Origin of the sequence: Actinomadura sp. 9N215 (genome assembly GCF_044326345.1) — a bacterium.
Classification (GTDB): Bacteria; Actinomycetota; Actinomycetes; order Streptosporangiales; family Streptosporangiaceae; genus Spirillospora.
Genome location: NZ_JBIRBA010000006.1, coordinates 286,384 through 342,415, shown reverse-complemented (window position 1 = coordinate 342,415; position 56,032 = coordinate 286,384). Strand labels below are relative to the sequence as shown.

55 protein-coding genes and 1 pseudogene (2 of these 56 running past the window's edge) are annotated in these 56,032 nt (G+C 72.4%); 27 read left to right on the top strand and 29 right to left on the bottom strand.

Features of this window, described 5'->3' with window-relative positions; all coding sequences use genetic code 11:
- A protein-coding gene (locus ACH34T_RS13550; protein ID WP_395992418.1) for a TIR domain-containing protein crosses the window boundary here: on the bottom strand, window positions 1-1,815 show its 5' portion. Its footprint begins 48 nt before the window's first position; the window shows 1,815 of its 1,863 coding nt (coding positions 1-1,815); the start codon lies at window positions 1,813-1,815; its stop codon lies beyond the left edge, outside the window.
- 100 nt (window positions 1,816-1,915) lie between these two features.
- On the opposite strand from ACH34T_RS13550, the gene ACH34T_RS13545 reads away from it, so the two are divergent.
- A complete protein-coding gene (locus ACH34T_RS13545) occupies window positions 1,916-3,139 on the top strand; it encodes an SLC13 family permease (RefSeq protein WP_395992417.1) in 1,224 nt (407 codons plus the stop codon).
- An 8-nt stretch (window positions 3,140-3,147) separates the two neighbouring features.
- On the opposite strand, the gene ACH34T_RS13540 is transcribed toward ACH34T_RS13545, so the two are convergent.
- The 3 genes from ACH34T_RS13540 to ACH34T_RS13530 are packed head-to-tail and all read right to left on the bottom strand — an operon-like array spanning window position 3,148 to window position 5,827.
- Window positions 3,148-4,035, bottom strand: a complete 888-nt coding sequence (locus tag ACH34T_RS13540) for an inositol monophosphatase family protein (RefSeq protein WP_395992416.1) — start codon at window positions 4,033-4,035, stop codon at window positions 3,148-3,150.
- Window positions 4,032-4,778 (bottom strand): hypothetical protein, encoded by a 747-nt coding sequence (locus tag ACH34T_RS13535; RefSeq protein ID WP_395992415.1) that lies wholly within the window; start codon window positions 4,776-4,778, stop codon window positions 4,032-4,034. The genes ACH34T_RS13540 and ACH34T_RS13535 overlap by 4 nt, the downstream gene beginning before the upstream one ends.
- A 35-nt stretch (window positions 4,779-4,813) precedes the next feature.
- Window positions 4,814-5,827, bottom strand: a complete 1,014-nt coding sequence (locus ACH34T_RS13530) for a hypothetical protein (RefSeq protein WP_395992414.1) — start codon at window positions 5,825-5,827, stop codon at window positions 4,814-4,816.
- Window positions 5,828-6,096: 269 nt separating this feature from the next.
- Between ACH34T_RS13530 and ACH34T_RS13525 the strand changes: the two genes are divergently transcribed.
- A complete protein-coding gene (locus ACH34T_RS13525; protein WP_395992413.1) occupies window positions 6,097-7,248 on the top strand; it encodes a sensor histidine kinase in 1,152 nt (383 codons plus the stop codon).
- A 115-nt stretch (window positions 7,249-7,363) separates the two neighbouring features.
- Window positions 7,364-9,481: an excinuclease ABC subunit UvrB gene (gene uvrB, locus ACH34T_RS13520; RefSeq protein ID WP_395992412.1), complete on the top strand. Its 2,118-nt coding sequence runs from the start codon at window positions 7,364-7,366 to the stop codon at window positions 9,479-9,481.
- A 46-nt stretch (window positions 9,482-9,527) separates the two neighbouring features.
- Here the strand turns inward: uvrB and ACH34T_RS13515 are convergent, their stop codons facing one another.
- The 7 genes from ACH34T_RS13515 to ACH34T_RS13485 form a co-directional block, all read right to left on the bottom strand.
- Window positions 9,528-10,688, bottom strand: coding sequence for a GNAT family N-acetyltransferase (locus tag ACH34T_RS13515; RefSeq protein ID WP_395992411.1), 1,161 nt, complete (start codon window positions 10,686-10,688; stop codon window positions 9,528-9,530).
- A 51-nt stretch (window positions 10,689-10,739) separates the two neighbouring features.
- The gene (locus ACH34T_RS13510; RefSeq protein ID WP_395992410.1) at window positions 10,740-11,321 is read right to left on the bottom strand and encodes a hypothetical protein; all 582 of its coding nucleotides are present in this window, start codon (window positions 11,319-11,321) and stop codon (window positions 10,740-10,742) included.
- Window positions 11,322-11,481: 160 nt separating this feature from the next.
- The gene (locus tag ACH34T_RS13505) at window positions 11,482-13,239 is read right to left on the bottom strand and encodes an ABC transporter ATP-binding protein (RefSeq protein WP_395992409.1); all 1,758 of its coding nucleotides are present in this window, start codon (window positions 13,237-13,239) and stop codon (window positions 11,482-11,484) included.
- A complete protein-coding gene (locus ACH34T_RS13500) occupies window positions 13,229-13,669 on the bottom strand; it encodes a lasso peptide biosynthesis B2 protein (RefSeq protein ID WP_395992408.1) in 441 nt (146 codons plus the stop codon). Before ACH34T_RS13500 ends, ACH34T_RS13505 begins: the two co-directional genes overlap by 11 nt.
- Window positions 13,666-13,923, bottom strand: a complete 258-nt coding sequence (locus ACH34T_RS13495; RefSeq protein ID WP_395992407.1) for a lasso peptide biosynthesis PqqD family chaperone — start codon at window positions 13,921-13,923, stop codon at window positions 13,666-13,668. Before ACH34T_RS13495 ends, ACH34T_RS13500 begins: the two co-directional genes overlap by 4 nt.
- Window positions 13,920-15,800, bottom strand: coding sequence for a lasso peptide isopeptide bond-forming cyclase (locus ACH34T_RS13490; protein WP_395992406.1), 1,881 nt, complete (start codon window positions 15,798-15,800; stop codon window positions 13,920-13,922). The genes ACH34T_RS13495 and ACH34T_RS13490 overlap by 4 nt, the downstream gene beginning before the upstream one ends.
- Before the next feature lie 24 nt (window positions 15,801-15,824).
- On the bottom strand, window positions 15,825-15,932 hold the full coding sequence (locus ACH34T_RS13485) for a keywimysin-related RiPP (protein ID WP_395992405.1): 108 nt from the start codon (window positions 15,930-15,932) through the stop codon (window positions 15,825-15,827).
- 562 nt (window positions 15,933-16,494) lie between these two features.
- Between ACH34T_RS13485 and ACH34T_RS13480 the strand changes: the two genes are divergently transcribed.
- A complete protein-coding gene (locus ACH34T_RS13480) occupies window positions 16,495-17,094 on the top strand; it encodes a GNAT family N-acetyltransferase (RefSeq protein WP_395992404.1) in 600 nt (199 codons plus the stop codon).
- A gap of 73 nt (window positions 17,095-17,167) precedes the next feature.
- Window positions 17,168-18,202 (top strand): SGNH/GDSL hydrolase family protein, encoded by a 1,035-nt coding sequence (locus ACH34T_RS13475; RefSeq protein ID WP_395992403.1) that lies wholly within the window; start codon window positions 17,168-17,170, stop codon window positions 18,200-18,202.
- Here the strand turns inward: ACH34T_RS13475 and ACH34T_RS13470 are convergent.
- Window positions 18,199-18,774, bottom strand: a complete 576-nt coding sequence (locus ACH34T_RS13470) for a TetR/AcrR family transcriptional regulator (protein ID WP_395992402.1) — start codon at window positions 18,772-18,774, stop codon at window positions 18,199-18,201. The genes ACH34T_RS13475 and ACH34T_RS13470 overlap by 4 nt on opposite strands.
- 71 nt (window positions 18,775-18,845) lie before the next feature.
- Between ACH34T_RS13470 and ACH34T_RS13465 the strand changes: the two genes are divergently transcribed.
- Both ACH34T_RS13465 and ACH34T_RS13460 read left to right on the top strand, forming a co-directional pair.
- Window positions 18,846-19,421, top strand: a complete 576-nt coding sequence (locus ACH34T_RS13465) for a dihydrofolate reductase family protein (protein ID WP_395992401.1) — start codon at window positions 18,846-18,848, stop codon at window positions 19,419-19,421.
- Window positions 19,422-19,559: 138 nt separating this feature from the next.
- On the top strand, window positions 19,560-20,531 hold the full coding sequence (locus ACH34T_RS13460; RefSeq protein WP_395992400.1) for a CapA family protein: 972 nt from the start codon (window positions 19,560-19,562) through the stop codon (window positions 20,529-20,531).
- Here the strand turns inward: ACH34T_RS13460 and ACH34T_RS13455 are convergent.
- Window positions 20,526-21,437: an SDR family oxidoreductase gene (locus tag ACH34T_RS13455; RefSeq protein ID WP_395992399.1), complete on the bottom strand. Its 912-nt coding sequence runs from the start codon at window positions 21,435-21,437 to the stop codon at window positions 20,526-20,528. The two genes, ACH34T_RS13460 and ACH34T_RS13455, sit on opposite strands and share 6 nt — an antisense overlap.
- Window positions 21,434-22,030, bottom strand: a complete 597-nt coding sequence (locus ACH34T_RS13450) for a TetR/AcrR family transcriptional regulator (protein WP_395992398.1) — start codon at window positions 22,028-22,030, stop codon at window positions 21,434-21,436. The genes ACH34T_RS13455 and ACH34T_RS13450 overlap by 4 nt, the downstream gene beginning before the upstream one ends.
- Window positions 22,031-22,185: 155 nt before the next feature.
- Between ACH34T_RS13450 and ACH34T_RS13445 the strand changes: the two genes are divergently transcribed.
- The gene (locus ACH34T_RS13445) at window positions 22,186-23,643 is read left to right on the top strand and encodes a M1 family metallopeptidase (RefSeq protein WP_395992397.1); all 1,458 of its coding nucleotides are present in this window, start codon (window positions 22,186-22,188) and stop codon (window positions 23,641-23,643) included.
- A 53-nt stretch (window positions 23,644-23,696) separates the two neighbouring features.
- Here ACH34T_RS13445 and ACH34T_RS13440 read toward each other — a convergent pair whose 3' ends face one another.
- The 4 genes from ACH34T_RS13440 to ACH34T_RS13425 form a co-directional block, all read right to left on the bottom strand.
- A complete protein-coding gene (locus ACH34T_RS13440) occupies window positions 23,697-26,513 on the bottom strand; it encodes a hypothetical protein (protein ID WP_395992396.1) in 2,817 nt (938 codons plus the stop codon).
- A 126-nt stretch (window positions 26,514-26,639) separates the two neighbouring features.
- On the bottom strand, window positions 26,640-27,059 hold the full coding sequence (locus ACH34T_RS13435) for a Zn-ribbon domain-containing OB-fold protein (protein WP_395992395.1): 420 nt from the start codon (window positions 27,057-27,059) through the stop codon (window positions 26,640-26,642).
- A 2-nt stretch (window positions 27,060-27,061) separates the two neighbouring features.
- The gene (locus tag ACH34T_RS13430) at window positions 27,062-28,222 is read right to left on the bottom strand and encodes a thiolase family protein (protein ID WP_395992394.1); all 1,161 of its coding nucleotides are present in this window, start codon (window positions 28,220-28,222) and stop codon (window positions 27,062-27,064) included.
- A gap of 39 nt (window positions 28,223-28,261) precedes the next feature.
- Window positions 28,262-29,224 carry a GlxA family transcriptional regulator gene (locus tag ACH34T_RS13425; RefSeq protein ID WP_395992393.1) on the bottom strand — a complete coding sequence of 321 codons (963 nt, stop codon included), beginning with the start codon at window positions 29,222-29,224 and terminating at the stop codon, window positions 28,262-28,264.
- A 101-nt stretch (window positions 29,225-29,325) separates the two neighbouring features.
- Here ACH34T_RS13425 and ACH34T_RS13420 point away from each other — a divergent pair, with 101 nt between their 5' ends.
- On the top strand, window positions 29,326-29,979 hold the full coding sequence (locus ACH34T_RS13420; RefSeq protein ID WP_395992392.1) for an HD domain-containing protein: 654 nt from the start codon (window positions 29,326-29,328) through the stop codon (window positions 29,977-29,979).
- Between the two features lie 163 nt (window positions 29,980-30,142).
- Here ACH34T_RS13420 and ehuA read toward each other — a convergent pair whose 3' ends face one another.
- The 10 genes from ehuA to ACH34T_RS13370 all read right to left on the bottom strand — a co-directional run bounded on the left by ehuA (window position 30,143) and on the right by ACH34T_RS13370 (window position 38,615).
- Window positions 30,143-30,925 carry an ectoine/hydroxyectoine ABC transporter ATP-binding protein EhuA gene (gene ehuA, locus ACH34T_RS13415; RefSeq protein ID WP_395992442.1) on the bottom strand — a complete coding sequence of 261 codons (783 nt, stop codon included), beginning with the start codon at window positions 30,923-30,925 and terminating at the stop codon, window positions 30,143-30,145.
- 139 nt (window positions 30,926-31,064) lie between these two features.
- Window positions 31,065-31,724, bottom strand: a complete 660-nt coding sequence (gene ehuD / locus ACH34T_RS13410) for an ectoine/hydroxyectoine ABC transporter permease subunit EhuD (RefSeq protein WP_395992391.1) — start codon at window positions 31,722-31,724, stop codon at window positions 31,065-31,067.
- On the bottom strand, window positions 31,724-32,440 hold the full coding sequence (gene ehuC, locus ACH34T_RS13405; protein ID WP_395992390.1) for an ectoine/hydroxyectoine ABC transporter permease subunit EhuC: 717 nt from the start codon (window positions 32,438-32,440) through the stop codon (window positions 31,724-31,726). The genes ehuD and ehuC overlap by 1 nt, the downstream gene beginning before the upstream one ends.
- Window positions 32,441-32,443: 3 nt before the next feature.
- Window positions 32,444-33,337: an ectoine/hydroxyectoine ABC transporter substrate-binding protein EhuB gene (gene ehuB / locus ACH34T_RS13400; RefSeq protein WP_395992389.1), complete on the bottom strand. Its 894-nt coding sequence runs from the start codon at window positions 33,335-33,337 to the stop codon at window positions 32,444-32,446.
- Between the two features lie 102 nt (window positions 33,338-33,439).
- Entirely contained in the window at window positions 33,440-34,348 is a 909-nt protein-coding gene (gene thpD, locus ACH34T_RS13395) for an ectoine hydroxylase (RefSeq protein ID WP_395992388.1), read from the bottom strand.
- The gene (locus tag ACH34T_RS13390) at window positions 34,345-34,740 is read right to left on the bottom strand and encodes an ectoine synthase (protein ID WP_395992387.1); all 396 of its coding nucleotides are present in this window, start codon (window positions 34,738-34,740) and stop codon (window positions 34,345-34,347) included. Before ACH34T_RS13390 ends, thpD begins: the two co-directional genes overlap by 4 nt.
- A 95-nt stretch (window positions 34,741-34,835) precedes the next feature.
- Window positions 34,836-36,098: a diaminobutyrate--2-oxoglutarate transaminase gene (ectB, locus tag ACH34T_RS13385; RefSeq protein WP_395992386.1), complete on the bottom strand. Its 1,263-nt coding sequence runs from the start codon at window positions 36,096-36,098 to the stop codon at window positions 34,836-34,838.
- Between the two features lie 51 nt (window positions 36,099-36,149).
- Window positions 36,150-36,698, bottom strand: coding sequence for a diaminobutyrate acetyltransferase (gene ectA / locus ACH34T_RS13380; protein WP_395992385.1), 549 nt, complete (start codon window positions 36,696-36,698; stop codon window positions 36,150-36,152).
- A 613-nt stretch (window positions 36,699-37,311) separates the two neighbouring features.
- Window positions 37,312-38,280 carry a prolyl aminopeptidase gene (gene pip, locus ACH34T_RS13375; protein WP_395992384.1) on the bottom strand — a complete coding sequence of 323 codons (969 nt, stop codon included), beginning with the start codon at window positions 38,278-38,280 and terminating at the stop codon, window positions 37,312-37,314.
- Between the two features lie 164 nt (window positions 38,281-38,444).
- Entirely contained in the window at window positions 38,445-38,615 is a 171-nt protein-coding gene (locus ACH34T_RS13370) for a hypothetical protein (protein WP_395992383.1), read from the bottom strand.
- A 30-nt stretch (window positions 38,616-38,645) separates the two neighbouring features.
- Here ACH34T_RS13370 and ACH34T_RS13365 point away from each other — a divergent pair, with 30 nt between their 5' ends.
- The 14 genes and pseudogenes from ACH34T_RS13365 to ACH34T_RS13300 all read left to right on the top strand — a co-directional run bounded on the left by ACH34T_RS13365 (window position 38,646) and on the right by ACH34T_RS13300 (window position 52,545).
- Window positions 38,646-40,337: a hypothetical protein gene (locus ACH34T_RS13365; RefSeq protein WP_395992382.1), complete on the top strand. Its 1,692-nt coding sequence runs from the start codon at window positions 38,646-38,648 to the stop codon at window positions 40,335-40,337.
- A gap of 119 nt (window positions 40,338-40,456) precedes the next feature.
- Window positions 40,457-42,241: a CTP synthase gene (locus ACH34T_RS13360; RefSeq protein WP_395992381.1), complete on the top strand. Its 1,785-nt coding sequence runs from the start codon at window positions 40,457-40,459 to the stop codon at window positions 42,239-42,241.
- Window positions 42,238-42,867, top strand: coding sequence for an NUDIX domain-containing protein (locus tag ACH34T_RS13355; RefSeq protein ID WP_395992380.1), 630 nt, complete (start codon window positions 42,238-42,240; stop codon window positions 42,865-42,867). Before ACH34T_RS13360 ends, ACH34T_RS13355 begins: the two co-directional genes overlap by 4 nt.
- A gap of 192 nt (window positions 42,868-43,059) precedes the next feature.
- Window positions 43,060-43,968 (top strand): site-specific tyrosine recombinase XerD, encoded by a 909-nt coding sequence (xerD, locus tag ACH34T_RS13350; protein ID WP_395992379.1) that lies wholly within the window; start codon window positions 43,060-43,062, stop codon window positions 43,966-43,968.
- A 257-nt stretch (window positions 43,969-44,225) separates the two neighbouring features.
- The gene (locus tag ACH34T_RS13345; protein ID WP_395992441.1) at window positions 44,226-45,092 is read left to right on the top strand and encodes a ParA family protein; all 867 of its coding nucleotides are present in this window, start codon (window positions 44,226-44,228) and stop codon (window positions 45,090-45,092) included.
- A gap of 265 nt (window positions 45,093-45,357) precedes the next feature.
- Window positions 45,358-45,984 (top strand): hypothetical protein, encoded by a 627-nt coding sequence (locus ACH34T_RS13340; RefSeq protein WP_395992378.1) that lies wholly within the window; start codon window positions 45,358-45,360, stop codon window positions 45,982-45,984.
- A gap of 256 nt (window positions 45,985-46,240) precedes the next feature.
- Window positions 46,241-47,062, top strand: a complete 822-nt coding sequence (locus ACH34T_RS13335) for a segregation and condensation protein A (RefSeq protein WP_395992440.1) — start codon at window positions 46,241-46,243, stop codon at window positions 47,060-47,062.
- Window positions 47,055-47,681 carry an SMC-Scp complex subunit ScpB gene (gene scpB / locus ACH34T_RS13330; protein ID WP_395992377.1) on the top strand — a complete coding sequence of 209 codons (627 nt, stop codon included), beginning with the start codon at window positions 47,055-47,057 and terminating at the stop codon, window positions 47,679-47,681. The genes ACH34T_RS13335 and scpB overlap by 8 nt, the downstream gene beginning before the upstream one ends.
- A 6-nt stretch (window positions 47,682-47,687) precedes the next feature.
- Window positions 47,688-48,419 (top strand): pseudouridine synthase, encoded by a 732-nt coding sequence (locus ACH34T_RS13325; RefSeq protein ID WP_395992376.1) that lies wholly within the window; start codon window positions 47,688-47,690, stop codon window positions 48,417-48,419.
- A gap of 37 nt (window positions 48,420-48,456) precedes the next feature.
- Window positions 48,457-48,819, top strand: coding sequence for a chorismate mutase (gene aroH / locus ACH34T_RS13320; RefSeq protein ID WP_395992375.1), 363 nt, complete (start codon window positions 48,457-48,459; stop codon window positions 48,817-48,819).
- A 159-nt stretch (window positions 48,820-48,978) separates the two neighbouring features.
- A pseudogene (locus tag ACH34T_RS13315) lies at window positions 48,979-50,035 on the top strand (prephenate dehydrogenase).
- A gap of 84 nt (window positions 50,036-50,119) precedes the next feature.
- A complete protein-coding gene (gene cmk, locus ACH34T_RS13310) occupies window positions 50,120-50,782 on the top strand; it encodes a (d)CMP kinase (RefSeq protein WP_395992374.1) in 663 nt (220 codons plus the stop codon).
- Window positions 50,783-50,817: 35 nt separating this feature from the next.
- Window positions 50,818-52,206: a ribosome biogenesis GTPase Der gene (gene der, locus ACH34T_RS13305; RefSeq protein ID WP_395992373.1), complete on the top strand. Its 1,389-nt coding sequence runs from the start codon at window positions 50,818-50,820 to the stop codon at window positions 52,204-52,206.
- A 126-nt stretch (window positions 52,207-52,332) separates the two neighbouring features.
- Entirely contained in the window at window positions 52,333-52,545 is a 213-nt protein-coding gene (locus ACH34T_RS13300) for a hypothetical protein (protein WP_395992372.1), read from the top strand.
- Between the two features lie 25 nt (window positions 52,546-52,570).
- On the opposite strand, the gene ACH34T_RS13295 is transcribed toward ACH34T_RS13300, so the two are convergent.
- Window positions 52,571-53,182, bottom strand: coding sequence for a hypothetical protein (locus ACH34T_RS13295; protein ID WP_395992371.1), 612 nt, complete (start codon window positions 53,180-53,182; stop codon window positions 52,571-52,573).
- A 95-nt stretch (window positions 53,183-53,277) separates the two neighbouring features.
- Here ACH34T_RS13295 and ACH34T_RS13290 point away from each other — a divergent pair, with 95 nt between their 5' ends.
- From ACH34T_RS13290 to ACH34T_RS13275, 4 genes are all read left to right on the top strand, one after another.
- Window positions 53,278-54,417: a nucleoside 2-deoxyribosyltransferase domain-containing protein gene (locus ACH34T_RS13290; RefSeq protein ID WP_395992370.1), complete on the top strand. Its 1,140-nt coding sequence runs from the start codon at window positions 53,278-53,280 to the stop codon at window positions 54,415-54,417.
- Between the two features lie 95 nt (window positions 54,418-54,512).
- Window positions 54,513-54,917, top strand: coding sequence for a molybdopterin-binding protein (locus ACH34T_RS13285; RefSeq protein WP_395992369.1), 405 nt, complete (start codon window positions 54,513-54,515; stop codon window positions 54,915-54,917).
- A gap of 7 nt (window positions 54,918-54,924) precedes the next feature.
- Entirely contained in the window at window positions 54,925-55,719 is a 795-nt protein-coding gene (gene modA, locus ACH34T_RS13280; protein WP_395992439.1) for a molybdate ABC transporter substrate-binding protein, read from the top strand.
- Window positions 55,716-56,032: the beginning of an ABC transporter permease gene (locus ACH34T_RS13275; protein ID WP_395992368.1), read on the top strand. 505 nt of this gene lie beyond the right edge of the window; the window shows 317 of its 822 coding nt (coding positions 1-317); the start codon lies at window positions 55,716-55,718; the stop codon falls past the right edge of the window. The genes modA and ACH34T_RS13275 overlap by 4 nt, the downstream gene beginning before the upstream one ends.

Here is a 56,032-nt window from a genome sequence, read left to right as displayed (position 1 = left end):
GTCCTCCAGGTGGGTCAGCAGGAGGTGCGGCGGGTCGGCGTGGCCGTCCTCGCCCGGCGGCGGGACGATGCGCCGGATGGTCGCGCGCTCGAACCGCGTCTCGCACGCCTCCGTCAGCCGGTCGAGGAGCCGCGCCGTGGGGTCGGGCACTGGGTCGACGACGCCGTCCGTCCTGGGGCCGAGCTCTGGGGCGGGCGGGGCCGGCGGGGTCTCCGCCACCGGCGGCGGGAACGTTCCCTGGACGCTCGACCACGGCACTTCCAGCCGCTCCGGGCCGCGCCGTTCGGCGTCCTCGGGGATCCACCGGTCCAGGCCGTCGCGCCGCATGACGACGATCTGGTGCCGTCCCGGCCCGAGCGCTGGGACGGAAGGCACGCCGTTGCCGAGCAGGGGAATGGCGCCGAATTCCGACTCCGCCCCCTGGAAGAACAGGTTGATGTGGCCGCCGAGCAGCATCTCGACGGTTTCGGGGTCGCGGAGCGCCCCCGGCTCACCGGAGATGGGGGTGTGTTCGATCGCCCCTAGGCGGAGCCATCCTTCGCCTTCGAACTCGCGGAGGCGCTCGTTGAACCAGGCGGCCTGCGCCCGTCCGACGTGTCCGTACCGGTCGGCCTCGCGGTGGGTCTGCGGCAGCGTCGAATTGAGACCGGCGACGACGACCCGCAGATCGGGGACGGGGAACAGCGTCCACGGCTGCGCGCTGTCGAAGATGAGCGCGTCGATGCCCTGGTAGAACTCCTTGAACAGCCCCGCGTAGTGCCGCCATTTCGGCCAGTACGGCGGCTGCGGCTCGATGTCGTCGGCCTCGCAGCTGGAGAAGTACGCCTGGCACGCGGCGCGGGTCACGTCGTGGGTGCCGGGGACGACCACGACCCGCTGCGCCTCCAGGCCCAGCAACGCGCGCAGGCTCGTCAGGAACGACAGCGCCTCGGCGAACTCCTTGCGGCTGCCCGAATGGGTGATGTTGCCGGTGACGACGAGAAGTTCGGGCTGCGGCACACCGGAGTCGGCCAGCCGCGTGACGTCGCTCCAGATGCGGTCCTGCAATTCGGTGGCCGTGGTGGGTTCGCCGGGCTCGGCGAGCGTCCGGCCGAACCGGGGTCCCGAGACGTGCAGGACGGTGAGGTGCTCGCGTGGCTCGTCACCGCCGCCGTCCGCCGCGGGGAACGCCGGCGCGGCCGCGGGCGCCCGCCTGGCGGGCCGCTCCCCGGCCGGATCCGGCCGGGCCTCCCCCTCGCCGGGACCGTCGGCGTCCCCTCCCGGATGGCCTCCGGGGCCGTCAGCCGCCTCCAGACGGCCTGGAAGCGGCGGCCGGGACTCGGGGAGGGCCGGGCCCGGGCCTGGGAAGCCTGGGCCGTTCTGGGGCCGCGCGTGGCCGGCGAGCGCCTCCTCGATGCGCCGCATCAGCAGCCCGCGCGCCTCGTCGGGGTCGTCGATCCCGACCAGGTCGACGTAGGTGATCGTGGACAGCAGCCCGTCGATCGGGCAGTCCTCGATGCGGACGGTGACCAGCTTGCGGGCCGGGTCGTCCGGGTCGGCCCGCAGCGCCGCCATCCACTCCAGCCGCCCGTACCTGGACCGCAGGTAGTTGCTCGACAGCACCGCGACCACGGCCTTGGCCTCCGACAGGCCCCGGTCCATGAAGTCGATGAAGTTGGTGCCGGGCACGAAGTCCCACGCCTGCATCATCGTCCGGTGCCCGGCGGCCTCCAGCTGCCAGGCGATCCAGGACGCCCACCGCTCGTCCGCGGGCGAGTAGCTGATGAAGAAGTCGGTCGGACGCTCCTGCCTGGGGTGGCCGCCGGGGGGTGTCATGCGGCCAGTATCGCGCGGCGGGACGGGGAATTCAGCGCGCCGTGCCGCCTTGCGGATCATGGAGTCCGGCGCGCCGCACGGGCTATGGGATCATGGCGCGGTGTCAGGCCGGATCGAGACCGCGCGTCGCGCGGCACGCTCCCTGGGAGTTCTCGACTGGATCCGCATCGGCGTCCTCGTCCTGGGTGTCGTGTTCGTCGCCACCGGTCTGCTGCCTGCCGATACGGCGCGTTCCAGTGTCGAACGGGTCGCGCCCCTGCTGCTCTTCTTGTTCAGCGTCATCGTCCTGGCGGAGCTCACCAAGGAGGCCGGGGTCTTCGACGCGATCGCGCAGCGGCTGGCACGGGCCGGGCGCGGGAACTATGGCGCGCTGTTCGTGCTGTGCGTGGCGTTCGCGTCGCTGACCACCATCTTCCTGAACCTCGACACGACCGCCGTGCTGCTGACACCGGTCATGCTGGCGCTGGCGGCGCGCGCGCACATCGCGACGCTCCCGCTGGCCATGACCACCGTGTGGCTCGCCAACACCGCCAGCCTGCTGCTGCCGGTGTCGAACCTCACGAATCTGCTGGCCGCCGACCGGGTCGCGTTGGAGACCCGCGAATTCGCCGCGCGCATGTGGGCGCCGCAGCTCGCGGTCCTGGCCGTGACCATGGCGCTGCTGTGGGCGTTCTACTGGCGGCGACGGATGCGGGGCGCGGACACCTACGACCCGCCTGAGCCCGCGCCTGTCCAGGACCGCGTGCTGTTCTCCGCCACCGGGCTCGCCTGCCTGATCTTCATCGGCGCGATCCTCGCCGGCGTGCACACCGGCGTCCAGCTCGGCATCGCCGCGACCATCCCCGCCGTCGTCGCCGTGGGAGCCTTCGCCGTCCGCGACAGGGCGGCGCTGCGCCCCGCGCTGATTCCGTGGCAGCTGATGGTGTTCGTCACGGGCCTGTTCTTGGTCGTGCCGACGCTCGAACGGTTCGGGCTGGACGACGCCATGCGCGCCCTCGTGGGCGGGGACGACGGCGCCGGGGGCGCGTTCCGGGCCGCGTTCGCGGGAGCCGGGCTGTCGAACGTCCTGAACAACCTGCCCGCGTATGTGGCGGGGGAGTCCGCCGTGCCCGCCTCGAACCGGGACCAGCTTCTGTCACTGCTCATAGGGACGAACGTGGGGCCCGTCATCACGCCGTGGGGGTCGCTGGCCACGCTGCTGTGGTTCGAATGGTGCCGCCGCTGGGACGTCCGTGTCCCCATGCGCAAATTCGTGCTCACGGGGACGGCCTTGGCCGTCGCGGGCTGCGTGGCCACCGTCCCGGCCCTGCTGCTGACCGGGTGAGCGTTCCGCTAGGCGACGTGGCCGTTCTGGTCGCCCAGCCGTGCCGTGATCTTCGTCGTGGTGGCCAGCAGGCGGTCGAGCAGTTCCGGGCGCGCCGCCACGAACCCCAGCTCGGACGCCGGACGGTCGATCTCCAGCTCGTAGGGGCGCCCGTCCAGGCGGCGCAGCTCGGCGCCCGCCTCGGCCGCCAGCAGCGCCCCGGCCGGCAGGTCCACGATCTCGGGCAGATAGCCGACGATCCCGTCGATGTCGCCGCGGGCCAGCATCGTCCACGCGACCAGTGGCGCCCAAAGCTGGAGCATCCGCGCGCACTGGTCCTCCAGAGCCGAGCGCATGGCGAACGCCACGGGATCGCTCGACTTGACCTGATGGCCTTGCGTCCATGCCAGGACGGGATTCTTCTCCCGTCCAGGCCGTGGACGGTCTGCGAGCGTCAGCGGCGCACCGTCCGGCCCAACGGCGCCCCACCCGCGCACGGCGGACCACGTCTGTCCCGCCACCGGGTCGTGGACGACGCCCAGAACGGGTTCGGCGCGTGCGCACAACGCCAAGCCCACCGCGTACACCGGCATCCCGATCGCCACGTTGTTGGTGCCGTCCAGGGGGTCGACGAGCCAGACCATCTCCTCGCCTGGCGCGCCCTCCAGGACCCCGGACTCCTCGGCGACGATGCGATGCCCCGGATAGGCGTCCCGCAGCAGGCCGACGATCAGATCCTCGGCCGCCGTGTCGAGATCGGTCACCACGTCCCCGCCCGTGCCTTTCACACGGGTGCCCAAGGGCCCGCCCACGCCCGCGCTGAGCAGGTCGCCCGCCGCTTCGGCGGCGTCCACCGCCAGGCGGCGGGCCGCCGCGAGATCGACCGGGAGGGCCGGTGACGGGGTCATGGATCTCATCGGGTCTCTCCAGCCGGGTCCGGCACGCGGCCGAGGGACGCGGCCCGCGCATAGGTCGGATGAGCGGCGGTGACCCTGCGGGCGGAACGCCGAAGGGCACGCACCGTGTCGGCATGGTCGGAACGCGAACGATGCACCCGGTGACTGGGAGTGTCCAGAGGGCCGAGCGACAGGTCGCCACCGCCGGGCGTCTGGCGGCCCAGGGCGACCGTGGCCGCTTCCTCACCGTCCTCGATGAGCGTGGTGTGGAACACACCGGCCGGCAGGGTGTACGACTCGCCTGTCCGGTGCGCGCTGGAACGGCCGGGGGAGTACCGGACGGCGCGTCCGGTGGCCCTCAGCTCGTCCACGTCGCCCTGGCTGACGACCTCGAAGACCTGCTGCGTCGCCTCCGCCGACTCTGCAGTCGCCTCCGCCGACTCTGCGTCGGCGCCCGTCCGGATGTCCATCCGCACGTTCCGCACCGTCCCGTACAGGACGAAGCTGAGCAGGTCCCAGCTGTGGCAGTGCACCAGCGACGTGGTGGACGGCGCCGCGCGCACCTCGGGCGTCCAGATGTGCAGGCACACGCCGAAGTCGCCGGTGCGCTCCACCGGAAGGCACACGAACCCCAGCGGATGGCGCAGGGCGGGAACGGCGGAACGGCCCGCCGCGACGTCGTCCAGGACGCGCCCGGCCCAGGCCGGCAGTGTCCGCGCCGCCGTACCGGCGTGGATCTCCTGGCGGATCTCCTCGTACCTCACTCCGTCACCAGTTCACGGTCACTCGTGCTCAACGGTTACTCGTAGGGGTCTCTGGCCCGCAGCGCCTTACGGATGATCTCGATGACGTCGCGGTCGGTGTAGCCCTGCGCGAGGTCGATCCCGATCACCTCGAAGAGCTTGCGGACCTCCTCGACGGTCGGCTCGTCGTCCAGCGGCGCCAGCCGCGCCTGCTCGACGGGGACCCGGCGGGCCTGGTCCAGGCTGGTCTGCAGCTCCGCGCTGACCCAGCTGTAGTAGAACTTGTTGCTGTCGACGACGAGCGCCTCCCCGCGCGGGTCGTCGCGCGTGACCACGACCTTCGACGACGCCAGGTCGTAGCGCAGCGTCGTCATCGTCCGCGACAGGCCGATGTCGATGTCGAGCATCGCGAACCGCTGCTTGTGCCAGCACGCCGCCAGGAGCGTGGCGTACGCCTCCTTGCGGGTGCGTTCCAGCGTCCAGGGCTCGCCCGTCGCGTCCGGGCCGTCCGACACCGAGCGGCGGTGACGCGCGTACGCCTCGCAGACCTCCACGTTCGTGGGGTCGAGGATCTCCAGGCGGAACAGCAGGGTACGGCGGTCTCTGCGCGCCGCCGCCACGCACTCGGGGAGCGTCCGCGCGCGGATGTAGGTGCCCGTCCCGCCCTTGAAGAACCACCGGTCGGTCTCGCGCCGCGCCTCCTCCAGCACCTGCGCCACCTGCGCGCCGCTGATGACACGGACGACCGTGGTCTCGTCCAGGGCGCGCTTGGTGTCGGACAGGACGTTCTCGAACCTCTCGATGTGGGTCAGCCTGCCGCTCAGGTCGTCCAGCGTGGACGACGACGCCCGCAGCGTGTCGCGCACCTCCGCCTCGACGGGGATGCGGCGCCCGCGGTCCCGCAGCACCGACGTCGCCAGGAGGCCGATCACCGCGAGGATCGCGCTGTTGGTGATCTCCGCCTCGTTGTCGAACTGCACGCCGAGGCCGATGACCGCGACGACGACGGCGAGCACCAGCGCGATCACGGCGTCGGCGTTCTTCCCGAACCAGTTGGTAAGGCGGGTCATGTTCTGCGGTTACCCCGTCCTGGGTCGGCGCCGGAGGCGCTTCGGGGCGCGGTTCGGGGGCGCGGGGGTCGTCCCCACTCGAACAGCACGGTCGGTGCCGTCATCGTAACCACAGCACCCGGAGCGCGGGAAAGCCCCATGGGCAGGGGGATTCGCGTGCCTTGCGGCGATCCGGCCCGGCATCCGCCCGCCGGTGTCCTGACCTGGGCGGCTTCGCCGTCCTGACCAGGTCGGCCTTGGCTACCCGCGGGTCGCTATAGGCTCGTCGCATGCACGTGCGGGGCTGGTGGTCGTCCGCGTGGCCTGCCCGGCGGTCACGCGCTCTCGACATCGCCATGGCCGTGACGTTGGCCGCCGGCGACGGCTGTTTCCTCTGGTTCGTCGAGCAGGACTTCTGGCTCCCGCCGCCCGTCGTGTCGGTGTGCAGCGTCATCGTCGGCCTGGCCACGGTCGTGCGACGCGTGTACCCGGTCGGCCTCATGCTCTTCCTGCTCGCCTTCGGCACGGTCACCGGAGCGGGCGCGTTCGCCGCGCTCGTCATCCTGTACTCGCTCGCCGCGTACACCACGTCCCGCAGGACGGTCCTGACACTCGCGCTGATCGGATACGCCAGCTCGCTCGCGTTCCCCGGGCCGACGTCGTCGGATGAGTCCTTCCTCGCACAGGCCATATTCGGTGTCGCGTTCGTCGCCGTGCCCGTCCTGCTCGGCCTTTACATGGGCGCGCGGAAGCAGCTCGTGGTCTCGCTCCAGGAGCGGGCCTCGCGCCTCGAACGGGAACAGCACCTTCTGGCGGAGCGCGCGCGGGGAGAGGAACGCACGCGTATCGCCCGGGAGATGCACGACGTGGTCGCCAACCGGATCAGCGTCATGGTCGTGCACGCCGGGGCCTTGCGGGCGATCGCCGTCCGCGACCCGAGCCGGGCCGCCGAGACCGCCGGCGTCATCGGGGACATGGGACGCCAGGCCCTGGAGGAACTCCGCCACGTCATCGGCGTCCTGCGGCAGGGCGAGGAGGCGCTGCCCCAGGAGGCGGTGACCCTGGCGCACGTCCGCGAGCTGGTCGGGCAGTCAGGCGCGGCGGGCCTGCGCGTGGACTTGGCGATCCGCGGGGACGAGCGCCCCATGCCCGCCGCCGTCGGACGGACGGTCTACCGCCTCGTCCAGGAGGCGCTCACCAACGTCCACAAGCACGCCGGCGCCGCCGACACCCGCGTCGGGCTCGACCTGCTCCCCGAGGCCATCGAGGTGGAGATCGCCAACGACCCGCCCACCGCCCGCCCCGAGCACCGCCTGCCGAGCGGCGGGAACGGCCTGGTCGGGCTCCGCGAGCGCGTCACGGCCCTCGGCGGCAGCTTCGAGGCCGGGCCCCGCAGGGGCGGCTACGCCGTCCGCGCCCGGATCCCGCTCCCGGCCTCCTGACGGCGCCGCCCGGGCCCGGAATTCTGGGCTTGACCAGCGCGGATACGGAATGTCGGTGGCCTTGCGTACTGTTGGGGAAGCACGGGACGACGCTGGACTGAGGGGGAGGGCGACGATGCGGCCGATCACGGATCTGCGGCGGCGCGTGGCGCCGTTCGAGGTCGTCACCGAGATGACGCCGTCGGGCGACCAGCCGCAGGCGATCGCCGAGCTCGCCGCCCGCGTCGACGCCGGCGTGAAGGACGCGGTGCTGCTCGGCGCCACCGGCACCGGCAAGACCGCCACGATCGCGTGGCTGGTCGAGAAGGTGCAGCGGCCCCTCCTGGTCATGCAGCCGAACAAGACGCTCGCCGCCCAGTTCGCCAACGAGCTGCGCGAGATGATGCCGCGCAACGCCGTCGAGTACTTCGTCTCCTACTACGACTACTACCAGCCCGAGGCTTACATCCCGCAGACCGACACCTACATCGAGAAGGACTCCTCGATCAACGACGAGGTCGACCGGCTGCGGCACTCGGCCACCAACTCGCTGCTCACCCGCCGCGACACCGTCGTCGTCGCGTCCGTGTCCTGCATCTACGGCCTCGGCACGCCGCAGGAGTACGTCGACCGCATGGTCCGCCTCCGCGTCGGCCAGGAGATCGAGCGGGACGACCTGCTCCGCCAGCTCGTCGGCATGCAGTACACCCGCAACGACCTCGCGTTCACCCGCGGCACGTTCCGCGTCCGCGGCGACACCATCGAGATCATCCCGCAGTACGAGGAGCTCGCCGTCCGCATCGAGATGTTCGGCGACGAGATCGAGAAGCTCGCCACCCTGCACCCGCTCACCGGCGAGCTGATCACCGAGGACGAGGAGCTGTACGTCTTCCCCGCGTCCCACTACGTCGCCGGGCCCGAGCGGATGGAGCGGGCCATCCGCGACATCGAGGCCGAGCTGGAGGACACCCTCGCCACGATGGAGCGGCAGGGCAAGATGCTGGAGGCGCAGCGGCTGCGCATGCGCACCACCTACGACGTCGAGATGATGCGGCAGGTCGGCACCTGCTCCGGCATCGAGAACTACTCCCGCCACATCGACGGGCGCGGCCCGGGGACCGCCCCCAACACCCTCCTCGACTACTTCCCGGAAGACTTCCTCCTCGTCATCGACGAGTCCCACCAGACCGTCCCGCAGATCGGCGCGATGTACGAGGGCGACGCGTCCCGCAAGCGGATGCTGGTCGAGCACGGCTTCCGGCTGCCGTCCGCCATGGACAACCGGCCCCTCAAGTGGGAGGAGTTCCTCGACCGCATCGGCCAGACCGTGTACCTGTCGGCGACGCCGGGCTCGTACGAGATGAACCGCGTCAAGGGCGACGTCGTCGAGCAGGTCATCCGCCCCACCGGCCTCATCGACCCCGAGGTCGTCGTCAAGCCGACCAAGGGCCAGATCGACGACCTCATCCACGAGATCCGGGAGCGCACCGAGCGGGACGAGCGCGTCCTCGTCACCACCCTCACCAAGAAGATGGCCGAGGACCTCACCGACTACCTCCTCGAACTCGGCATCCAGGTCCGCTACCTGCACAGCGAGGTCGACACGCTGCGCCGCATCGAGCTGCTCCGCGAGCTGCGCGCCGGCGAGTACGACGTCCTGGTCGGCATCAACCTGCTCCGCGAGGGCCTCGACCTGCCGGAGGTGTCCCTCGTCGCGATCCTGGACGCCGACAAGGAAGGCTTCCTGCGCTCCGAGACGTCCCTCATCCAGACGATCGGCCGCGCGGCCCGCAACGTGTCCGGCCAGGTCCACATGTACGCCGACACGGTCACGCCGTCCATGGAACGCGCGATCGACGAGACCAGCCGGCGGCGCGCCAAGCAGCAGGCCTACAACGCCGAGCGCGGCATCGAGCCGCAGGCCCTCCGCAAGCGCATCGCCGACATCCTCGACTCCCTCGCCCGCGAGGACGCCGACACCGAGACCCTGATCGGCGGCACCGGCCGCCAGCAGAGCCGCGGCAAGGCCCCCGTCCCGGGTCTCGCGTCCCGCACCAGGGAGGTCGGCAGGCACGCCGCCGACCTCGTCGGCGACCGCCCCCGCGAGGAGCTGGAGGGACTGATCGAGCAGATGACCGCCCAGATGCACCAGGCCGCCGCCGACCTGCAGTTCGAGCTCGCCGCCCGCCTCCGCGACGAGATCAAGGAGCTGAAGCGCGAACTCCGCGAGATGAAGGAGGCCGGCGTCAAGTGAGCCCCCGCGCGGGAGCCTCCGGAACGCCGCCGGGGGCGGGGCGGTCTCAGGTGAGGTCGAGCACGACCCGGTCCTCCACCGGCCGGTAGCCCAGCCGCAGGTAGACGCCGTTGCTGGTCGGGTTGGCGAGATCGGTGAACAGCACGACGTCGGCGGCGCCCGCGTCCAGCGCCGCCCGCGTCACCGCGGCGGTGACCGCGGCCGCGTAGCCGCGGCGGCGGTGCTCGGGCGGCGTGTACACGGGCGCCACCCGGGTCATCCCGGCGACCATGGGCGTCCGCCCCGCCACCGCCACCGGACGTCCGGCGACCTCCCACAGGGTGACGCGGCCGTCCCCGAGCTTGCCTTCGACCGCCGTCCGGTTCACGTCGCCGTCCCCGAAGGACTCCCGGTCGAACGCGGCGAACCAGTCCAGCACCAGGGCGCGGTCGGCGCCGCCTGCGACGCGCGCGGCGCCCTCCGGCGGCGGGTCGGGAACGTCCAGGCGACCCAGCCGGTACAGCCGCTGCCGCTCCATCACCCGTCCCGCGCCGTTCGCACCCCTCTCAGCGGCCGCGACCGTCCGCCCCACCGCCCCGCCCGCACTGGTTGCACCGCCTGTGCCGTCCCCACTCCGCCCAGCGGCCGCGACCGTCCGCCCCACCGCACCGCCCGCGCTGGTTACACCGACCGAACCGTCCGCACCGACCGAACCGTCCGCACCGACCGAACCGTCCGCACCGACCGAACCGTCCGCGCTGTCCGCACCGCCGTCTGCGCCGCTGGTTGCGCTGTCTGCGGTGGTTGTGCCGGGCGCGGTGGTTGTGCTGGTCGTGTCGGACGTGGGTGCGGTCGGTGGGTGTGTGTTGCCGGACGGGACCGTCCCGTTCGTCCAGGTCTCCGCGAACGCTCTGGCGGTCGTCGGTTCCCCGGCGACGCGTGGGACCGGTTCGCCGTGCGCGGCGAGGGCGTGGGCCAGGTCGCGCGCCGCCCGTTCCGGCATCGCGCTCAGGAGCGGCGGGTACGAGCCCGTCCAGAGGAAGGTGCCGTCGATCCGTCCGGCGTCCGTCCACCAGCCGAAGAGAGTGGTCCCGTAGAGGCGGGCGCCTTGTCGGCGCAGGTCCTCGGTCACGGTGAGCGCGACGGTGTTCACGACGGGATCCTCGCGCAGGAATCCGTCCGCCCGCGCCAGGAACTCTTCGAGGTCGTCAGTGAGTGTCCATCCCATGTTCCAGGATGACCTTGGCCGCGGGCCGTCCGCACCTGGATTTCCGGGTGGTCAGGTCTGGGGGACCGGGGTCCGCGTCCGGCGGAGGTAGTAGGCGACGGTCGCGACCGCCAGGAGCGGCCCCCAGAGCAGCAGCGGCCCGTAGGACGCGACGAACAGCCCGAGCCTCCACCCTTCGAGGTAGACGGTGCTGCCGTCCGGTGCGGTGAACTCGTCGAAGGTCAGTGCCCCTGTCAGTGTTCCCAAAGTGAGGACGGTCGCGCCCACGCTGGCGGGGATCACGGCGGCCAGGGTCGGCACCCTGCGCCCGCGCAGCAGCGGCACCCAGCGGGGGAACACCTCGCCCCACCGGCTGACCAGCCCGACAGCCAGGAACGCCAGCGCCTCGCTGAGGACGCTCAGCAGGATCGTGTAGGACCACATCGGCATCCAGCCGGGCAGGTCCCCGCGCATGTCGTCGATGTCGCCCGTGAACGGGCCGATCGGCGCGCCGAAGCCCAGTGCGATCCGCCAGACGCAGGACGGCAGCACGGCCAGGCTCGCCGCATAGGCCGCGATCACCGCCCACCGGGGGACGCCCTCGGCCGTTCGCCCGTGCATCCGGTGGACGGCCGACGCCACATTCTTCGACACCGCGGAGCCCTTCATCCTCGTGTGAACCGTTCACTGCAAGTGAAGGGCCCGCACCCGGCGCCCGGACTCCCTCCCGGGCGTGATCCCGCTCCCCTGCGCGGGTGAGCGGGCGGTCGTCCGGCGGGAGGTCAGCGGTGTGCGGGCGTCGTCCGGGGGGAGGTCAGCGGTGTGCGGGCGCGTGCTCGCGCGGCCGTGCGGTGGCGATGCCGCGGTAGTACGAGCAGGTCTTCATGAGGTCCGCGTGGGCGCCGGAGGCGACGATCTCGCCCCGGTCCAGGACGATGACGCGGGCGGCGGCGCGGACGGTGGCGAACCGGTGCGCGATGACCAGGAGCGCGCACCGCCGGGCGACCTCGTCCAGGGTCCGGTGCAGGGCGAGTTCGCTCTCCAGGTCGAGGTGGGACGTGGGCTCGTCCAGCAGCAGCAGCCGCGGCCGGGGGAGGAGCGCGCGGGCGATCGCCATGCGCTGCCGTTCGCCGCCCGACAGCTCGCGGCCGTGCTCGCCGACGGGGGTGTCCAGGCCGTGGGGGAGCCGCGCGACGAGGCCCGTCAGGTTGGTCATGGCGATCACCTCGCGGATCTCGTCGTCCGCGGCGTGCGGGGCGGCGTAGGCGAGGTTGTCGCGGAGGGTGCCGTCCAGGATCGGGCACTCCTGCTCGACCAGGCCGATCCCGGCGCGGTGGCGCGACCTGCTCGCGGCGCCCGCCGCCAGGCCGTCGAGCAGCACCTCGCCGCGGTCGGGATCGTAGAAGCGCTCGGCCAGCGCGAAGATCGTCGACTTGCCCGCGCCGGACGGGCCGATCAGCGCGACCTGGCCCCGCCGCGGCACCTCGAACGAGACGCCCCGCAGGACCGGCCGCGACCGCCGGTAGCCGAACCAGACGTCGCGGAACTCCAGCGCGAGGGCGCATCCGTCCGCCGGCGACGCGTCCGCGGACTGCGCCGGGTCCTCGCCGGTCTCCTGCGGCAGGGCGAGGGCCTCGGTGATGCGGTGCGCGGCGCCCGTGCCCTGCTGGACGACGCTGAGCGACTCGAACAGCGCGCCCAGCGGCCCGGTCAGATAGAGCATGTAGAGCAGGAACGCGACGAGGTCGGCGACGGTGCCCGCCCCGCCCGCGACGCGCGCCCCGCCGACCAGCAGCACCAGCAGGAACGAGCCCGTCACCGCCAGCTCGGTCGCGGGCGCGACCAGCGCGTCGAACCGGGCCGTCCGGACGCCGGCGGCGTGCGCGGCCCGGGCCCGGCCGCCGATGCGCTCGCCCTCCCGGGCCTCGGCGCGCGCGGCCTTGACCGTCCGGATCGCGCTGAGCGCCCGCTCCAGGTCGGCGGCCATCTCGCCGGTCGCCCGCCGGCCGCGCAGCGACGCGGCCCGCATCCCGCGCAGCGCCGCCGCGAGCGCGGCGCCCGCGGTCAGGACGATGGCGGCGACGCAGGCGAAGAGCGTCCAGTCGAGCCAGAGCATCAGCGCGATCGTGGCGGCCAGGCCGACCGTGCCCGTCACGGCGTCGGTGAGGCCGCCGGCGACGATCTGCCGGAGCGCGAACGTGTCCGCGTCCGTCCGGGAGATCAGGTCGCCGACCCGGTGCCGGTCGTAGGCGGGCATGCGGAGCCGCAGCAGCCGGTCGATCAGGTCGAGCCGGACGCCGAGCACGATCCCTTCGCCGGTGCGCGCCAGCTGGAACCGGACCAGCGCCTGGACCAGCGCCTGCGCGGCGAACAGCGCGACCAGCGCGGCCGCGCCGCGCCACACCGCGCGGCCCGCTCCCGCGGCCTCGATCACCTCCCGCGCGACCAGCGGCTGGGCCAGCCCGAGCGCCGACGCGCCGAGGGTCAGGGCCACGGTCGCGGCGATCGGGCCGCGGTGCCCCGCGGCGAGGCGCAGCACGTCCCGCAGCCCTCCGGGCGCGTCAGCGGTCACGGCGCTTCGCGCTCCGCGGCGGGACGGTGATCAGCGGCGCGAGGTAGCCGTCCGGGACGCTCTCGTCGACGAGCCGGTCGTCCGCCTCCACCCACGCGTGCGCGCCGAACGGGGGCAGCGTCCGCACGCCGACGCACCAGGTCGGCCACGCGCCCCCCAGCCGGCACAGCAGGACCGTCGCGAGGGACCTGGGCAGGCAGCCGCGGGGCCCGAGGCAGGTGAGGCTGACGGAGGTGACCGCGCCGCGCGCCGCCCGCGCCTGGTCGTAGGTGGCGGGACGGGCGCCCACGCGCAGGACGGTGAAGACCGCCCGGATGTAGCCGGGCGGGAGGAGGGCGAGGAGCCGGGCCAGCGACACGGCGACCCTGGCCGCCGCGCGCCGCGACGGCGGGGTCCCGGACGGGCGGTGGAGCGCGCTCGGAACGGTCACGCCGTCACCAGCCGGGCGGTGCGGAGGTCTTCCACCAGCGCGGTCACGTCCCGCAGGGCCTGCGCCGGGTCGACGTCGAACTCCTCGGCGAGGGCGGCGGCGGCCTGCGTCGCGCTGTCGCCCGCCGACAGCCGCCGGACGACCGCCGCCGCGGTCGGGTTGAGCTGCCAGTAGTCTCCGCTGCGCTCGTCGAGCAGCACCGTCCCGTACGCGGTGTCCGCCGTGGACACGCCGGGGCGCAGTCGCAACGTCATCCGGTCTCCTCTTCGGTGGGTCGGGCCGGGCGTCCGGGCGCGGGCGCGCCGGCGGCGGCGGCCGCGGGCCGGTCCAGGGTGCGGAGCCAGACCTCGCAGCCGATGGTCGAGTACAAGATTGCCTCGCGCAGCGAGGGGGTCGCGGGACGGGCCGACAGCGCCCGCAGCCGCGCGTCGTCGACCAGCCCGAGCCGGGCCAGCCGGGAGCCGTCCCAGAGCGTCATCAGGTCGCCGTGGTGGGCGCGCAGGCCGTCGGCGGCGTCCATCGACGCCTCCGCCTTGTTCGACCGCGCCAGGCACGCGGCGGGGACGACGCCGCGCATCGCCGCGACCAGCAGCGGCTTGTACCGCCACGGGGTGACCCTCTCCTCCGGGCGGACGGCGAGGCACGCCTCGATGACCCGGTCGTCCAGGAAGGGCGACGACATCGGCAGCCCGGCGCGGGCGCTCATGTGCTCCCACTGCCGGATGATGCGGGCGCACACCCGGACGGCCTGCAGGTCGGCGTGCTGCCCCCGGTCAGGCGCGATCGGCTCGGCGGTCCGGGCGGCGTCCCGGATCAGCTCCGCGGCGGCGTGCTCCGCGTCGGGCGTCATCCAGTCGAACAGGCGGGGCGCGCCGTCCCAGCCGAGCGCGCCGAGGACGGGCGGCTGCGGCGGACGGCGCAGGTCGGCGGCCGTGTCCGCGAGCCACCGCCGGTACGGGCGGCCGTCGGCCAGGGCCCGCGCCATCGGGCCGAGCGGCCAGTCGAACAGCGCCCGGAACCCGCGGAGCCGCCGCAGCGCGGGCAGCGGCCGCCTGCGCAGCAGCCGGTGGTAGTGCGCCTCCGAGCACCAGGCGACCTGGTCGCCGCCGATGCCGGTCAGGTGCAGGCGGCTGCCCTTGGCGATCAGCCGGGGGACGTGGCTGAGCACCCGCGCCCGGTCCATCATCCCGATGGACGGCTCGTCCATCGGGTCGTCGATCTCCAGGAGGCCCTCGTAGACCAGGGGCGATTCGTCCGCGGGCCACACCGCGTGCTCGACGTCCGGCAGGTGTGCGGCGGCCCGGCGCGCCCACATGAGGTCCTCGTCGGCGGGGTCCCGTCCCGGCCACGTGCTCGCGATGATCTCGGCCTCGCCCCTGGCGGCGAGGAAGCAGACCGACGTCGAGTCGAGGCCGCCGGACAGGTCGCAGCTCACGATGCCGCCGCCCGCGGTGCGCGCCCCGACCGCCCGGCCGAGCGCGGTCCGGAGGTCGGCGGCCCCGGTGGCCAGGGAGTGCTCCGGTTCGGGCGGCGACCACCAGCGGCGCGTCCTGGCGCGGCCCTCGGCGTCCAGGACGAGGTGGGAGCCCGGCTCCACGCCGTGCACGTCCCGCCACATCGGCGCGTGCAGGAGCGGATGGGGGACGGGCCACAGCAGCCGCACCGCGAGCCGGCGTTCGTCCAGGTCTGCGCCGGTCAGCGCGGCGAGGACGTCGGCGCGGTCGGACGCGACCGAGGCGCCGTGCGCCCGCGCGTGGAACACGAGCCGCAGCCCGGCCGCGTCGCCTTGGACGCGGGTCCGGCCGCCGAGGGAGGCCACCAGGTGGAAGCAGCCGGGCAGCGTGCGGGCGAGCCGGTCGAGCGAGGCCAGGCCGGTGAGCCGTGCCGCCTCCCGCTCGATCCGTCCGGTGTCGCGGGAGTGGGCGCCGATGAGCGCTAGCCGGGCGTCGCCGGCCTCGGCGACGGTGATCTCGGCGTCCGTCCAGTTCCCGATCAGCCAGGGCCGTCCGGAGGGGTGCCGCAGGGTCTTGGTGTGCGGGAGGCCCGCGGCCACGGCGAGGGCCGCCTCGTGGTCCGGCAGGACCGCGAAGTACGCCTCGCCGTGGCCCGGCATGCCGCCGTGCTCAGACATGGGCATGGTGTGGGCGCGTCATCGTCAGTTCTTGCTGAAGATCACGCGGTCGTTGCCGTTGCGGAGGAGTAGTCCGGTCGCCTTGCGGAACGAGCCGGCCGCCACGAGGACGGGCGTTTCGTACTTCTTCATCGTCTCTCCTTTTCGCTCGTCGTGACTTTCCTTTGGGGGCGCTCCCGATTTCGCCTTCGCGAATGGCGAAACGTGCCGCAGCATGGCACGGGGATCGGGTGTTTGGCCACCCATTCGACTCGATGACCTTGGGCGACACCGCTCACCCGGCGCTGGCCGAACCTGGCCGGACAAAATAGAAGTATTCGGATAAATCTGGCGCATTCTCCGGGTATGCGCACGTCCGATAGGGCGATGGCGGCTAGCCTCGCGGACATTCTTCAATGGCCGTCCGGTGCACCACGGTTCCACCGCGCGCCAGGGTCGTGGCATGGGAATTCCTATTCCCCGTCCCGGCGAAAAGGAGGCCAAGCGGGCGGCCTCCCGACAATGCCGGTCGAGAGGGCGGCGCTCCGCCGCGCGATATCACGGATCAGACGGAGGCGCGGACCATTTCCAACTCCCTCGCATCGGCCCGGGACGCGGCGAGCGGGAAACACTGTGCCGATGGACGCAGGAACTCAATGCCGGAGTCTCCTTCGAGGGTAGGGACGGCCGCCCGTGGACGACCTACGATCATGGGATGGAGTACGAGGTTCGGGCGGCGCGGCCGGAGGATCTGGCGGGCCTGCCGCCGATCGAGAGTTCCGGGGACGCGATGTTCGCGGAGATCGGCATCGTGTTCCCGCCCGGGCCGACCGTGGTGGAGCAGATGATCGAGAAGGGCGCGGAGATCCTCGTGGCCGGTCCTCCGCCGAATGGTGCTCCGCCGGCCGGTGCCTCGCCTGGTGGTGATCTGCCCGGCGGTGCTTTGCCGGACGGTGCTCTGCCGGGTGGTGCTTCGCCGGTCGGCTTCGCGGCGCTGGAGGAGGTCGACGGGGCCGTCCATCTGGAGCAGATCTCGGTGCGCGGTGACCTGGTCGGACGCGGCATCGGCGCCCGGCTCCTGGACGCGGTCATGGCGCGGGCGGCCGCGGAGGGGGCGCCCGGGGTGAGCCTGCTGACGTTCCGGGACGTCCCGTGGAACGAACCCTGGTACGCCCGGCACGGGTTCGCGGAACTGCCCGAGGAGCGGTGGGGCCCGGAGATCCGCTCGTACTGGGACGCCGAGATCAAGGCCGGGCTGCACGAGCTCGGCCCGCGGCTCGTGATGTGGGCGGCGGCGGCCCGCCGCCCAAGCTAAAAATCTACAACGTAAAGGCGGGAACCCGGACGGCGGCACGGACGTCTCGCTCATGGACGCATCAAGGAGGACGATGTTCAACCCGGTGGCGTGGGCGCGGGGCCGCCTCGGCGAACGGGGCCTCGCGATCGTCGTGCTCGTGAGCCTGCTGGCGCTGGCCGTCGTCCCGCTGGTGGCGTTTCCGGCGGTGCGGTGCGAGGTGTTCGGCAGCGGCTGCAACGAGCCGGACCCGGAGGTGCGCGCCGATCCGGTCGTGGCGACGAAGGCGCCCACGCCGGTCGAGGCGGCGACGCGAGGGTCGTATGTGGCGCTGGGCGATTCGTACTCGGCGGGGCTCGGCGCGGAGGCGTCCGTCGCCGACAAGAACCCGCTCGACCGGTGCCACCGGACGTCCAAGGCGTACTACCACGAGGTCTCGCGGGCGTACCGGTTCGCGAAGGGCAGCGGATTCTGGGCCTGCTCCGGCGCCACCATCTCCGACTTCCTGAACGGACGCGGCGGCGAGCCGTCGCAGCTCGGCCGCATCGGCGCAGACACCAGCCTGGTCACGCTGAGCGTCGGCGGCAACGACGTCGGGTTCTCCAAGGTCCTCGCCGGCTGCGTCGTCAAGCTGCCGTGGAGCAAGAGCTGCACCCGGCAGGGCGAGGACGTCGCCGGGCGGATGGCCGAGCTCCGGCGGAGCCTCCCCGACCTGCTGGACAAGATCAACGCCAGGGCGCCGCGGGCGCGGGTGATCCTGATGGGGTACCCGAAGGCGTTCTCCGAGGTCAGCGGCGTGGACGGGGACAACATCACCGTGTCCGACCAGCAGTGGCTGAACGCGCGGGCCTACGACCTGGGCCGCGTGATCAGCCAGTCGGCCGCGGAGGCCGACGCGCGGATCGCGGCCCGGCACGGCCAGGGCAGCGTCGAGTTCGTCGACGCCTACAGCGCGTTCGCGGGCCACGAGGTGGGCAGCCAGAACGCCTACATGAACGGCCTGCTGCTGAACCTGTCGGCGTTCGCGGCGGAGCCGCGCAGCTACCACCCGACCATCGCGGGGCACCACGCCCTGGCCGGACTGTTCGTCCAGCAGATCAAGAAGGGCCCCGGCCGCCCGCTCTCCTAAGCCCGCGGGACGGCGCGTTCCACGGCGAGGGCCACGAGGTCCTGGACGTCCTCGTCGGTGAACACTCCCGGCAGCGTGAGGTGCTCCACGATGAGCCAGTTGAGGGCGAGGTAGAGCAGGCGCACCGTCGTGGCGTCGCCCGGCAGCCCGGACTCCAGGTGGTAGGCGATGTTGGCCTCGACGTCCGCGCGCACCCGCTCGGTCAGGACGTCCCGCAGTTCGGGACGCCGCGTCGCCTCAAGCCGCAGTTCGAGCAGCGCCAGGTAGCCGGTGCGGAAGTCGGAGATCCGGCCGACGACCTCGCGCAGCAGTTCGGTGACCTTGGCGGTGTCGCGCGGCCCTTCGAACCGGCCGGCCAGGAGGGTCGCGTCGGGTTGCAGGCGCTCGTAGATCCGTCCGCCCACCTGCGTGAACAGGTCGTCCCGGTTGGCGAAGTAGTTGGACGCGGTGCCGACCGGCACGGCAGCCTCGGCGTCCACCGCCCGGAACGTCAGCCCGCGCGCGCCCTCCCTGGCCAGCACCTCGATCGCGGCGTCGACGAGCGCCGCCCTCCGTTCGACGTTCCGCCGCATGTTGACACCACTCCATCCGTAGTACTACATTCAAATCACTCCATGCAGAGTACTACGGACGGAGTGTCGATATGCGAAAGCTCGTCTACTACGTCGCCGTCAGCATCGACGGCTACATCGCCGGTCCCGGCGGCGAGGTCGACTTCTACCCGCTCGGCGACGACATGGCGGCCTGGATCAACGAGCGTTACCCGGAGACGCTTCCCACGCACGTCCGCGCGCACGTCGGCCTGGAGGACGCACCGAACAAGCGGTTCGACACGCTCGTGATGGGCCTCGGCACGTACCAGCCCGCGCTCGACATCAACGTGACCAGCCCGTACGCGCACCTTCGCCAGTACGTCGCGTCCACGACGCTGGACGAGATCGCCGACCCGTCCGTGGAGCTGGTCAGGGATCCGGGCGGGATCGTCCGCGAGCTCAAGGCCGAGGACGGCGACCTGGACATCTGGCTCTGCGGCGGAGGCAGGCTCGCCGCCGCGCTGCTCCCCGAGATCGACGAGCTGATCATCAAGAGCTATCCGGTCGTGGCCGGATCGGGCGTTCCCGCCCTCTCCGGCGGGTTCCGCCCGACCCTCTTCGCCCCGACCGAGCGGAGGTCGTTCGACAACGGCGCCCAGGTCACCTGGTTCACCCGCGCTTCGTAGGCCGAACGGCCTCGCGGGCCGAGCCACTCCGCAGGCCGAGCCACTCCGCAGGCCGAGCCACTCCGCAGGCCGTTCGACTCCGCAGGCCGAGCGGGTTCGTAGGCTGGATGGCGGTACTTCCGCCGATTGGGGGCCCTCATGGCCGTCACCATGGCGCTCGCCGGAGACACCATGCTCGGCCGCGGCGTGGCGGACGAGATCGACGCGTCCGGTCCGCACGGCCTGTTCTCCGGCGGCGTCCGCGAGGCGTTCGCGGAGGCGGACCTCGCGGTCGTGAACCTGGAATGCTGCGTGTCCGACCGTGGCCGGGAGTGGGACGCGCCCGGCAAGCCCTTCCACTTCCGCGCGCCCCCGGCCGCCGTCGAGGCCCTCACCGACCTCGGCGTCGACTGCGTGACCCTCGCCAACAACCACGCGCTCGACTACGGACCGGACGCCCTCCAGGACTCGCTCGACATCCTGGGACGAGCGGGCATCGGCGCGGTCGGCGCGGGCGCCGACGTCGAGGACGCGCGGCGGAGCGTCGTCCTGGAGGCCGGCGGCGTCCGCGTCGCGGTGGTGGGCGTCACCGATCATCCGTCCGACTTCGCCGCGGGGCCGGGCCGTCCGGGCGTCGACCACGCCGACCTGGAGGAAGGCGTGCCCGACCACCTGCTGCGGCGGATCGCGCGGCTCCGCGCCGGCAACGACGTGATCCTGGTCCTGCCGCACTGGGGGCCGAACATGACGCGGGAGCCGCCGCGCTACGTCCGCCGCGCGGCCGGCAGGCTGCTGGACGCCGGCGCGACGCTCATCGCGGGAAGCTCGGCGCACGTCTTCCACGGGGTGGCCTGGCCCGTCCTGTTCGACATGGGCGACTTCATCGACGACTACGCGGTCGACGAGCTGCGCCGCAACGACCTCGGCCTGCTGTTCCTGGTCACCCTGGATCGCGCGGGCCCGTCCCGGATCGAGGCGGTGCCGCTGCGCCTCGACTTCTGCCGCACCCGCCTGGCCGAGGGCGCCGACCGCCACTGGATCACCGAACGCTTCACGCGCGCCTGCGCCGCGTTCGGCACAGCCGTCGAGACCCGGGACGACCGCCTGGTCATCGACGCGCCGCCCCTATAGCGGATCGCCGAGCGGGCCGTACTCGTCCACGAGGGCGTCGGCCCAGTGGGCGGCGAAGTCGGGCTGCGTGCCGTCCACGTCGGTGAACCCGTACTCCTTGTAGAGGTCCCAGGTGGCGAGGGCACGCCCGGTCCTGGCCATGACGCCGGGGTCGGCGGCCAGGGCGGCGACGGCGCGTCCGACGTAGGCGGGGGTCTCGGAGTAGGCGAAGTGCGGGTCCTGGGCGATGGCGTCGCGCCAGGTGGCCTCGGTGACGCCGAAGTGGTCCAGGACGGCCTCCGACCGCAGGAAGCCGGGCGTGATCGCCACGGCCGCGACCCCGTGCGGCCTCAACTCGGCGGCCAGCGCGAACGCCATCCGGATCACCGCCGACTTCGCGAGGTCGTAGAAGAACGAGCCGCGGTAGCGGGCGGTGTTGCCGTCCGTCACCTCCACCACGAGGCCGCGGCGGCGGGCGACCAGCAGCGGGATCGCGAACCGGCTGGTGATCACATGCGTCTCCACGGCCTGCCGCAGCAGCCGCAGCCCGGCGTCGAGGTCCTGCTCCCACAGCGGATGCTCCCAGTCGGTCAGCGGGTCGCCGCCCCACACGGAGTTGACGAGCACGTCGAGCCGCCCGTCGCGCTCCGCCGCGATCCGGTCGACCAGCGCGCGGACCTCGTCCGGACGGCTGTGATCGACGCGGACGGCGATGCCCTCCCCGCCCGCCGCGGTGACCTGCTCCGCGGTCTCCTCGATGGTCTCCGGCCGCCCGAGGTCCGAGCCCTCGGAACCACTGCTGCGACCCGTCACGTACACGGTCGCGCCCGCGGCCCCCAGCTGGACGGCGATACCCCGTCCACCCCCTCGGGTGCCGCCCGCGACCAGGGCCACGGCGCCGCTCAGCGGACGTTCCTGCATGGTCATGTCTCCTTCCGAACGTGTGGTGCGAGGACGGTGTCGATCTCTCGTTGGAGCCGCTCCTGCAGCGTGCCCCGCCGGTCGAGCGCCCAGGTCAGGCCCACCCCGGCGACGACGGCCTGCACCGTCTCCGCCACCGCCGCGACGTCCGTCCCTTCGCGCAGTTCGCCCGCGGTCACCGCCGCTTCGAGCAGCGACTGGATCGCCCGCCCCTGAGCCCGGTGGACGGCGAGCGCGTGCTCGTGAAGTTCCGGATCGGTGAGGTCCATGCACAGGAACGCCAGGTGGTTGGCGTACGTCTGCGGGGTGGCGACGTCCGACATCGAGTCCACGACCAGCGCCGCCAGCGCGGCCAGGGCCGAATCGTGGCTCCCGCACGCCCGCTCCAGCAGCACGTCCGCGTCCTGGACGGACTGCGCGGCCAGCGCGACGAGCAGCCCGCGCTTGGACCCGAACCGCTGGACGAGCGTCCCCGGCACCAGCCCCACCTCGCCGGCCACCGCCGCGAGCGTGAGCTTCGCCGGGCCGACACGTCCGATCACCTCGACCGCCGCCCGCAGGATCACGGCATCGTCGACCCCTCGCGGCCGCCCCGCCATCGCGCCGCCTCCTTAATAAATGAACAGACATTTATTAAACCATCCCGGGAGGTCTCGCGCAAAGCCATGATCGACTTTTCCGGCGAGGCGAGTAATGATCATCTTTAGTGCGTTCTCGAACGCGATCGTCCCGGCTTCAACGGAGAGGTCCCCGTATGACGTATCTGAGGTCCGCGCGCCGGCGTCCGCTGGTGGTCGCCGCGGTCGGCGCGGCGACTCTCGGGCTGCTCGCACCGGCCGCGTCCGCCGCGCCCGCCGACGTCCGCTACGCGCCCGGTGCGCCCGGATTGGGCGATCCCTACTTCCCTGACCTCGGCAACGGCGGGTACGACGTCGGCCACTACCACCTGAAGACCGCCTACGACCCGGACACCGACCACCTCACCGGCACCACCACCATCAAGGCCACCGCCACCCAGAACCTGTCCCGGTTCAACCTCGACCTGTACAAGCTGAACGTGCGGTCGGTCCGCGTGAACGGCCGGGAGGCCGCGTTCGACCGCACCGGCAGGCACGAGCTGGAGATCACGCCGCGCAAGGGCCTGCGGGAACGGAGCATGTTCACGGTGGTCGTCCGCTACGACGGCGTCCCCGAGACGCTGAGCGGCCCGATCGTGTTCGACCTGCCCTACGGGTTCCTGCACACCAGGGACGGCGCCACGATCGTCTCCGAGCCCAACGCGGCCAACACCTGGTTCCCGTCCAACGACCACCCGCGCGACAAGGCGCTCTTCACGATCGAGACGACCGTCCCGCGGGGCCTCAAGGTGATCGGCAACGGCCGTCTGGTCGAGCACCGGAGCGTCCGCGGCGAGGACACCTTCGTGTGGCGCGAGGACCGCCCGATGGCGACGTACCTGGCGACCGGGCAGATCGGACGCTTCGACGTCTCCACGGCCACCACCGGCAAGGGCGTACCGCAGCTCGACGCCGTCGACTCGGACCTGGCCTCCGACCCGAACGTGAGGGCCACCCCCGGCTGGACCACGCGGGCGACCGACGAGCTGGCCGGCTACTTCGGGCCCTATCCGTTCACCACCACCGGCTCCATCGTCGAGCACAACAACGTCCCGCCGCTCAACCTTGAGAACGCGCTGGAGACCCAGACCCGCCCCACCTACGAGTCGCCGCCCATCGAGAAGGGCGTGGTGCACGAGATCAGCCACCAGTGGTTCGGCAACAGCGTGTCCGTCGGCCGCTGGAAGGACGTCTGGCTGAACGAGGGCTACGCCCTCTGGACGGAGAAGTTCTGGGCCGAGCGGCACGGCGGGCCGTCCGCGCTGGAGTCGTTCAAGCAGATCTACGCCGACCCGCCGCAGATGCCGGAGCCGCGCCCCAGGTTCTGGGACGTCGTGATCGCCGACCCGACCCGCGACCAGATGTTCCACCGCGCGATCTACTTCCGCGGCGGCATGGCCCTGGAGGCCCTTCGGCACAAGATCGGCAAGGAGCGCTTCCTGGAACTGACCCGCACCTGGCTCGCCGACAACAGGTACGGCAACGCCACCACCGAGGACTACGAGGCCCTCGCCGAGCGGATCTCCGGCCAGGACCTCGACGCCTTCTTCAAGACCTGGCTCCACACCCCGGGCAAGCCCCCCACCTGGTGGTGACCGTCGGCCCGTCCAGCCGTGCCCACGTGTAGCCGTGCCGCAGGCACAGGAACCTAGCGGGGGCAGGCGGGCAGGCCGGGGACGGCGACGCCGCCGTTGAGGCGGCCGCAGATGGGGGTGGAGACCGGTTCGCCGTCCTCCATCGTGACCTTGATCATGGTGAGGCCGCGGTTGCCCGGCCCGTTTACCGTGTGGTCGTCGCGGCTGAAGTCGATGGCGCCGGTGGCTCCGACGCCTTCGCGGAGGTTCAGGCCGCGCAGTTCCAGCAGGACGGCGCCGGACGTGACGGTGCGGCTGCCGGGGACGAGTCCGGACGCGTCCCGGGTGATCCCGAGGGCGCCGTAGGCGCGGTCGGCGGCCTCGCCGACGGCGACCGCGGCGTCGTAGGCGAGGGCCATCTGGCCGTCCACGAGGAGCGGGTCGTCCGGCCGGACGCGGGGCACGCCGATCCCCAGGCGGTTGCGGGCGAGCTGGAAGAACTCGTTGGTCTGGTCGCGGTGGCCGGCGATCAGGAACGGGAGGTGGACGAACGCGGTGTGGTAGACGACGGTCCGGTCGGGGAGCGGGACGTCGTGCAGGCCGGCGCCGAAGCGGATCTTGGTGATGTCGTCGCCGGCGAGGAGGACGAGGCGGCGCCCGGTGCAGCCGCCCTCGGTGAGGCCGTCGCGCAGCCCGCGCAGGTCTTCGGCGCGTCCGGCGAAGTAGACCAGGGTGTAGGACGCGGCCTCGCAGGCGGCGCGCACCTTCCGGGCGATCTCGTCGGTGCCGGTGTACTCGACGCGGTCGGTTGCGCGGGGCTTCAGGACGCGGGTGACGTCGTCGGCGATCTCGCGGCTGTAGAGGTCCCTGGACGGCCCGCGCGTGCGGTGGACGATCATCGCGCGGTCGACCGGCCGGCCCTTCAGCTCGGCGCGGACGGCGGCGCGGGCGGCGGCGGCCTCGTCGTGGTCGGTCGAGGCGAGGCCGTAGTAGTGCGCGAGCCGGGGCAGGACGTCGGACGAGTTGACCGTGTTGACGATGGGCAGGCCGGCGTCGTTGAGCCGGGTGATCGCCGCCTTGGAGTACTCGGTGTTGCGGCCGAAGCCGACGACGCCGACGAGGGTGGGGTCGCGGTGGGCGAGGTCCAGGATGCGGTCGGCGGTGTCGTTGGAGAACACCATGTTCTGCCCCGTGTTCGCCGGCAGCAGGCGGAGCTTGAGTGACTTGCTGTGGCCGGGCGCGTTGTTGCGCTGCTGGGCGAGGTAGGCGCCGGCGAGCTCGTGGATGCTGCTGACGGTCAGGGCGTTCTGGCCGGGGCTCGCGGTGAACGTGCCCACGTACACGATCGTGACGTAGGGATCGCCCGAGCCGAGGACGGCGGCGTTCTCGTCCGCGATGCGGCGCTGGAGGTCGGCGAGGGTGAGCCGCGCTCCGGTGTTGTGCTCGGACGGCCGGTGCTGGTCGCCGTCCAGGCCCATGCTGTCGCGGCCCACCTCGAAGCGGACGCCGTGCGTGGACACCCCGACGCATTCCCGGCTGCCGTCGTCGTTGGTCTGCTGGTGCGTGTCGGCGTTCCACGACAGCGGGAAGCCGACGCTGCAATAGGTCGAGTTCAGCTGCTGGTGGACGACGGCGAGCGTGACCGCGGACAGGGCGAGGACGGCGCCGAGGGCGGTCCACGACCAGAGCCACGTCCAGTACGGGCGGTGGAGGGCGGCGGCGGCCGGCGCGTCGGCGCGGTCGGCGGCCGGGTCGCCGGCGACGGGGATCCGCAGCAGCCACGGCAGCGGGACGGACTCGCTGGGCCCCTGGTCGGTGCCGAGGGACGAGCGCCACTGCTCGTACCGTTCCTCGGGGGAGTCGCCGGGGTCGGCCGGGCCGAGCTCGTCGCGGGTGGCGGCGTCGATGGACGCGATGACGAGCAGCGGGTGGAACTCGCTGCGCCGGGCGCGGATGTCGCTCATCGCCGACAGCAGCGCCAGGCCGCCGTTGTCGCGTCCCGCGCGGGACAGGAACACGACGGGCGGGGTGGTGCGCTTGAAGCCGCGTCCGCTGGGGGTGGCCTTGCGGTACTGGTCGCGGATGTCCTCCAGCAGCGCGAACGTCTTGATCTGGAGCAGGAACCGGGCCGCGTCGGGCTTGGTGAGCCGCTCGAACACGCGGTAGAGGCGGCCCTCGAACCCGAGGTCGTCGTCGCCGTCGTCCCCGTCGCCGAGGACGGCGAAGAACGACGTCCGGGCGAACCAGCGGTACCGGCTGCCGCGGCCCACCTTCGACAGGACGGGCAGCCAGAACCGGTTGAGGGCGAGCGACAGCAGGAACACCGAGACGAGGCACGCGCCCGCGATGATCAGGTAGCGCGGCCTGGTCTGCTGGGCGAGGCCGCCGACGATCACGATGAACAGCGTGGACAGCCAGGCGGACGTGAACAGCGCGCCGGTGAGCCGGGGGACCGGGCGGGCGCCCTTCTTCCAGCGTGCGACGGCCGCGAGGGCCGAACCCTGGTAGGGCGGCCGGCCGGGGGCGCCGTCGGTGTCGGCCGCGGCGGCCTGGATCGTCTCGATGAGCTCGGAGCGGGGGAACCGGCGGCGGCCGTACTGGGACTTGGTCTGGCTCCAGGTCAGCGGCTGGGAGACGGTGCGGACGAGGTCGAGCGCGGCGGACTCCCCGTCCGTGCCGGTGAGCTCGGGGGAGATCACCGAGAGGCCCTTCTCGTTCGCCGCGCGCCTGAGCTCGTCGAGATGCCGGTCCGCGTCGTCCCCGTCGCCGGCCGGTTCGAGGACGGTCACGGGGAACGAGCGGGTGTCCAGGCGCAGGGGGAGGCGCCCGGTCAGCCGGTCGAACAGTGCGAAGAGACCGCGTCCGGACTCGGCGGGTCGAGGATTTCCCACGGCTTGCCTTCCCTAGCGCGCGGGGTGCGGATCTTGGGTCCGCTGGGGAGCGTAGGGGCGCGGGCAATGGGACGCCATCGTGTGACGACCGAATCACCCTTTGGCGTCAGGTCCGATTTCGGGTGTTCAGTCCGTGGTGGTGGGGGTGGTGCGGGGGTCGGCGGCGCGGCGAGGTCGGAACAGGATGTAGGGCTCTCCCTCACCGGGGTGGACGAAGAGGGCGCGCAGCGGGAGGCCCTCGCGCAGGTCGGGACGGTCGACGCCGTCCAGGCGGGCGTGCAGCCACGGGCCCTCGGACAGCTCGACCAGCGCGAGGCAGGCGGGGGGCTCGCCGGGGCGGTGGACGATCGTCCAGGTCACGAGGGTCGCGTCGCCGGTGGCCTCGGCCCAGCCCGGGTCCTCGTCGCCGCAGCCGGGGCAGGCGGCCGCGTCCGGGGCGAGCCAGCGGTCGCAGGCCGCGCAGTGCCTGATGACGAGCCGGTCGGCGGCGGCGCCGTCGAAGAACGGGTCGGTGCGGCCGTCGCGCCGCAGGACGCCGATCTCCATGGCTAGGCCCCCTTCGCGTGCGGGCTGACGATCAGCGTGGAGTGGTGGTCGAGGATGCCGCCGTTGCCGCTGACCAGGATCACGTCGGTAGACGGGGCCTGCCGTTCGCCGCCGTCCCCGCGCGCCTGGATCACGGCCTCCGACAGCGGCGTCATGCCCCACATGTAGTAGGCGGACAGCTGGCCGCCGCCGGTGTTGGTCGGCAGCGACCCGCCGGGGCCGAGCGCGCCGGACGCGGCGAACGCGCCGCCCTCGCCCTTGGCGCAGAACCCGTAGTCCTCCAGCGACACCAGGACCGTGTAGGTGTAGCAGTCGTACAGCTCGCACACGTCGACGTCCGCGACCGTGATCCCCGCCATCCGCATCGCCGCAGCGCCGGACGCGGCCGCGCCGGTCGTCAGGCCGAAGTCGCTGCCGCGCTCCCGGCGCTGCCCGGGATGCCCCTGCCCCCAGCCCCACAGGTGGACGGGCGGGCGCGCCAGATCGCGCGCCCGCTCGGCGCTCGTGACGACGACGGCGACGGCGCCGTTGGAGACGAGGCAGCAGTCCAGGAGGTGCAGCGGCTCGGAGACCCAGCGGGATCTCTGGTGGTCGTCGAGGGTGATCGGCTTCCGCAGCTGGGCGAGCGGGTTGCGGGCCGCCCAGTCGCGGGTGGACACGGCGATCGCGCCGAGCTGCTCGCTCGTGGTGCCGTAGCGGGCCATGTGCCGCTGGGCGGCCAAGGCGTAGGACGAGTTGACGCTGCGCAGGCCGAGCGCGGCCGCCATCCCGCCGAAGCCGTACCATTCGCGGGCCTCGCGGTCGTACGCCGAACCGGACGGCTGCTTCGGCCTGAGCGGCGCGTCGGCGAAGACGCAGGCCACGACCGTGGCCGAGCCGGCGCGGACCGACATCGCCGCGTACGCCACCATCGCCCCCGCGGTCGCGCCGAACGAGTTGATCTGCGAGAGCAGGCGCAGATCGCGGAGGCCGAGGGCGTCGGCCAGCTCGATGCCGGGGGAGCCGCCCACGCCGTGGCTGACGAGCAGGCCGTCCAGGTCGCCGGGTACGAGGCCCGCGTCCGCGGCGGCGAGCCGCACCGCGTCGGCGGCGAGCCGCCGGGGGCTCCGCCCGTACACCCTGCCGAGCTCGGTCATGCCGAGCCCCGCGATCGCAGCGTCCATCACGCCCACGGTACCGAACCGCGTTCGGCCAGGGCGAGGTCAGGGGGCGCCGCGGGCGCGGAACGTGGTGCGGTACGCCAGCGGCGACGCGCCGACGCGGCGGGCGAAATGGGCGCGCAGCGTCACCGGCGAACCGAACCCGGCCTCCGCCGCGACGCGCTCGACCGGCAGCTCCGTGCTCTCCAGGAGCTGCTGCGCGCGGTGGACGCGGGCGCGCGACAGCCACTGAAGCGGCGTCGTGCCCGCCTGCTCGCGGAACCGCCGCGTCAGGGTCCGGACGCTGACGGACGCCTGCCGGGCGATGTCGTCCAGCGTCAGCGGGCGGTGCAGGTTGGCCTCCAGCCAGGCCAGCGTCGGCTGGAGGGCCGTCTCGCCGTCCGGTGGGTCCTCGTGCCGGATGTACTGGGCCTGGCCGCCGTCCCGCTGCGGCGGCATGACGATCCGGCGCGCCGTCCGGGCCGCCGTCGCCGAGCCGTGGTCGCGGCGGACGAGGTGCAGGCACAGGTCGATCCCCGCGGCGACACCGGCGGACGTGAGCACCTGCCCGCCGTCCACGTAGAGCACCGACGGGTCGACCTCGACGTCCGGGTGCCGCCGCGCGAGGGCCGCCGCGTACCGCCAGTGCGTCGTGGCGCGCCGCCCGTCGAGCAGGCCCGCGGCGGCGAGGACGAACGCGCCCACGCAGATCGACGCGATCCGGGCGCCGCGGGACGACGCGTCGCGCAACGCGTCCAGCACCCCGGCGGGCGGATCGGCGCGCACGTCCTCGTGACCGGGGACGACGATCGTGTCGGCGGCGGTCAGGGCGTCGAGCCCGAACGGGCTGTCGACCCGCATCCGGCCGAGGGACGCCGACGTCCGCGCGCCGCCCGGCCCCGTGCACACCCGCACCTCGTACAGCGGGACGTCGCCGGACGTGGTCGTCACCCCGAACACCTGGCCCGGGACGGCCAGATCGAACGGCACCACATCGTCCAGGGCGAGCACCGCGACCACATGCATGGCCAGAACGTAGCGCACATCGGCGTTCTGGACACTTCCGCCGGGCCGGACGGCGTCAGACGATCAAGGTGTCCGTTCCGACCGTCCGCCGGGGAGCCGCCATGACCGACCACTTCGCCGAGTTCTCGATGCCCGACACCGACCTGACCCGCAAGGCGTACGACCTGGCGTTCTCCTTGGGGCCGCCGGCGCTCGCCCGGCACACCGTCCGCACCTACCTGTTCGGACGCGCCATCGGTGAGGCGAAGGGCGTGCGTCCCGGCGCCGACTACGACGACGAGACGCTGTTCCTGGCGAGCGTCCTGCACGACGTGGGCCTCACCGAGCGCGGCGACCTGGACGGCCGCTTCGAGGTGGACGGCGCCGACGTCGCCGCCGGGTTCCTGCGCGAGCAGGGCGTGGACGACGAGCGCGTCCGCGTCGTCTGGGAGGCGATCGCGCTGCACACCAGCGTGGGCATCGTGCACCGGATGCGGCCCGAGATCGCGCTCACCCACGCCGGGACCGGGGCCGACATCGTCGCGCTCGGCGCCGGGGCGCTGCCCCGCGGTTTCGCCGACCGCGTCTTCGCCGCCTTCCCCCGGGAGGACGTGGGCCGCGCCCTCAGCGAGATCATCGTCGACCAGATCGCCCGGAACCCGGCCAAGGCCCCGATGGGCTCGTTCCCCGCCGAACTCGCCCGCCAGCACGGAGTCGGCGACCCCGTCCCCGAATGGGCGGAACTGGTCGCCGCCGCCTGGCCCGGCTCCCACTGAAACACGACCAGCCCGCTGAAACGCGACGCCACCGAGACGCGAGCGGCCCGCCGAAGCGGCGGCCGCTCGCCGAAACGTGAGCCGCCCGCGTCCCCGGGGCGACGGGGACGCGGGCGACGGGCCCGAACGGACCGGTCAGGACGTCCTGTTCAGGACGCCCTGTTCAGGACGCGAGGACGGCCTGCAGGAAGTCCCGGGTGCGCTGCTCGGACGGCTCGCCGAAGATCTGGTCCGGCGGACCCTCCTCGACGATCTGGCCTCCGTCGAACATGAGGACCCGGTCGGAGATGTCCTTGGCGAAGGTCATCTCGTGGGTGACGCACAGCAGGGTCAGGTCGCTCTGCCTGGCGATGTCGCGCAGCAGGTCCTGGACGCCGACGACGAGCTCCGGGTCCAGGGCGGAGGTGACCTCGTCCAGCAGCAGCACCCTCGGCTGCATGGCGAGCGCCCGCGCGATCGCCACCCGCTGCTGCTGGCCGCCCGACAGCTGCGACGGATGAGAGTTGATCTTGTCGGCGAGACCGACCAGTTCCAGCAGGTCGCGGGCGCGCTCGACCGCCTGGTCCTTGGGCAGCCCCAGCACGCGCACCGGCCCCTCGGTGAGGTTGCGCAGCACGTTCATGTTGGGGAACAGGTTGAACTGCTGGAACACCATGCCGACCTGCTTGCGCATCTCATGCAGGTGCTTCTGGTTGGCCGGGACGCGCTTTCCGCCGCGCTCCATGTGCCACAGCGTCTCGTCGCCGATCCAGATGAGGCCCTCGTCGAGCTTCTCCAGCGTCATCAGCAGCCGCAGGATGGTGGTCTTGCCCGACCCGCTCGGCCCGATGAGCGTCACGCGCTCGCCCGGCGCCACGGTGAAGTCGAGCTCGCGGAGCACCACGTTGTGGCCGAACCGCTTGATCACCTTCTCGAAGCGGATGCCCGGCGCATCGCCGCGCGGCAGCGGCGCGGCGCCCGCGCCCTTCCCCACGTCGCTCTTGGTCGCGCCGTCCTTCGCCGTCGCGCCGCCCTTCTCCGTGGCCACACCCTTCTCGGTCGATGCTCCCTCGGCGTCGTCGGGCGTCGGGGATTCCGGTTCGGTGTCAGTTGGTGGCATAACGCCTCTCCAAGCGGCGGACGAGTATCGAGGATATGACGCTCACCACGACGAACAACAGGCCGACCATCGTGATCGGCTCCAGGAACTGCAGGGTCTGCGACCCCACCTTGTTGGCGGAGAAGAGCAGTTCCGCGACGTTGATCGCCATCAGGTACGGCGAGTCCTTGAACATCGCGATCAGGTAGTTGCCGAGCGTCGGGATCACCCGGCGGATCGCCTGCGGCAGGACCACGTCCAGCCATACCCGGGACCGCGGCAGGTTCAGCGCGGTGCACGCCTCCCACTGCCCCTTCGGGACGTCGGCGACGCCGGCCCGGTACACCTCGGCCGTGTAGGTCGAGTAGTGGATCCCGAGCGTGATGATCCCGGCCGTGAGCGACCCGATCGTGACGCCCCAGGCGGGCAGGACGAAGAACACGAAGTACAGCTGGGGGATCAGCGGCGTGCACCGGATGAACTCGGTGATCCACCGGACCGTCTGGTTGAGGATCATGCTCGGCGAGCGGCGCAGCAGCGTCCACACCAGCCCCAGGGCCAGTGCGATCACGTAGCCGAGCAGCGTGGCGATGACCGTGTAGCGGAGCCCGTCGAGCAGGTCGGGGAGGATGTCCCCGGAGTAGGACCAGTCCCAGTCGACGTTCATCAGCCGCCCACCCCCGCTCCGGGCGCGCCCGCGGCGATCGTCCCGAGGGACGGTTCACGGGCCGGCCGGCGGCCGAGCATTCGATCCACGCGGCGCTCGGCGTACCGGACGAAGAGCTGCAGGATCTGCGCGATGACGAAGTACAGCACGAGCACCATCGTGAACGCCGCGACGGTCTCGCCGGTGCTGCCCTGGATGTTCTTCGACACGCGGGTCAGATCGACGAGGCCGACGAGGGACACGATGGCCGTGCCCTTCATCAGCTCGATGATCAGGTTGCCGAACGGCGGCAGCATCAGTGCGACGCCCTGCGGCAGGAGGACGCGGCGCATGCGCTGGTAGGCGTTGAAGTTCAGCGCCACCGTCGCCTCGTACTGCGCCTTGGGCACGGCGTTGATCGAGCCGCGCACCACCTCGGCCCCGTAGGCGCCGACGTTCAGGCCCAGCGCGAGGACCGCCGCGAACAGGGTGGTGAACCGGAGGCCGAGCAGCGGCAGCGCGTAGAAGAACCAGAACAGCAGCACCAGCGTCGCGTTGCCGCGGAAGAACTCCACGTACACCCGGTTCAGCACCCGCACCCAGGAGTGGCGGGACGTGCCCGCCAAGCCGAAGACCAGGGCGAGCAGCAGCGCCAGCGCGCCGCCGAGCAGGGTGAGCTTGATGGTGACCCACGCGCCGTCCAGCCACTGGTTGTAGCTGTCGAGGACGTCAGCCACGGGTCAGCCCTGGCAGAACTTGGCGGCGGTGTCGTCCGCGGCGGGCATCTCCGCCTGGGTGAACCCGAACGGCTGCAGCACCGGCAGCAGCTTGTTCTGCTGCTTGAGCTTGTCGAGCTCGGTGTTCCAGGCCTTCAGCAGGTCGGAGTCGGCCTTGCGGAACGCGAACGCGCCCGCGCCGAGCTGCTCCTTGCCGTCGATGACCGGGGTGAACGCCTCGGTCACCTCGAAGCCCTCGCCCTTGTGCTTGGCCAGCAGGTCGGCCAGCGAGATGCGGGTCAGCCAGATGCAGTCGATCCGCCCGGCCTTGAGCCCCTCGAACGCGCTCGGCTGGTCGGCGAACGTCTTGATGTTGCCCTTCTTGACGCCGGTCTTCTCGGCGTACCCGGCCTCGACCGCACCTGTCATGACGCCGACCTTGACGCCCTTGGCGGCCGGGTCCTTGTCGGTCTTGAGGCCCTTCGGGTTGCCCTCGGGCACCATGAAGGCGCTCTTGGCGACGTACTCGGGGTTCGCGAACGCCGCCGAGGCGCAGCGTTCCGGAGTGATGAACATCCCCGCGGCGATCGCGTCGAACCGCTTGGCGTTGAGGCCGCCGATGAGGCCGCCGAAGTCGACCTGGACGCCCTTGACGTCGTCGATCCCGAGCTGCTTGAAGATGACCCGCGCCAGCTCCGGCGCCTCGCCGGTCAGCTTGCCCGACTTGTCGGTGTAGCCGTAGGGCGCCTCGTTGGCGAATCCGACGGTGATCGATCCCGCGTCCTTCGCCTTTTGCAGCGTTCCGCCGCCCGCTTTCTCTTCTTCCGGATCCGTCGTGGAGCAGCCCGCCGCGGCCAGCGGCACCGCGGCGGACAGCAGCACGGCGGTGCGCAGGAAGTCGCGTCTCGAGGAAGTCATCATCGAACTCCTGGATGGTGTGACCCCGCGCCCGCGGGGGACCGGACGGCCCCCCGCGGGCGCGGGGCTGACGTGTCGGGTTTATCGAATTGTTGTGTTCAATCAGCCGCCCACGGGAGTGAAGTCGCGGGCGCCGATGAACTCCGGACGCGGGGCGGGGGCCGAGAACGGCTCGACGCAAGTGTTCTCGACGCTGTTGAACACGATGAACACGTTAGACCGCGGGAACGGGGTGATGTTCCCATTCGAGCCGTGCATGCAGTTGCAGTCGAACATGGTGGCAGAGCCCGCGGGCCCTGTGAACAGCTCGATCCCGTGTTTGTCGGCAAGGATCGACAGGCTCGCCGAGTCCGGCGTCCCGATCTCCTGACCGCGCAGGGACTCCTTGTAGTGGTCGTCCGGGGTCTCCCCGACACACGCCACGAAGGTCTTGTGCGAGCCAGGCATGATCATTAGCCCGCCATTGTGCACGAAGTTCTCGGTGAGCGCGATGGATATGCTCACCGCGCGCATCCGGGGCATGCCGTCCTCCGCGTGCCAGGTCTCGAAATCCGAGTGCCAGTAGAAGTCCTTGCCAGTGAATCCTGGCTTGTAGTTGACCCGGCTCTGGTGCACGTAAACCTCCGAGCCGAGAATCTGCCTGGCCCGGCCGACCACGCGGGGGTCGCGGACGAGCCCCGCGAACACCTCGCTGATCTTGTGGATCTCGAAGATGGAGCGGACCTCGTCCGAGCCGCGCTCGGTGACCGTCCGCTCGTCGGCGAGCACCTGCGGGTCGGCGGACAGCCGGCGCAGCTCGGCGCGGTAGTCCTCGACCTCCTCGGGGGCGAGCAACTGGTCGACGGACAGGAAGCCGTTCGCCTCGTACGCGTCGAGGGTCGCGCCGTCGATCGGCCCGCCGCCGGCGTCGCCGTACACGACCTGGTCCTGCCGGTACAGCAGCGCCGCCTCGGCGCACTTGCGGGTGGGGTACGCGTCGTCGATCGTCGGATGGGACTCGATGATGCTCATGCGTCCTCCTCGGTCAGCAGCGGATACACCCCGTTCTCGTCATGGACCTCCCGCCCGGTGACGGGCGGGTTGAACACGCAGACGGTCCGCACGTCCGTGTGAGCGCGCAGAGTGTGATGCTCGTGGCCGTCGAGCAGGTACATCACGCCCGGCTCGATCTTGTGCTTCTCGCCGGTCTCGTCGTTGGTCAGCTCCCCCTGGCCCTCGACGCAGTAGACGGCCTCGATGTGGTTCGCGTACCACATCCTGGTCTCGGTGCCCGCGTACAGGATCGTCTCGTGCATCGAGAAGCCGACGCCCTCCTTGGCGAGCACGAACCGGCGGCTGCACCATGTCGGCGCCTGCACATCGCGCTCGGTGCCGATGATCTCTCCAAGGGAACGAACGATCATGAATCTCCTCTTTCCAGGTGTGTGCCCGGCGCCGGGCCCCCGCGCGGGGGGCGGGGCGGCCGGGCGGCGTGGTCGGGCGGCGTCGGGGGCCGGGGTCAGACGGCGACCTTCTGGCGGACGGCCTCCAGCGAGTCCGCGATGATCTCCAGGCCCCGGTCCAGCTCGGCCTCGGTCGTGGTGAGCGGCGGCAGCAGCTTGGCCACCTCGCCCTCGGGGCCTGAGGTCTCCATCAGCAGCCCGCGCCTGAACGCCTCGGCGCACACCTTCGGCGCCAGCTCGGCGTCGTTCATCACCAGGCCCCAGGCGAGGCCCCGGCCGCGGACGACGTCGATGGCGCCCGCGTGCGCCAGCGCCATCGACTCCAGCGCCGCCTGGACCTGCTGGCCCTTCGCGAGGGTCTGCTTCTCCATGTCGTCGCCGGTCCAGTAGTCCTCCAGCGCGGCGACGGCGGTGACGAACGCGGGGTTGAAGCCGCGGAAGGTGCCGTTGTGCTCGCCCGGGTCCCACACGTCCAGCTCGCGCTTCATCAGCGTGATCGCGAGCGGCAGCCCGTACCCGCTGAGGGACTTGGACAGGCAGACGATGTCCGGGACGATCCCGGCCTCCTCGAAGCTGAAGAACGGCCCGGTGCGGCCGCAGCCCATCTGCACGTCGTCGACGATGAGCAGGATGTCGTGGCGGCGGCACAGGTCCTGCAGGCCGCGCAGCCAATCGGCGGTGGCGACGTTGATGCCGCCCTCGCCCTGCACGGTCTCCACGATCACGGCGGCGGGCTTGTCCAGGCCGCTGCCGCTGTCGTCGAGCATCGTCTCGAAGAGTAGGAAGTCGGGCGTCCTGCCGTCGAGGTAGTTGTCGTACGGCATCGCGACGCCGTGGCCGAGCGGCACGCCGGCGCCGGTGCGCTTCATCGAATTGCCGGTGACGGCGAGCGCGCCGAGCGTCATGCCGTGAAAGGCATTGGTGAAGCTGACGACGGTCTCGCGGCCGGTGTACTTGCGCGCGAGTTTCAGCGCCGCCTCGACCGAGTTGTTGCCCGCCGGGCCGGGGAACTGCACCTTGTAGTCGAGCCCCCGGGGCCGGAGGACGTACTCGTTGAATCGTTCCAGGAAGTCTCGTTTGGCCGAGGTGTACATGTCGAGACTGTGCACCACCGCATCACCGGCGAGATAGTCCAGGAGCCTTCGTTTCAGCTGCGGGTTGTTGTGCCCGTAGTTGAGCGTTCCCGCGCCGGCGAAGAAATCCAGGTAGGTCTTCCCGTTCTCGTCGGTCATGTGACTGCCGCGCGCGGTGGTGAACACCGTGGGCCAGCCTCGGCAGTAGCCGCGGACTTCCGATTCCAAGCGGTCGAAGACGTCCATTTTCTGCCTCCAGGCAGGTCGGTGGGGGAGCGGACGGGAGAAGTGCGTGGGTCAGTTCGCGTCGGCGATCGGGCCGATCCTGAAGAGCACCTCGGGCTCGTGTCCCCCCTCGGGGAAGTGCTCCGCGCCGAACAGCGGGCTGCGGGCGACCTCGCACCCGCGGCCCCGGGCGAACGCTTCGAACATCGCGGTGGAAGCGGTGTTGTCCGGTGTGACCGTCGCCTCAAGGAACCGGTGGCCGCGCGGGGCCAGCCGGTCGGCGAGACGGTTCAGCATGCGGCGGGCCAGGCCTCGGCCGCGGTGGTCGGGGCCGACGGCGACCTGCCACACGAAGAACGTGTCGGGCCGGGACGGACGGACGTATCCGGTGATGAATCCGCAGAGGACGTCTGCGTCGCGCGCCACGACCGAAGTGTCGGCGAAATCGCGGCACCAAAGGGTGTAGCTGTAAGGCGAGTTGACGTCCAGGACCCGGGAGTCGCGGGCGAGCCGCCAAAGCTCCGGGCCGTCGGCGAGGCTCGGCTCCTGGAGTTGCACGTCCACGTTCGTCTCGCTAGAGCCGGGGCGTCGGGTCGGTGTTTCCAGGGGTTGCGCTGCCATGTCCAGGCAACTTAGCGAATCTCGGCCCGTGATCGCAGAGTAATGTTATCTGCGGGATGTTTAGCCCACTACCGCACTGGGTAGGGTTAATGGCTTTGCCGAATTCGGTGCAATTCCGATGGGGCCCGCGCGGGCGAATGTCCGCTTTTCCCGGTGATACGCAGGAGGTACTGCCGACTTCGGCGGCGCGGCCGTCCGGACGCTTCCTGAACGCCACCTTAATGTTCCGTCGTCGGCCGGTGCGGCGTTTTATGTATCGGTTGTGTGAGGTAAGTCACTCAGATTTCATGTCAACGCGTCGGGTGCGGCGGGCGTCACGTCGCATCGGGCGAGGTCGTCCGGTCGCGGGCATGCTGGGACGGGTGTGGGCCAAGGCGTTGGCGCGGATCCTGTGAGGCCGGGGAAGCTGACCATCAAGGGGCATGTTTACCGGCCGAACGGTAAGAGGTGGGTAGCTCAATAGTAAGAAATACGGCATTTCGGTGCGGATAAAGCCACCGGGGCGAGGCGGCGGCCGCCCGCCCCGGCCCGCGTTTCCGGCCGTGCCGCCGGAGGAGTTCCGACATGTCCGGTTCGTGGCCGCTCTGGGCGGCGGGCCGCCCGGCCCTTCCGGTCAGGGCTTCCCCGCGAAACGGTCGGTCGCCTCGATCAGGCGATCCAGGATGCCGGGCTCGAAGTAGGCGTGCCCGGCGTCGTCCACGATGTGGAAGTCCGCCTCCGGCCAGGCGCGGTGCAGGTCCCACGCCGTCGCGACCGGCGTGCACACGTCGTAGCGGCCCTGCACGATCACGGCCGGGATGTGGCGGATCTTCTCCACGTCCCTGATCAGCTGCTCGTCCTCGAAGAAACCCTCGTTGACGAAGTAGTGGTTCTCGATGCGGGCGAACGCCACCGCGTAGTCCGGCTCGCCGAACCCGCCGGCCACCTCCGGGTCGGGACGCAGCGTGATCGTCGACCCCTCCCAGGTCGCCCACGCCTGCGCCGCCGCGACCCGCACGTCCCGGTCCCGGGAGTGCAGCCGCTCCCCGAACGCCGAGATGAGGTCCTCCCGCTCGTCCTCCGGGATCGGCTCGACGTACTTCTCCCACAGGTCGGGGAAGAGCAGCGACGCGCCCTCCTGGTAGAACCAGTACAGCTCGAACGGACGCAGCATGAAGATGCCGCGCAGCACCAGCTCGGTCACCCGCTCCGGATGCGTCTGCGCGTACGCCAGCGACAGCGCGCTGCCCCAGCTCCCGCCGAACACCAGCCACCGCTCGACGCCGAGATGCCCGCGGAGCCGCTCCATGTCGTCGACCAGGTGCCAGGTGGTGTTCGCCTCAAGCGACACCTCCGGGTCCTTCGCGTGCGGCAGGCTCCGGCCGCAGTTGCGCTGGTCGAACAGGACGATCCGGTACGCCTCAGGGTCGAACAGCCGGCGCTGCGCGGGGGCGCATCCGCCGCCGGGGCCGCCGTGCACCATCACCGCGGGCTTGCCGTCCGGATTGCCGCAGACCTCCCAGTAGATCTGATTGCCGTCGCCGACGTCGAGCAGCCCGGTCTCGTACGGCTCGATCGGCGGATACAGGGTGCGAGTTTCCATGGAGCGCGATTGTCCCACCCGGCCCCCCGGATGTGACCCATGGCACCGCCGGACGGGCCGTCCGGGCCCCGACCAGGCCTCCTGCGTGCGCGAACACCGCGCGGCGGCCCAGAAAGTAAACCCCAAACTGGGCAAACGTTCCGCTGGTCGGGGCTAGAGTGCCTTCAGTGAGCGAAGCGATGAAGGCTCAGGGCCGGTAGCGGAGCGAACGAGATGTGCACACCCACCCCCGCGAACGCGGCCGCGCGCCGCCGGGCGAGGAGACACGTGAGCGAGATGACGAGCCGTCGGGCGAAGTACACGGGCACGACGATGTGCGGGGCCATGCCGTCCATGTGGCTCCGAGCCGCGAGGCGGGGAGAGCAGTGAGCGAGCTGAACGGATCGGGCGGCCCCCGCGGCGTCCCGGACGCGGCGACCCCCTGGCCCGCCATGGGACGCGACCCGGGCCGCGCGCCCGAGGCCCCGGTGCCGGCCGCCCAGCAGCCGATCCAGATGGCCAAGCCCCCGCAGCCCGGCCCGCAGGGCCGGCAGCCCGGCCGGGGGCACGAGGGCGGCCGTCCCGACGTCGAGCAGCCCGAGGCGCAGCCGTGGGACATCGTCGAGCGGCTCCGCCAGATGGCCGACCTCATCGGCGACGCCCTCGCCGCCGGCGAGCGCAAGGTCAACGAGGCGCAGAGCGAGATCGCCGCGCAGGTCGCGGCCGTGACGGCGGAGAAGGAGTCCGCGCAGCGCGACGCGGCCGCCGCCTGGGGTGAGGTGCAGCGCGCGCGTGGCCAGGCCGAGCAGGCCGAGCGCCGCGCCGTCGAGGCGCAGAACGAGACGGCCGCGCAGGTGGCGGCCGTGACGGCGGAGAAGGAGTCCGCGCAGCGCGACGCCGCGGCCGCCTGGGGTGAGGTGCAGCGGGCCCGCGGCCAGGCGGAGCAGGCCGAGCGCCGCGCCGTCGAGGCGGAGCGGCAGTTCGCCGACGCCGACCGCCGCGCCGCCGAGGTCCAGAACGAGGCCGTCACGCAGATCGCCGCGCTGCAGACCGAGAAGGAGAACGCGCAGCGCGACGCGGCCGCCGCGTGGAACCAGGCCCAGCAGGGCCGCGCCCAGGCCGACCAGGCGCGCGCGCAGGCCGACCAGGCCCGCGCGCAGCTGGAGCAGGTGCAGGCCCAGGTCGAGCAGGCCGAGCGCCGCGTCGCCGAGGCCGAGGCGACCGTCCGGCAGGCCATCCAGCAGCGCGACGCGATGAGCGAGGCCCGCGACGACGCCCTCCGCGCCGTCGAGGACGCCGTCACCGGCCGCCGCTCCGCCGAGACCGAACGCGACCGCGTCGCCGAGCAGGCCTCGGAGCTGTCCCGCGGCCTTGAGGCCGCGCACGCCGAGCTGTCCGCGCTGCGCGCCAAGGTCACCGACGCCGAGATGACCGCGCAGAACCTCCAGCACGCGGTCGTCGCCGCCGGCAAGGAGGCCGACGAGTCCCGCCGCCGCGCCGAGGTCTCCGAGCGCCGCGCCCAGGAGAACGAGCGCCGCTCCCAGGACGCCGACCGCCGCTCCCAGGACGCCGACCGCCGCGCCCAAGAGGCGGCAGGACGGGCCGAAGCCGCCGAAGCCGAGCGCCAGCAGGCCCTCGACACTGCCGCGCAATCCCTGGAGGCCGCGAAGAAGGCCGAACGGGAACGCGACGGCAACGCCAAGGCGCGGGAGGCCGCCGACCGGGCGCGCGAGGCCGCCGTCCAGGCCCAGGCGCGCGCCGAGTCCGAGCTGACCCTGGCCCGCGGCCGCGCCGACCAGGCGGGCAGGGAACGGGACAAGACCGTCGCGGCGATGCGCCAGCTGGCCGCCGAGCGCGACGCCGTCGCCGAGAAGCTCGCCGAGCGCGACCAGTGGGTCGACCAGCTCGCCCAGGCCGTCACCGAGCAGCGCGCGCAGATCGCCGAGCTGTCCCAGGAGCGCGACGCCGCCCGCAACGCCGCCGACCAGGCCCGCTCCCTGATCGACGAGCTGACCCGCCAGCTCCGCACGATCATGCCGGCGGGGTCCAACGCGTTGCCCTCCTCCTTCGGGCCCTAGAGGCCCGGGCTCGGGGGCGTTTTCCTGGGCAAACGTGGTTCAGTCGTCGGCGGCTGTTATTCTGGTGGCCCGTGGACAGGCAGCTTCGTCCGCCTCGCAACGACCACGGGAGCAGCTTCTTGCCTTCGGCACCCACTGGTAGATCACGTCCTACCAAGCATCTGTTCGTCACCGGCGGCGTCGCCTCCAGCCTCGGCAAGGGGCTGACGGCGTCCAGCCTGGGACGGCTTCTCACCCTCCGCGGCCTGCGGGTCACCATGCAGAAGCTCGACCCGTACCTGAACGTCGACCCCGGGACGATGAACCCGTTCCAGCACGGCGAGGTCTTCGTCACCGACGACGGCGCCGAGACCGATCTCGACATCGGGCACTACGAGCGGTTCCTCGACACCGAGCTGCACGGGTCGGCGAACGTCACGACCGGCCAGGTGTACTCCAACGTGATCGCCAAGGAGCGGCGCGGGGAGTACCTCGGCGACACCGTCCAGGTCATCCCGCACATCACCAACGAGATCAAGGACCGGATCCGCGCGATGGCGGTCGGCGGGGGGCCCGGGGGGCCGTCCTCCCAGCAGGGGACGGCCGACGACGCCGAGGTCGACGTCGTCATCACCGAGGTCGGCGGGACGGTCGGCGACATCGAGTCCCTGCCGTTCCTGGAGTCGGTGCGGCAGATCCGGCACGAGATCGGGCGGGAGAACTGCTTCTTCCTGCACGTGTCGCTGCTGCCGTACATCGGGCCGTCCGGGGAGCTGAAGACCAAGCCGACGCAGCACTCGGTGGCCGCGCTGCGCTCCATCGGCATCCAGCCCGACGCGATCGTGTGCCGGTCCGACCGGCCGATCACCGACGGGCTCAAGCACAAGATCAGCCTGATGTGCGACGTGGACCGCGAGGCCGTGGTCTCGGCGGTCGACGCCGCGAGCATCTACGACATCCCGAAGGTGCTGCACTCCGAGGGCCTGGACGCCTACGTGGTGCGCCGCCTCGACCTGCCGTTCCGCGACGTCGACTGGGGCGCGTGGGACGAGCTGCTGCGCCGCGTCCACAAGCCCGCGCGGGAGGTCACGATCGCGCTGGTCGGCAAGTACATCGACCTGCCCGACGCGTATCTGTCGGTCACCGAGGCGCTGCGGCACGGCGGGTTCGGCAACGACGCCAAGGTCCGCATCCGCTGGGTGAAGAGCGACGACTGCGAGACGCCCGAGGGCGCCAAGCGGGAGCTGGACGGCGTCGACGGCGTCCTCGTCCCCGGCGGGTTCGGCGTCCGCGGCATCGAGGGGAAGATCGGCGCGGTGCGGCACGCCCGCGAGAACCGGGTCCCGCTGCTCGGCATCTGCCTCGGCCTGCAGTGCATGGTCATCGAGGCGGCGCGGACGCTCGGCGGGCTCGGCGACGCGGGCAGCGCCGAGTTCGACGCGACCACCGCCGACCCCGTCGTCGCGACGATGGCCGAGCAGGTCGACGTCGTCGCCGGGGAGCGGGACATGGGCGGCACGATGCGGCTCGGCCTGTACCCGGCCGACCTCGCGGACGGGTCCGTCGTGCGGGATCTGTACGGGGAGGCGAAGGTGTCCGAGCGGCACCGGCACCGGTACGAGGTGAACAACGCCTACCGCGACCGGCTGGAGAAGGCCGGGCTGCGGTTCTCCGGCCTGTCGCCGGACGGCCGCCTCGTCGAGTACGTCGAGCTGCCGCGCGACCAGCACCCGTTCTTCGTCGGGACGCAGGCGCACCCGGAGTTCAGGTCCCGTCCGACGCGCCCGCACCCGCTGTTCACCGGTCTCGTCTCCGCCGCGCTCGACTACGCCGAGGCCCGCGCGGGCACCGGCGCCGCACGGACCGGCGGCGCGGGCACCGGCGGCGCGGGCACCGGAGACGCGGGGAAGGTGACGGCGCCGTGACGCCCGACGACGTCCGCGACCGGCCCGAACGCTGGACGGTCGTGGAGGAGTCCACGGTCTTCCAGGGAAAGGTGTTCAGCGTCCGGCAGGACAGGGTCCAGATGCCGCGCGGCGACGGCACCGAGATCGTCGGCCGGGACGTGATCGCGCACATCGGGTCCGTCGGCGTCCTCGCCCTCGACGACCGCGACCGGGTGCTGCTGCTGCGGCAGTACCGGCATCCCGTGTCGCGGCTGCTGTGGGAGGCGCCCGCCGGGCTCCGGGACGTGGACGGCGAGCCGCTGCACAAGCTCGCCGAACGGGAGCTGCTGGAGGAGGCCGGATACCGCGCCGACCGCTGGGACACCCTTCTCGACGTGTTCACCTCGCCCGGCATGACGGACGAGCGCGTCCGGATCTTCCTGGCCCGCGGCCTCACCGAGGTGCCCGCCGACCAGATCGACTTCGAGCGCGTCCACGAGGAGGCCGACATGCCGGTCGTGTGGGTGCCGCTGGACGACGCCGTCCGCAAGGTGCTGGCAGGCGAGGTGCACAACGCGATCGCCTGCATGGGCGTCCTCGCGGTGCACGCGGCGCGCGCGTCCGGGTTCGCGGGCCTGCGCCCCGCCGACGCGCCGGAGGACTGAGGTCCCCTTTCGACGGCCGGAGGGGGCATGATGGGCGGGTCCCCGGAGCCCATGGCCGGAAGAGGTGCCGCACTGTCCCCGTCCCCGACCCCCCGGAGCGCGACGCGGCCCCCTGCGCCCGAAGCCGGTCCCGGCGGTCCCGGCGCCGCTTCCGGTTCCGCTCCCGGCCCGGCCTCCGCGCTCGGCTCCGCCGTGCGCACCTACCTGGGGCATCTGGCCGTCGAGCGGGGCCTGGCCGCCAACACGCTCAGCTCCTACCGCCGTGACCTGCGCCGCTACGTGCAGATCCAGGACGGACGGGGCCGCGCGGCCATCGGCGACATCACCGAGGACGACGTCCGCGCGTTCCTGGTGACGCTCCGGGAGGGCGACGGCGACCATCCGCCGCTGTCGGCCGGTTCGGCGGCGCGGGCGCTCGTCGCCGTCCGCGGGCTGCACCGGTTCGCGCTGCGCGAGGGCCTCGCCGCCCGCGACCCCGCCACCGAGGTCAAACCGCCGACTCCGCCGCGTCGGCTGCCCAAAGCCATCTCCCTGGGCGAGGTCGAACGCCTCCTCGCCGCGGCGTCCGTGCCCGGCGACCCCGGCACGGCCCGCGGCCTGCGCGACCGGGCGCTGCTCGAGCTGCTGTACGGCTCGGGCGCGCGGATCTCCGAGGCCGTCGGCCTGGACGTCGACGACCTCGACCTGCGGGACGGCTTCGCCCGCGTCGCCGGCAAGGGCGGGAAGGCCCGCGTCGTCCCGATCGGCGACTACGCCCGCGAGGCCGTGAACGCCTACCTGGTGCGGGCCCGTCCCGAACTGGCGGCGGCCGGACGGGGCGGCCCGGCGCTGTTCCTCAACGCGCGCGGCGGGCGGCTGTCGCGGCAGGGCGCGTGGATGGTGCTGCGCGCCGCCGCCGACCGGGCGCACCTGTCGGAGGTGTCCCCGCACACGCTGCGGCACTCGTTCGCCACCCACCTGCTGGACGGCGGAGCCGACGTCCGCGTCGTCCAGGAACTGCTGGGGCACGCCTCCGTGACGACGACGCAGGTCTACACGCTGGTGACCGTCCAGCTGCTGCGCGAGGTCTACGCCACCTCGCATCCGCGCGCCCGCAGCTGACCTCCGGCGTCCCGCACGCCCGACGGGCAGGCGCCGGGAGGCTGACGCTCCACGTTCCGCGGAGCCGACGAGCACGCGTCGGGAGGCTGACAACCAGCGCGCCCTGAGCTGACAAATCGCGACGATCGGCGCGCGTCGGCTTGAGACCGGGGAGGGACGGCCCTAGAGTCCCCGTTCTGGATGGCATTTCCGGGCCGCCGGGGAGGGATCTGGTGACCAGCACTAAAGGTGCGGAAGGAGTCCTTTCCTCCGCCACCATCGAGACCGATCCGAGCCGGGCCCTCGGGCCCACTCAAAGACCCGTGCCGGTGTTTCCCGAACCGGAGGCGCTGGACCAGCACGGGCCCGCACGGATCGTCGCCGTCTGCAACCAGAAGGGCGGCGTCGGCAAGACCACCACGACCATCAACCTGGGGGCCGCGCTCGCCGAGTTCGGCCGCCGCATCCTGCTCGTCGACTTCGACCCGCAGGGGGCGCTCTCCGTCGGCCTCGGCAAGGGCGACCCGCGCCAGCTCGACGTGACGGTCCACAACATGCTGCTCGAACGCGACACCGAGTGGGAGGACATCGTCATCGAGACCGGCGTCGACGGGATGGAGCTGCTGCCGAGCAACATCGACCTGTCCGGCGCCGAGGTCCAGCTCGTCCACGAGGTCGGCCGCGAGTACATCCTGCAGGGCGCGCTGAAGTCGGCCGTCGAGCACTACGACTACATCCTCATCGACTGCCAGCCGTCGCTCGGCCTGCTCACCATCAACGCGCTGGCCGCAAGCGAGGGCGTGCTGATCCCGCTGGAGTGCGAGTACTTCGCGATGCGCGGCGTGGCGCTGCTGATGGAGACCATCGAGAAGGTGCAGGGCCGGATCAACCCGGACCTCGTCATCGACGGCGTCCTCGGCACCATGTACGACTCGCGGACCCTGCACACCAGGGAGGTCCTCGGCCGCATCGTCGAGGCGTTCGGCGAGAAGGTCTTCCACACCGTCATCAACCGTACGGTCCGGTTCCCGGACGCGACCGTCGCCGGGGAGCCGATCACCTTCTTCGACCCGAACTCGATGGGCGCGAACGCCTACCGGGGCCTGGCGCGGGAGGTGCTCGTCAGGTGGGCGAACGTGGCCTGAGCCTGCGCCGCCGCCCGCACGGCCGCCCCTGACGAACGGACACATCGTGAGCCAGCCCCCGGGCTCCCCGCCAGAGCCGCAGCCGTCAGAACCGCAGCAGGAGCCGCCACCCTCGCAAGACGCGCAGGTTCAGGAAGCGCAGGTTCAGGAGGCGCCGCCGCAAGGAGCGCCGCCTCCGCAAGAGCCGCAGCCGCAGGAGGCGACGCCTTCGTATGCGCCGCCGCAAGGGGTGCCGTCCTCGTATGCGCCGCCGGCTCCGCAAGGGATGCCTCCGTATGGGGCGGTGCCGCCGTACCAGCCGGTGCCCGCGTCGCCGCCGGCGCGAGGGAGGGGACCGGTCCTCCTCGTCGTGCTGGCGGCCGCCGCCGTGGTCGCCGTCATGCTCGCCGTGGCGGCCGTCGCCATCCTGGTGCTGCCGGACGACGAGACGTCCGGGCCCGTCTCGTCCGGGCCCGTCGACCTGCGCCAGCCGCTGACGTTCCAGCTGGTCGCGCAGGAGTCGCGGCCGCCCTGCTCCGGCGGCGCCCTGCAGTCGCCCGACGGGTCCTCCTGCTACACCTTCGGGCCGGACGCGCTGACCGTGCGCCGCCTCGAAGAGGTCAGGGCCATGGCGCCCGACCCCGCGAAGGGCCGCACGGCCTGGAGCGTCGGGATCACGCTGACCTCCGGGGACGCCACCGGCTTCGCCACCCTGACCGGCAAGGCCGCGCAGGCGTTCCAGAACCAGCTCCCGGCCGGGTACATGGGCATGCTCGTCGGCGGCGCGCTGGTGTCGTCGCCCGCGCAGGTGGTCGCGCCCATCAGCGGCGGGAAAGTGGAGATCAATGGTCCCCAGCAGACGTTCACCCGGTCGTATGTGGAGGGCATCGTCAAGCGGCTGACCGGCGAGTAGCCGAACGCCCGCACGCCCCGGGCGCCGGGCCCTGACGCCGGACGCGCCGCGCCGTCACCGCTCGTGACCGGCCGTGGTGCGAGCACACGCCGCGCGTGGGACGATGTGGCCGGTGAGCACAGTGCAGGAGACGTCCTCCGCTACCGTGAGCGACGTGGACGAGACGTCGCCCGACCCCGAGCCAACCGGCCCCGCGCCCGCGCTCGGGCCGGGGCAGGAGCAGGGGGCCGAGGAGGAGCACGGCTTCCACGTCCACCTGGACAACTTCGACGGCCCGTTCGACCTCCTGCTCGGGCTGATCTCCAAGCACAAGCTCGACATCACCGAGGTGTCGCTGCACAAGGTCACCGACGACTTCATCGCGCACATCCACGCCCACGGCCAGGACTGGGACCTCGACCAGGCCAGCCACTTCCTGCTGGTCGCCGCGACCCTCCTCGACCTCAAGGCCGCGCGGCTGCTGCCGTCCGGCGAGGTCGACGACGAGGACGACCTGGCCCTGCTGGAGGCCCGTGACCTGCTGTTCGCGCGGCTCCTGCAGTACCGCGCCTACAAGGAGGTCGCGCGGGTGATCGCCGCGCGGATCGCCGACGCGGCCCGGCGCTTCCCGCGCATCGTGCCGATGGAGCCGCGGTTCGCGAACGTGCTGCCCGAGGTGCTGCTCGGCCTCGGACCCGACGAGTTCGCCCGGCTGGCCGCCAAGGCGCTCACGCCGAAGGAGCCGCCTTCGGTGTCCGTCGAGCACATCTACCAGCCCAAGGCCAGCGTCAAGGAGCAGGCCGCGATCGTCGTGGCACGGCTCCGCCGGCTCCGCCGGACGACGTTCCGCGTCCTCGCGTCCGACGCCGAGGGCACCTACGAGGTCGTCGCGCGGTTCCTGGCGCTGCTGGAGCTGTACCGCGACCAGAACGTCACGTTCGAGCAGGACGAGCCGCTCGCCGAGCTGCGCGTCGCGTGGATCGGCGCCGACGAGGGCGACGTGGAGGTCGGCGACGACTACGAGGGCGCCCCCTCGAAGGACGAGAACGCGAAGGACGCAAACGCGAAGGACCAGAAGGACGAGGGAGACGATGACTGAGGAATCCGGCGCGGACGCGCCGGAGCAGCCGGAGCAGCCGGAGCAATCAGAGCAGCCGGAGCAGCCTGAACTTCCGGACCTTCCGGGGTTGCGCGCCTCGATCGAGGCGATCCTGCTGGTGGTGGACGAGCCCGTCACCGAGCTGACCCTCGCGCAGCTGCTGGAGCGTCCCCGCGGCGAGGTCGCGGAGACGCTGCGCGGGCTGGCCGCGGAATACACCGAGCAGGGCCGCGGGTTCGATCTCAGGGAGGTCGCGGGCGGCTGGCGGTTCTACACCCGGGACGTGTGCGCCCCAGTCGTGGAGCGGTTCGTCACCGACGGGCAGCAGGCGCGCCTCACGCAGGCCGCGCTGGAGACGCTCGCCGTCGTCGCGTACCGGCAGCCGGTGAGCCGGGCCCGCGTGTCGGCGATCCGGGGCGTCAACAGCGACGGCGTCATGCGGACGCTGACGCTGCGCGGCCTGATCGAGGACGCCGGGCAGGACCCCGAGTCGCAGGCGCACCTGTACCGCACCACCGGGTACTTCCTGGAGCGGCTCGGGCTCCGCGACCTCGACGAGCTCCCGGAGCTCGCCCCCTACCTGCCCGACGACCTGCCTGACGACATCGTTGATAGTTGAGGACACGTGAGCGAGAACGAGGGCGTGCGGCTGCAGAAGGTCCTGGCCGAGGCCGGGATCGGCAGCCGCCGCCACTGCGAGGAACTGATCGGCGAGGGCCGCGTCACCGTCGACGGGAAGCGGGTCTTCCGGTTCGGCGAGCGCGTCGACCCGCGGCGCGCCGTCATCCATGTGGACGGCAAGCGCGTCGAGACCCGCGCCGAGATGCGCTACTACGCGATCAACAAGCCGCGCGGGGTGGTGTCCACGATGTCGGACGAGCGGGGCCGCAAGTCCCTCGCCGACTACGTGGAGGTGCCGGAGCGGCTGTTCCACGTCGGCCGCCTCGACACCGACACCGAGGGCCTGATCCTGCTGACGAACGACGGGGAGCTGTCGCACCGCCTCACGCACCCGTCCTTCGGCGTCGCGAAGACGTACCTGGCGGAGATCCACGGCCCGATCCCGCGGGACCTCGGGAAGCGGCTGCGGGCGGGCGTGACGCTGGACGACGGGCCCGCCAAGGCCGACAAGTTCAAGATCTTCGACCAGGTCGGGAGGCGCGTCCTGGTCGAGATCACCCTGCATGAGGGGCGCAAGCACATCGTGAGGCGGCTGCTGAAGGAGGTCGGGTTCCCCGTCCAGCAGCTGGCGCGCATAGAGTTCGGTCCGATCAAGCTGGGGCAGCTGAAGCCGGGCGGGATGCGGGCTCTGACCGTGCACGAGATCGGCGACTTGTACAAGGCCGTCGGGCTGTAGGCCCGGGGGCCATCCGAGGCCGAGGAGGGATCAGGCTGTGGCGGTACGCGCGGTCCGCGGGGCGACGCAGATCGACGCCGACGACCGGGAGCAGATGCTGGCGGCGACGGCGGAGCTCGTCGCCGCGGTGATGGCCCGCAACGAGCTGACCACCGACGACGTGATCAGCGTCATCTTCACGGTGACGCCCGACCTGACGGCGGAGTTCCCGGCGCTCGCCGCCCGCAAGCTCGGCTTCCACGAGGTGCCGCTGCTGTGCGCGACGGAGATCGGCGTGCCCGGTGCGCTGCCCCGGGTGATCCGGCTGATGGCGCACGTCGAGACGGACCGTCCCCGCGCGGACGTCCAGCACGTCTACCTCCGCGGCGCGACGGCCCTCCGCCTGGACATCGCGCAGTAGCGCCCGAGCGGAGCGAGGCATGTGCAGGGCGCAGTAGCGCCCGAGCGGAGCGAGGCGTTTGAAGGGCGCAGTAGGGTGTCGGGCGTGAGTGAGGACGTGGTGGCGCGGCGGATCGTCGTCGTCGGGACGGGCCTGATCGGGACGTCGATCGCCCTGGCCATGCGGGAGCACGGCGCCGAGGTGCTGCTGACCGACCGGGACGCGGCCGCGCTGCGGCTGGCGGTCGAGCTCGGCGCCGGCGCGGCGCTCCCGGACGGCGCGCGGGACGAGCCCGCCGACCTGGCGGTGCTCGCGGTGCCGCCGACGGCCGTGGCCGTGACGCTGCTGGACGCGCAGAAACGCGGCCTCGCCACCGCGTACACCGATGTGGCGAGCGTGAAGGCGCTGCCGCTGGCGCAGGCGGCGGAGCTGGGCTGCGACCTGACGACGTTCGTGGCGGGGCATCCGCTGGCGGGCAGCGAGCGGTCGGGGCCGAGCGCGGCGCGCGCCGATCTCTTCCTCGGCCGTCCGTGGGCGCTGTGCCGCGCCGCCGCAGGCGACGCGGGAGACGGTGGAGGTCGTCCGGGGGCTGGCGAAGGCGTGCGGCGCGATGCCCGTCGAGGTGGACGCCGCCGAGCACGACCGGGCGGTCGCGCTCGTCTCGCACGGCCCGCACGTGGTGTCGGCCGCGGTCGCCGCCCGGCTGACCGGCGCGGACGACGTCGCGCTCGGCCTGTCCGGGCAGGGCGTCCGGGACGTCACCCGGATCGCGGCGAGCGACCCGCGGCTGTGGATCGGGATCCTGTCGGCGAACTCGCAGCCCGTCGCCGACGTGCTGGAGGCCGTCGCGACCGACCTGGCGGTGGCGGCGTCGCTGCTGCGCGACGGCAGCGAGGAGGCCGCCGCGCACGTGGCCGACCTGCTGCTGCGCGGGAACGCGGGCCGGTCCCGCATCCCCGGCAAGCACGGCGGCGACCAGTCGGCGTACGCGATCGTCCAGGTGGTCATCCCGGACCGTCCGGGTGAGCTCGCGATGATCTTCCAGGCGGCGGGGATCGCGCAGGTCAACATCGAGGACGTGACGATCGAGCACTCGCCGGGACGTCCGCTGGGCGTGCTGGAGATCGCGGTGGTGCCGGAGGCCGCCGAGCGGCTGGCGGCGGAGCTGCGGGCGCGGGGCTGGTCCGTCCCGTCCCCGGCCGGGAGCGGCGGGAACTCCGGGGCCGGCGGGACGTGACGGTGCCGCGAGGCCGGTAGCCTGGTTCGCCGGGGCTCGCGCGGGGGGAGACAGCGCGCCCGACGGACTAGAGAGGGATCGATCGTGCCGCTCGTCATCGCCATGGACGGACCCTCCGGGTCGGGCAAGTCCAGCGCGTCCAAGGGCGTGGCCCGCGCGCTCGGGCTCCGCTACCTGGACACGGGCGCCATGTACCGCGCCATGACGTGGTGGATGCTGGAGAAGGGCGTGCCGGTCGAAGACGCGGGCGCCGTCGAGGCCCGCGCGGCGGAGCCGGTCATCGCGTCCGGCACCGACCCGGACGGGCCGACGATCACGGTGGACGGGACGGACGTGTCCGCCCCGATCCGCACCCGCGACGTGACGAACGCGGTCAGCGCGGTCAGCTCCGTCCCGGCGGTCCGCACCCGGATGGTGGAGCTGCAGCGCGAGATCATCGGGTCCGGCGGGATCGTGGTGGAGGGCCGCGACATCGGCACGGTCGTCGCGCCGGACGCGCCCGTCAAGGTGTACCTGACCGCCAGCGAGGAGACCCGGGCGGCGCGCCGCGCGAAGGACCTCGCGGCCGACCCGGGCGCGTCGGTGACGGTCACCAGGGCCGAGCAGGCGCGCCGCGACCGGCTCGACTCCACCCGGAAGGCGTCGCCGCTGGCCAGGGCGGGCGACGCGCACGAGATCGACTCGACGGAGCTGAGCCTCGCCGAGGTCATCGAGGCGGTCGTCCGCCTCGCCAAAGAGCATGAGTGAACGGGCGGCCGCACGGCCCCCGCGGGGAATTCACAGTGAGCGATAACGAGATCGAGACCGTGGACGTCGCCGAGGACGTCGCCGCCGACGAGGGCCCGGCGCCCGTCATGGCGGTGGTCGGGCGGCCGAACGTCGGCAAGTCGACCCTGGTCAACCGGATCCTCGGCCGCCGCGAGGCGGTCGTGGAGGACGTCCCGGGCGTGACCCGCGACCGGGTCGCCTACGACGCGTCGTGGAGCGGCCGCCGGTTCACCGTCGTCGACACCGGCGGGTGGCTGCCCGACTCGGCCGGGCTGGCCGCGGCGATCGCCGAGCAGGCCCGGCTGGCGGTCGACCTGGCCGACGTCGTGATGTTCGTCGTGGACGCCACCGTCGGCGCCACCGACGTGGACGAGGCCGTCGTGGAGATCCTGCGCCGCTCCGGCAAGCCGGTGGTGCTGGTCGCCAACAAGGTCGACAACGCGGCCGTGGAGGCGGACGCGGCGCTGCTGTGGTCGCTCGGCATCGGCGAGCCGCACCCGGTCAGCGCGCTGCACGGGCGCGGCAGCGGCGACCTGCTGGACGCGGTCCTCGCCGCGCTGCCGGCGGAGGCCCCGCCGGAGTCGTTCGACGAGGAGACGGGCGGGCCGCGCCGGATCGCGCTGCTGGGCCGTCCGAACGTCGGCAAGTCGAGCCTGCTGAACAAGGTGGCGGGGGAGAACCGCGCGGTCGTGGACGCGGTGGCGGGCACGACCCGCGACCCGGTCGACGAGCTGATCGACCTCGGCGGCCGGACGTGGCGGTTCATCGACACCGCAGGGATCAGGCGGCGGCACCGCGAGAACCAGGGCGCCGACTTCTACGCGACGCTGCGCACCCAGTCGGCGCTGGAGCGCGCCGAGGTCGCCGTCGTCCTCGTGGACGCCGACCAGCCGCTCGCCGAGCAGGACCTGCGGATCATCTCGATGGTGGTCGCGTCGGGCCGCGCGATGGTCATCGCCTACAACAAGTGGGATCTGCTGGACGAGGAGCGCCACCACTACCTGGAGCGCGAGATCGACCGGCAGTTGCACCACGCGCGCTGGGCGCCGCGGGTGAACGTGTCCGCCAGGACGGGGCGGCACATGGAGAAGCTGGTCCCGGCCATCGAGACGGCCCTGGACGGCTGGAGCACGCGCGTCCCGACGTCCAAGCTCAACCAGTTCTTCGCCGACCTGGTCAGCTCGCATCCGCATCCGGTGCGCGGCGGCAAGCAGCCGCGCGTGCTGTTCGCGACGCAGGCGAGCGTGCGGCCGCCGCGGTTCGTGCTGTTCACGTCCGGGTTCCTGGAGGAGGGGTACCGGCGGTTCATCGAGCGGCGCCTGCGCGAGGAGTTCGGCTTCGAGGGGACGCCCCTCGACATCGCCATGAAGATCCGCGAGAAGCGCGGCAAGGGCAAGAAGTAGCGGAGACATGCGGCACGCGGCCCGCCCGGGGATCTTTCCCGGCCGGGCCGCGGCGTGTCAGGATGCCTCTTACGGCCGGCGAGTAAGTCTTCCATTACTCGGCTGGCTCGGTGCCGAGGAGGCGACGTGAAGCTGGTGCTGCTCATCTCCTGTGCCGTCGGCTGCGTGGCGCTCAGCTTCGCCTGGCGGGAGCCGTGGATCGGCGGCGTCGGCCTGCTGGTCGCCTTCGCCGCCATGTTCACCGACCGCGACGACGTGCGGCTGGACGAGGAGCGGGGCAGCCACGAGACGACGAAGGCCGTCCGCGACATGCGCCGCCACGGCCGCCACCGCCCGTAGCGCGCGCTGTCCCCCTTCGGGAGAGTTAGCGGTCGTAGCGTGTCTCGCCCGCGATGTGGCGGTCGCCCGGCAGCGGCGGTGGCGCCTGCCCGGCGGGCGGGTTCTCCCGCGCGTATCGTCCGTACACCAGCGGCTGCGTCGACGTCGCGCCCGCCTGCCCGCCGTCGTCCGGCGACGCCGACTCCCGGACGCCGATCACGGCGAAGCGGCCGAGCGCGAGCCCGGCCAGGAACGCGACGACGACGCCGAGGCCGGTGAGCCCGGACAGGTGCTCGGCAAGCCGCTGTCCTTCGCCCGATCCGAGCGGGGCGCCGACGCCCTCCACGTCCCAGAGCGTGGCGACGGACGTGCCGACGGCGAACCAGGCGCCGCCGAGCGCGGCGATCCAGGCGCCGAACATGGCGAACGCGCGGTTGGCGGCGGCGAGCACGATCAGCCCGCCGAGCACGACGGCCGCCGCGGGCGCGATGATGAGCTGGAGCCGGTCGGTGTCGTACGTCCAGGCGTCGTCCGGAGCGAAGCCGAAGTTGAAGTACGGGCCGACGAAGGGGAGCAGACCGCCCCAGAGGCCGAGCAGCACGAGCAGCGTGCCGCTCAGGCCGCCCCGGGAGCGTGGAGCGCGCATGGTCCCAGTCATGATCATTCCTCCTGACCGGGCGTCCGATTCTGGCTTAAACCACCATTACCCGCGCAAGTCCAGTCCACACGGGCGGGGCGAGAGGAGCGAGCCGCATGGGAGCCGACCTTGTGGTCGTCTACGCGCACGAGGAACCGCCCGACCGGTGGGAGGCCGCGGTCTTCCTCGCCGGTCCCACGCCGCGGTCGCCGGAGACCGCGTCCTGGCGTCCCGCCGCCGTCGCCGCGCTGCGCGAGCGCTGGCTGGACGGCGCCGACCCCGGCCGGCTCGTCGTGTTCGTCCCCGAGCACCGGCACGGGATCCACGACGACTACGTCGGGCAGGTCGAGTGGGAGGAGCGCTGCCTGCACCTGTCCGACGAGGTGATCTTCTTCGTGCCGCGCGACCTGGACACCATGCCGGCGTTCACCACCAACGTCGAGTGGGGGATGTGGCACGACAGCGGACGGACCGTCTTCGGCGCCCCTCCGCAGGCGCCGAAGAACCGCTACCTGCTGCACTACGCCGCCAAGTCGGGCGTGCCGACGGCGACCGACCTCCCGGCGACGGTCGCGGCGGCGCTCGACCGGATCGGCCCGGGCGCGTCGCGGACGGGCGGGGAGCGGGAGATCCCGCTGCTGCTGTGGCGCGAGGAGTCGGTGCGGCGCTGGTACGCGGGGCAGTGCGCGGCGGGCAACGTCCTGCTGGGGGCGCGGGTGGTGTTCCGGTTCGGCGACCACTGGGCCCTGCACGTCCGGATGCACGTCGCGGCCGAGGATCGGGTGAAGGACAACGAGATCGTGGTGGGGCGTCCGGACGTCTCCGTCGTCGTCCTGTACCGGCTCGGGGAGACGCTCGACGAGACGGAGGTCGTGCTGGTCAGGGAGTTCCGGAGCCCGTGCGTGAACGGGTTCGTCCACGAACTGCCCGGCGGCTCCGGGGACGGCGGCCCGGCCGAGGTCGCGCTGGCGGAGGTCGAGGAGGAGACGGGCCTGGTCCTGGCGGCGGAGCGGCTGCGTGAGCACGGGACGCGGCAGGTGAACGCCACGATGTCCGGGCACCGGGCGCACCTGTTCTCCGCCGGGATCACCGGGGACGAGCTGGCGCGGCTCCCGTCGTCCGGGACGCACGGGCTGGCCGCCGACGGCGAGGTCACCTACGTCGAGGTCGCCGCGTTCGGCCGGATCAGGCGGGAGCGCCTCGTGGACTGGTCCTGCCTCGGGATGATCACGGAGGTGCTGCTGGAGGTCCGCTGAGCCGCAGTTGCGATGGACATCGTCTTCACCAGCTCGCATCGTCTGGTGGTATGCCGCTCTTTTCCTCGCATCTGCGGATCGTTAGGCTTGGCTCCGTGACGACGTTCCGGATCAGTGAGGCGGCGGCGCTGCTCGGGGTCAGCGCGGACACGGTCCGGCGCTGGGTGGACGGCGGCCGGCTCCCGGCGTCCCGGGACGAGCACGGGCACCGGCTCGTCCCGGGGGCCGAGCTCGCCTCGTTCGTGCGCGACCAGGCGCGCACCGGGCGCGCGCCGTCCGACCAGGGCGAACGCTTCTCGTCGGCGCGCAACCGGCTGCGGGGGATCGTGACCGACGTCGTCCGCGACGGGGTGATGGCGCAGGTGGAGATCCAGGCCGGGCCGTTCCGGGTCGTGTCGCTGATGAGCCGCGAGGCGGCGGACGACCTCGGGCTGCGCGCCGGCGTGGTCGCCGAGGCCGTGGTGAAGTCCACCAACGTCATCGTCGAGCTGCCGGACTGAGGGGGGCATCGTGCGCAAGCCGACCGCCGTGGCCGCCGCCGTCGTGCTGGCCGCCGCCTTGACGGGCTGCGGCGAGGTGGACGACGGCGCGTCCGGAGCAGGCGGCGGCAGTGGTGGCGGCGGTGGCCGCGGGACGCTGACGGTGTTCGCCGCCGCCTCGCTCACCGAGACGTTCACCTCGCTCGGCCGGACGTTCGAGGGTGCGCATCCCGGCGTCAAGGTCAGGTTCAACTTCGGCGGCAGCTCGACGCTCGCGCGGCAGATCACCGAGGGCGCCCCGGCGGACGTGTTCGCGTCCGCCAGCCCCGCCACGATGGAGACCGTCACGGACGCGGGCGACGCCGCCGGAAGACCGCAGGTGTTCACCAGGAACCGCCTGGTCATCGCCATTCCCAAGGACAATCCCGGCAAGGTGGCGAAGGTGGGCGACCTGTCCGCGCCCGGGCTCAAGGTCGTGCTGTGCGCGGTGCAGGTGCCCTGCGGCGCCGCCGCGGAGAAGGCGCTCGCCGCCGCGGGGGTCCAGGTCGAGCCGGTGTCGCGGGAGCAGGACGTCAAGGCCGTCCTCACCAAGGTCGGCCTCGGCGAGGCGGACGCCGGGCTCGTCTACCGCACCGACGTCAGGGCGGCGGGGGACCGGGTCACGGGCATCGAGTTCCCGGAGGCGGCGCAGGCGATCAACGACTATCCGATCGTGGAGGTCGCGGACGCGCCGCGGGCCGCGCTCGCGAAGGACTTCATCCGGCTCGTGCTCGGGCCGCAGGGCAGGACGGCACTGACCCGGGCCGGTTTCGAGGCGCCGTGAAGAACGCCGGCGCCGATGCCGGCGCCGACAGGCTGGTCGGGCGTCCGCCGTGGATCCTGGTGCTGCCCGCGCTGGCCGGGCTCGCCTTCCTGGTGCTGCCGCTCGCCGGGCTGCTCGTCCGCGCCCCGTGGTCGACGCTCGGCACCCGGCTCGCGCAGGACCAGGTGCTGGACGCGCTGCGCCTGTCGCTGGTCACCGCGACGCTCGCCACCGGCCTGTGCCTGCTGCTCGGCGTCCCGCTGGCCTGGACGCTGGCCCGGGTCCCGTTCCCCGGTGTCCGGATCGTCCGGGCCCTGGTGACCGTGCCGCTGGT

Coding starts and splice junctions, on each gene's coding strand:
- ACH34T_RS13540 (WP_395992416.1), bottom strand. CDS start 4,035: ATGAGATCCATGACCCCGTCACCGGCCCTCCCGGTCGATCTCGCGGCG.
- ACH34T_RS13530 (WP_395992414.1), bottom strand. CDS start 5,827: ATGACCCGCCTTACCAACTGGTTCGGGAAGAACGCCGACGCCGTGATC.
- ACH34T_RS13525 (WP_395992413.1), top strand. CDS start 6,097: ATGCACGTGCGGGGCTGGTGGTCGTCCGCGTGGCCTGCCCGGCGGTCA.
- uvrB (WP_395992412.1), top strand. CDS start 7,364: ATGCGGCCGATCACGGATCTGCGGCGGCGCGTGGCGCCGTTCGAGGTC.
- ACH34T_RS13515 (WP_395992411.1), bottom strand. CDS start 10,688: ATGGGATGGACACTCACTGACGACCTCGAAGAGTTCCTGGCGCGGGCG.
- ACH34T_RS13495 (WP_395992407.1), bottom strand. CDS start 13,923: ATGACGTTGCGACTGCGCCCCGGCGTGTCCACGGCGGACACCGCGTAC.
- ACH34T_RS13490 (WP_395992406.1), bottom strand. CDS start 15,800: ATGTCTGAGCACGGCGGCATGCCGGGCCACGGCGAGGCGTACTTCGCG.
- ACH34T_RS13485 (WP_395992405.1), bottom strand. CDS start 15,932: ATGAAGAAGTACGAAACGCCCGTCCTCGTGGCGGCCGGCTCGTTCCGC.
- ACH34T_RS13480 (WP_395992404.1), top strand. CDS start 16,495: ATGGAGTACGAGGTTCGGGCGGCGCGGCCGGAGGATCTGGCGGGCCTG.
- ACH34T_RS13475 (WP_395992403.1), top strand. CDS start 17,168: ATGTTCAACCCGGTGGCGTGGGCGCGGGGCCGCCTCGGCGAACGGGGC.
- ACH34T_RS13470 (WP_395992402.1), bottom strand. CDS start 18,774: ATGCGGCGGAACGTCGAACGGAGGGCGGCGCTCGTCGACGCCGCGATC.
- ACH34T_RS13465 (WP_395992401.1), top strand. CDS start 18,846: ATGCGAAAGCTCGTCTACTACGTCGCCGTCAGCATCGACGGCTACATC.
- ACH34T_RS13460 (WP_395992400.1), top strand. CDS start 19,560: ATGGCCGTCACCATGGCGCTCGCCGGAGACACCATGCTCGGCCGCGGC.
- ACH34T_RS13455 (WP_395992399.1), bottom strand. CDS start 21,437: ATGACCATGCAGGAACGTCCGCTGAGCGGCGCCGTGGCCCTGGTCGCG.
- ACH34T_RS13450 (WP_395992398.1), bottom strand. CDS start 22,030: ATGGCGGGGCGGCCGCGAGGGGTCGACGATGCCGTGATCCTGCGGGCG.
- ACH34T_RS13445 (WP_395992397.1), top strand. CDS start 22,186: ATGACGTATCTGAGGTCCGCGCGCCGGCGTCCGCTGGTGGTCGCCGCG.
- ACH34T_RS13435 (WP_395992395.1), bottom strand. CDS start 27,059: ATGGAGATCGGCGTCCTGCGGCGCGACGGCCGCACCGACCCGTTCTTC.
- ACH34T_RS13430 (WP_395992394.1), bottom strand. CDS start 28,222: ATGGACGCTGCGATCGCGGGGCTCGGCATGACCGAGCTCGGCAGGGTG.
- ACH34T_RS13425 (WP_395992393.1), bottom strand. CDS start 29,224: ATGCATGTGGTCGCGGTGCTCGCCCTGGACGATGTGGTGCCGTTCGAT.
- ACH34T_RS13420 (WP_395992392.1), top strand. CDS start 29,326: ATGACCGACCACTTCGCCGAGTTCTCGATGCCCGACACCGACCTGACC.
- ehuD (WP_395992391.1), bottom strand. CDS start 31,724: ATGAACGTCGACTGGGACTGGTCCTACTCCGGGGACATCCTCCCCGAC.
- ehuB (WP_395992389.1), bottom strand. CDS start 33,337: ATGACTTCCTCGAGACGCGACTTCCTGCGCACCGCCGTGCTGCTGTCC.
- thpD (WP_395992388.1), bottom strand. CDS start 34,348: ATGAGCATCATCGAGTCCCATCCGACGATCGACGACGCGTACCCCACC.
- ACH34T_RS13390 (WP_395992387.1), bottom strand. CDS start 34,740: ATGATCGTTCGTTCCCTTGGAGAGATCATCGGCACCGAGCGCGATGTG.
- ectB (WP_395992386.1), bottom strand. CDS start 36,098: ATGGACGTCTTCGACCGCTTGGAATCGGAAGTCCGCGGCTACTGCCGA.
- ectA (WP_395992385.1), bottom strand. CDS start 36,698: ATGGCAGCGCAACCCCTGGAAACACCGACCCGACGCCCCGGCTCTAGC.
- pip (WP_395992384.1), bottom strand. CDS start 38,280: ATGGAAACTCGCACCCTGTATCCGCCGATCGAGCCGTACGAGACCGGG.
- ACH34T_RS13370 (WP_395992383.1), bottom strand. CDS start 38,615: ATGGACGGCATGGCCCCGCACATCGTCGTGCCCGTGTACTTCGCCCGA.
- ACH34T_RS13340 (WP_395992378.1), top strand. CDS start 45,358: ATGCCTCCGTATGGGGCGGTGCCGCCGTACCAGCCGGTGCCCGCGTCG.
- scpB (WP_395992377.1), top strand. CDS start 47,055: ATGACTGAGGAATCCGGCGCGGACGCGCCGGAGCAGCCGGAGCAGCCG.
- ACH34T_RS13295 (WP_395992371.1), bottom strand. CDS start 53,182: ATGACTGGGACCATGCGCGCTCCACGCTCCCGGGGCGGCCTGAGCGGC.
- ACH34T_RS13290 (WP_395992370.1), top strand. CDS start 53,278: ATGGGAGCCGACCTTGTGGTCGTCTACGCGCACGAGGAACCGCCCGAC.